The sequence below is a fragment of the Aeromonas veronii genome, assembly GCF_040215105.1.
GTDB classification, from domain to species: domain Bacteria; phylum Pseudomonadota; class Gammaproteobacteria; order Enterobacterales; family Aeromonadaceae; genus Aeromonas; species Aeromonas veronii_G.
The window spans coordinates 282501-340171 of the sequence record NZ_CP157875.1 but is presented as its reverse complement, the minus strand read 5'-3'; the positions used below and the strand labels follow the sequence as shown (position 1 = coordinate 340171).

At 61.9% G+C, this 57671-nt stretch carries 50 protein-coding genes, 1 tRNA gene and 2 rRNA genes (2 of these 53 cut by a window edge); 14 read left to right on the top strand and 39 right to left on the bottom strand.

The window, feature by feature from the left end:
* The 9 genes from ABNP46_RS01650 to ABNP46_RS01610 form a co-directional block, all read right to left on the bottom strand.
* On the bottom strand, nt 1–355 hold the beginning of the coding sequence (locus tag ABNP46_RS01650) for a type II secretion system F family protein (RefSeq protein WP_349920702.1). It extends 869 nt beyond the left edge of the window; 355 of the gene's 1224 nt are visible here — the first part of the coding sequence; its start codon is at nt 353–355; its stop codon lies off the left edge, out of view.
* Between the two features lie 3 nt (nt 356–358).
* On the bottom strand, nt 359–2071 hold the full coding sequence (gene mshE, locus ABNP46_RS01645) for an MSHA fimbrial ATPase MshE (protein ID WP_349920701.1): 1713 nt from the start codon (nt 2069–2071) through the stop codon (nt 359–361).
* 29 nt (nt 2072–2100) lie between these two features.
* Nucleotides 2101–3255 carry a tetratricopeptide repeat protein gene (locus ABNP46_RS01640; protein ID WP_349920700.1) on the bottom strand — a complete coding sequence of 385 codons (1155 nt, stop codon included), beginning with the start codon at nt 3253–3255 and terminating at the stop codon, nt 2101–2103.
* Complete coding sequence (locus tag ABNP46_RS01635; protein ID WP_349920699.1) at nt 3252–4142, bottom strand: ExeA family protein; 891 nt, start codon at nt 4140–4142, stop codon at nt 3252–3254. The genes ABNP46_RS01640 and ABNP46_RS01635 overlap by 4 nt, the downstream gene beginning before the upstream one ends.
* Before the next feature lie 53 nt (nt 4143–4195).
* The gene (gene mshL / locus ABNP46_RS01630) at nt 4196–5872 is read right to left on the bottom strand and encodes a pilus (MSHA type) biogenesis protein MshL (protein ID WP_349920698.1); all 1677 of its coding nucleotides are present in this window, start codon (nt 5870–5872) and stop codon (nt 4196–4198) included.
* 69 nt (nt 5873–5941) lie between these two features.
* Nucleotides 5942–6298 carry a SctD/MshK family protein gene (locus ABNP46_RS01625; RefSeq protein WP_349922336.1) on the bottom strand — a complete coding sequence of 119 codons (357 nt, stop codon included), beginning with the start codon at nt 6296–6298 and terminating at the stop codon, nt 5942–5944.
* Between the two features lies 1 nt (nt 6299).
* Nucleotides 6300–6947: a type 4a pilus biogenesis protein PilO gene (gene pilO, locus ABNP46_RS01620; RefSeq protein WP_349920697.1), complete on the bottom strand. Its 648-nt coding sequence runs from the start codon at nt 6945–6947 to the stop codon at nt 6300–6302.
* On the bottom strand, nt 6947–7540 hold the full coding sequence (locus ABNP46_RS01615) for a PilN domain-containing protein (protein WP_349920696.1): 594 nt from the start codon (nt 7538–7540) through the stop codon (nt 6947–6949). Before ABNP46_RS01615 ends, pilO begins: the two co-directional genes overlap by 1 nt.
* Nucleotides 7541–7634: 94 nt before the next feature.
* Complete coding sequence (locus tag ABNP46_RS01610; protein WP_349920695.1) at nt 7635–8498, bottom strand: MSHA biogenesis protein MshI; 864 nt, start codon at nt 8496–8498, stop codon at nt 7635–7637.
* Between the two features lie 68 nt (nt 8499–8566).
* On the opposite strand from ABNP46_RS01610, the gene ABNP46_RS01605 reads away from it, so the two are divergent.
* On the top strand, nt 8567–9502 hold the full coding sequence (locus ABNP46_RS01605) for a 1-aminocyclopropane-1-carboxylate deaminase/D-cysteine desulfhydrase (RefSeq protein WP_349920694.1): 936 nt from the start codon (nt 8567–8569) through the stop codon (nt 9500–9502).
* 52 nt (nt 9503–9554) lie between these two features.
* Here ABNP46_RS01605 and ABNP46_RS01600 read toward each other — a convergent pair whose 3' ends face one another.
* Nucleotides 9555–11483: an EAL domain-containing protein gene (locus ABNP46_RS01600; RefSeq protein ID WP_349920693.1), complete on the bottom strand. Its 1929-nt coding sequence runs from the start codon at nt 11481–11483 to the stop codon at nt 9555–9557.
* 787 nt (nt 11484–12270) lie between these two features.
* Here ABNP46_RS01600 and ABNP46_RS01595 point away from each other — a divergent pair.
* Complete coding sequence (locus tag ABNP46_RS01595; protein ID WP_349920692.1) at nt 12271–13368, top strand: calcium:proton antiporter; 1098 nt, start codon at nt 12271–12273, stop codon at nt 13366–13368.
* Between the two features lie 91 nt (nt 13369–13459).
* Here ABNP46_RS01595 and hutH read toward each other — a convergent pair whose 3' ends face one another.
* From hutH to ftsY, 10 genes are all read right to left on the bottom strand, one after another.
* Nucleotides 13460–14992, bottom strand: a complete 1533-nt coding sequence (gene hutH, locus ABNP46_RS01590) for a histidine ammonia-lyase (RefSeq protein WP_349920691.1) — start codon at nt 14990–14992, stop codon at nt 13460–13462.
* Entirely contained in the window at nt 14985–16697 is a 1713-nt protein-coding gene (gene hutU, locus ABNP46_RS01585) for a urocanate hydratase (protein ID WP_349920690.1), read from the bottom strand. Before hutU ends, hutH begins: the two co-directional genes overlap by 8 nt.
* Before the next feature lie 45 nt (nt 16698–16742).
* Nucleotides 16743–17681 carry a formimidoylglutamase gene (gene hutG / locus ABNP46_RS01580; protein ID WP_349920689.1) on the bottom strand — a complete coding sequence of 313 codons (939 nt, stop codon included), beginning with the start codon at nt 17679–17681 and terminating at the stop codon, nt 16743–16745.
* A complete protein-coding gene (hutI, locus tag ABNP46_RS01575; RefSeq protein ID WP_349920688.1) occupies nt 17674–18921 on the bottom strand; it encodes an imidazolonepropionase in 1248 nt (415 codons plus the stop codon). Before hutI ends, hutG begins: the two co-directional genes overlap by 8 nt.
* A 155-nt stretch (nt 18922–19076) precedes the next feature.
* A complete protein-coding gene (hutC, locus tag ABNP46_RS01570) occupies nt 19077–19781 on the bottom strand; it encodes a histidine utilization repressor (RefSeq protein ID WP_349920687.1) in 705 nt (234 codons plus the stop codon).
* An 11-nt stretch (nt 19782–19792) separates the two neighbouring features.
* Nucleotides 19793–20449 (bottom strand): carbonate dehydratase, encoded by a 657-nt coding sequence (gene can / locus ABNP46_RS01565; protein WP_349920686.1) that lies wholly within the window; start codon nt 20447–20449, stop codon nt 19793–19795.
* Between the two features lie 139 nt (nt 20450–20588).
* A complete protein-coding gene (gene rpoH, locus ABNP46_RS01560; protein WP_349920685.1) occupies nt 20589–21443 on the bottom strand; it encodes an RNA polymerase sigma factor RpoH in 855 nt (284 codons plus the stop codon).
* A gap of 456 nt (nt 21444–21899) precedes the next feature.
* On the bottom strand, nt 21900–22853 hold the full coding sequence (gene ftsX, locus ABNP46_RS01555) for a permease-like cell division protein FtsX (RefSeq protein WP_349920684.1): 954 nt from the start codon (nt 22851–22853) through the stop codon (nt 21900–21902).
* Between the two features lie 67 nt (nt 22854–22920).
* Nucleotides 22921–23592 (bottom strand): cell division ATP-binding protein FtsE, encoded by a 672-nt coding sequence (ftsE, locus tag ABNP46_RS01550; protein WP_349920683.1) that lies wholly within the window; start codon nt 23590–23592, stop codon nt 22921–22923.
* A 196-nt stretch (nt 23593–23788) separates the two neighbouring features.
* On the bottom strand, nt 23789–25558 hold the full coding sequence (gene ftsY, locus ABNP46_RS01545) for a signal recognition particle-docking protein FtsY (protein WP_349920682.1): 1770 nt from the start codon (nt 25556–25558) through the stop codon (nt 23789–23791).
* Nucleotides 25559–25669: 111 nt separating this feature from the next.
* On the opposite strand from ftsY, the gene rsmD reads away from it, so the two are divergent.
* A complete protein-coding gene (gene rsmD, locus ABNP46_RS01540; protein ID WP_349920681.1) occupies nt 25670–26299 on the top strand; it encodes a 16S rRNA (guanine(966)-N(2))-methyltransferase RsmD in 630 nt (209 codons plus the stop codon).
* A 358-nt stretch (nt 26300–26657) separates the two neighbouring features.
* Nucleotides 26658–26969 (top strand): DUF1145 domain-containing protein, encoded by a 312-nt coding sequence (locus tag ABNP46_RS01535; RefSeq protein WP_349920680.1) that lies wholly within the window; start codon nt 26658–26660, stop codon nt 26967–26969.
* A 40-nt stretch (nt 26970–27009) separates the two neighbouring features.
* Here ABNP46_RS01535 and ABNP46_RS01530 read toward each other — a convergent pair whose 3' ends face one another.
* Together ABNP46_RS01530 and fabR are read right to left on the bottom strand one after the other, a co-directional pair.
* Nucleotides 27010–27375, bottom strand: a complete 366-nt coding sequence (locus ABNP46_RS01530) for a YijD family membrane protein (RefSeq protein WP_349920679.1) — start codon at nt 27373–27375, stop codon at nt 27010–27012.
* 17 nt (nt 27376–27392) lie between these two features.
* Nucleotides 27393–28013 (bottom strand): HTH-type transcriptional repressor FabR, encoded by a 621-nt coding sequence (fabR, locus tag ABNP46_RS01525; protein ID WP_349920678.1) that lies wholly within the window; start codon nt 28011–28013, stop codon nt 27393–27395.
* Between the two features lie 149 nt (nt 28014–28162).
* Here fabR and ABNP46_RS01520 point away from each other — a divergent pair, with 149 nt between their 5' ends.
* Nucleotides 28163–29281, top strand: a complete 1119-nt coding sequence (locus ABNP46_RS01520; protein WP_349920677.1) for an acyl-CoA desaturase — start codon at nt 28163–28165, stop codon at nt 29279–29281.
* Nucleotides 29282–29744: 463 nt separating this feature from the next.
* Here ABNP46_RS01520 and ABNP46_RS01515 read toward each other — a convergent pair whose 3' ends face one another.
* The 4 genes from ABNP46_RS01515 to tatA all read right to left on the bottom strand — a co-directional run bounded on the left by ABNP46_RS01515 (nt 29745) and on the right by tatA (nt 33244).
* On the bottom strand, nt 29745–30995 hold the full coding sequence (locus ABNP46_RS01515; protein WP_349920676.1) for a phospholipase D-like domain-containing protein: 1251 nt from the start codon (nt 30993–30995) through the stop codon (nt 29745–29747).
* 194 nt (nt 30996–31189) lie between these two features.
* Nucleotides 31190–32650 carry a lytic transglycosylase F gene (locus ABNP46_RS01510; RefSeq protein WP_349920675.1) on the bottom strand — a complete coding sequence of 487 codons (1461 nt, stop codon included), beginning with the start codon at nt 32648–32650 and terminating at the stop codon, nt 31190–31192.
* A 121-nt stretch (nt 32651–32771) separates the two neighbouring features.
* The gene (locus tag ABNP46_RS01505) at nt 32772–33068 is read right to left on the bottom strand and encodes a YfcZ/YiiS family protein (RefSeq protein ID WP_349920674.1); all 297 of its coding nucleotides are present in this window, start codon (nt 33066–33068) and stop codon (nt 32772–32774) included.
* A 14-nt stretch (nt 33069–33082) separates the two neighbouring features.
* Nucleotides 33083–33244, bottom strand: coding sequence for a twin-arginine translocase TatA/TatE family subunit (gene tatA / locus ABNP46_RS01500; protein WP_349920673.1), 162 nt, complete (start codon nt 33242–33244; stop codon nt 33083–33085).
* Between the two features lie 271 nt (nt 33245–33515).
* Here tatA and ABNP46_RS01495 point away from each other — a divergent pair, with 271 nt between their 5' ends.
* Nucleotides 33516–34484 (top strand): LysR substrate-binding domain-containing protein, encoded by a 969-nt coding sequence (locus ABNP46_RS01495; protein WP_349920672.1) that lies wholly within the window; start codon nt 33516–33518, stop codon nt 34482–34484.
* A 25-nt stretch (nt 34485–34509) separates the two neighbouring features.
* On the opposite strand, the gene ABNP46_RS01490 is transcribed toward ABNP46_RS01495, so the two are convergent.
* Together ABNP46_RS01490 and ABNP46_RS01485 are read right to left on the bottom strand one after the other, a co-directional pair.
* A complete protein-coding gene (locus ABNP46_RS01490) occupies nt 34510–35109 on the bottom strand; it encodes a YhgN family NAAT transporter (RefSeq protein WP_349920671.1) in 600 nt (199 codons plus the stop codon).
* A gap of 99 nt (nt 35110–35208) precedes the next feature.
* Nucleotides 35209–35454: a YecH family metal-binding protein gene (locus tag ABNP46_RS01485; RefSeq protein ID WP_349920670.1), complete on the bottom strand. Its 246-nt coding sequence runs from the start codon at nt 35452–35454 to the stop codon at nt 35209–35211.
* 208 nt (nt 35455–35662) lie between these two features.
* On the opposite strand from ABNP46_RS01485, the gene ABNP46_RS01480 reads away from it, so the two are divergent.
* Nucleotides 35663–36946 (top strand): dicarboxylate/amino acid:cation symporter, encoded by a 1284-nt coding sequence (locus ABNP46_RS01480; RefSeq protein ID WP_349920669.1) that lies wholly within the window; start codon nt 35663–35665, stop codon nt 36944–36946.
* 70 nt (nt 36947–37016) lie between these two features.
* On the opposite strand, the gene ABNP46_RS01475 is transcribed toward ABNP46_RS01480, so the two are convergent.
* Together ABNP46_RS01475 and ABNP46_RS01470 are read right to left on the bottom strand one after the other, a co-directional pair.
* Complete coding sequence (locus ABNP46_RS01475) at nt 37017–37331, bottom strand: DUF2007 domain-containing protein (RefSeq protein WP_349920668.1); 315 nt, start codon at nt 37329–37331, stop codon at nt 37017–37019.
* 38 nt (nt 37332–37369) lie between these two features.
* Nucleotides 37370–38272, bottom strand: coding sequence for a LysR family transcriptional regulator (locus ABNP46_RS01470; protein ID WP_349920667.1), 903 nt, complete (start codon nt 38270–38272; stop codon nt 37370–37372).
* A 97-nt stretch (nt 38273–38369) separates the two neighbouring features.
* Here ABNP46_RS01470 and ABNP46_RS01465 point away from each other — a divergent pair, with 97 nt between their 5' ends.
* Entirely contained in the window at nt 38370–39422 is a 1053-nt protein-coding gene (locus tag ABNP46_RS01465) for an HlyD family secretion protein (protein WP_349920666.1), read from the top strand.
* The gene (locus tag ABNP46_RS01460; RefSeq protein WP_349920665.1) at nt 39422–40975 is read left to right on the top strand and encodes a DHA2 family efflux MFS transporter permease subunit; all 1554 of its coding nucleotides are present in this window, start codon (nt 39422–39424) and stop codon (nt 40973–40975) included. The genes ABNP46_RS01465 and ABNP46_RS01460 overlap by 1 nt, the downstream gene beginning before the upstream one ends.
* 58 nt (nt 40976–41033) lie before the next feature.
* Here ABNP46_RS01460 and ABNP46_RS01455 read toward each other — a convergent pair whose 3' ends face one another.
* Complete coding sequence (locus ABNP46_RS01455; RefSeq protein ID WP_349920664.1) at nt 41034–41660, bottom strand: lysoplasmalogenase; 627 nt, start codon at nt 41658–41660, stop codon at nt 41034–41036.
* A 172-nt stretch (nt 41661–41832) separates the two neighbouring features.
* On the opposite strand from ABNP46_RS01455, the gene ABNP46_RS01450 reads away from it, so the two are divergent.
* A complete protein-coding gene (locus ABNP46_RS01450) occupies nt 41833–41991 on the top strand; it encodes a hypothetical protein (protein ID WP_349920663.1) in 159 nt (52 codons plus the stop codon).
* Nucleotides 41992–42085: 94 nt separating this feature from the next.
* Here the strand turns inward: ABNP46_RS01450 and ABNP46_RS01445 are convergent, their stop codons facing one another.
* From ABNP46_RS01445 to ABNP46_RS01425, 5 genes are all read right to left on the bottom strand, one after another.
* Nucleotides 42086–44650 carry a TRAP transporter permease gene (locus ABNP46_RS01445; protein ID WP_349920662.1) on the bottom strand — a complete coding sequence of 855 codons (2565 nt, stop codon included), beginning with the start codon at nt 44648–44650 and terminating at the stop codon, nt 42086–42088.
* A gap of 80 nt (nt 44651–44730) precedes the next feature.
* Nucleotides 44731–45702, bottom strand: coding sequence for a TAXI family TRAP transporter solute-binding subunit (locus ABNP46_RS01440; protein WP_349920661.1), 972 nt, complete (start codon nt 45700–45702; stop codon nt 44731–44733).
* 680 nt (nt 45703–46382) lie between these two features.
* Complete coding sequence (locus tag ABNP46_RS01435) at nt 46383–48545, bottom strand: S9 family peptidase (protein ID WP_349920660.1); 2163 nt, start codon at nt 48543–48545, stop codon at nt 46383–46385.
* Nucleotides 48546–48844: 299 nt separating this feature from the next.
* A complete protein-coding gene (locus ABNP46_RS01430; RefSeq protein WP_349920659.1) occupies nt 48845–49276 on the bottom strand; it encodes a DUF411 domain-containing protein in 432 nt (143 codons plus the stop codon).
* Between the two features lie 50 nt (nt 49277–49326).
* On the bottom strand, nt 49327–49650 hold the full coding sequence (locus ABNP46_RS01425; protein WP_349920658.1) for a hypothetical protein: 324 nt from the start codon (nt 49648–49650) through the stop codon (nt 49327–49329).
* A gap of 259 nt (nt 49651–49909) precedes the next feature.
* Between ABNP46_RS01425 and ABNP46_RS01420 the strand changes: the two genes are divergently transcribed.
* The 4 genes from ABNP46_RS01420 (at nt 49910) to ABNP46_RS01405 (ending at nt 54051) form a co-directional block, all read left to right on the top strand.
* Complete coding sequence (locus tag ABNP46_RS01420) at nt 49910–50506, top strand: NAD(P)H-dependent oxidoreductase (RefSeq protein ID WP_349920657.1); 597 nt, start codon at nt 49910–49912, stop codon at nt 50504–50506.
* Nucleotides 50506–52362, top strand: coding sequence for a glutathione-regulated potassium-efflux system protein KefC (gene kefC / locus ABNP46_RS01415; protein WP_349920656.1), 1857 nt, complete (start codon nt 50506–50508; stop codon nt 52360–52362). The genes ABNP46_RS01420 and kefC overlap by 1 nt, the downstream gene beginning before the upstream one ends.
* Nucleotides 52359–52745, top strand: a complete 387-nt coding sequence (locus ABNP46_RS01410) for a SirB2 family protein (protein ID WP_349920655.1) — start codon at nt 52359–52361, stop codon at nt 52743–52745. Before kefC ends, ABNP46_RS01410 begins: the two co-directional genes overlap by 4 nt.
* Nucleotides 52746–53064: 319 nt before the next feature.
* The gene (locus tag ABNP46_RS01405) at nt 53065–54051 is read left to right on the top strand and encodes a helix-turn-helix transcriptional regulator (protein WP_349920654.1); all 987 of its coding nucleotides are present in this window, start codon (nt 53065–53067) and stop codon (nt 54049–54051) included.
* 1234 nt (nt 54052–55285) lie between these two features.
* Here ABNP46_RS01405 and ABNP46_RS01400 read toward each other — a convergent pair.
* The 3 genes from ABNP46_RS01400 to ABNP46_RS01390 form a co-directional block, all read right to left on the bottom strand.
* Nucleotides 55286–55362, bottom strand: a tRNA-Asp gene (locus tag ABNP46_RS01400).
* 94 nt (nt 55363–55456) lie between these two features.
* Nucleotides 55457–55571: ribosomal RNA gene (rrf, locus tag ABNP46_RS01395) — 5S ribosomal RNA — on the bottom strand.
* Between the two features lie 119 nt (nt 55572–55690).
* A 23S ribosomal RNA gene (locus ABNP46_RS01390) occupies nt 55691–57671 on the bottom strand; it runs 908 nt beyond the window's last position.

The following is a 57671-nucleotide window of genomic DNA, read 5'->3' as shown; positions in this document are numbered from 1 at the left end:
TCGACAGGGGGCGTCCATTGCCGAGATCTTCCCCCAGTGCGTGCAGCGCCCGCTTCAGCGGCTTGCTGTGGGTGCTATCCTCCAGCCCGGCGATGGCCCGCAGTATGGGGATGCCGGCCCGGGTCAGAGCGTACATCTGGCGGCTGAACACCACCAGCTCTTCGAGCTTGACGCTGCCCTCCAGCAGCAGGGACCAGTCGATGCTGGCGGATTTCGCCCTGCCGGGTTTGAGCTCGGTCGGCATCACGCCACGGCGCATCAGCTGCTCGGCGGCGGCCATCTCGCTCGCCGCCTCCAGGCTGCCGCTGACGGCATTGCCCTGACTGTCGCGTCCCTTGTAGTTGAAGCTGCTCATGGCTTAGCCCAGATCCTCCGCGAGCCTGAGCACCTCGTCCACCGAGGTGATCCCCTCGCGGGCGTAGTCCAGCGCCGTCAGGGCCAGGGGCCGGTAGTGCTCGTGTTCGCGCGCCGCCCGGGCGAAGCCCTCCGCATCGTTGCGGCGCAGGGCATCCATCATGGGTTGATCCAGCTCCAGCAACTCGTAGACGCCGATCCGGCCGGAATAACCGGTGAAGTTGCAACTCTGGCAGCCACGCCCCTTGTGATAGACATGCTGGCCCGGCGCCTCGCCGGAGAGCACGGAGAGCCAGGTGGCCTGCCCCTCGTCCGGCGGGCTCACCTCGACGCAGTGCTCGCACACCCGCCGCACCAGACGCTGGGCTACCACGGCCCGCAGCGCACTCGCCACCAGATAGCCGGGGGCTCCCATGTCGATGAGGCGCAGGGCACTGGTCACCGCGTCGTTGGTGTGCAGGGTGGTCAGCACCAGGTGACCGGTGATGGCACCGCGCAGACCGATCTCCACCGTCTCGTTGTCCCGCATCTCCCCCACCAGCAGGATGTCCGGATCCTGGCGCAGGGTGGAGCGCAGCACCTGGGAGAAGGTGAGGCCGATCTTGGCGTTGACCTGCACCTGGTTGATGCGTGGCAACCGGTATTCCACCGGGTCTTCCACCGTGATGATCTTGTGGCTGGCCTGATTGAGTTCGGAGAGGGCGCCATACAGGGTGGTGGTCTTGCCGCTCCCCGTGGGGCCCGTCACCAGGATCATGCCGTGGGGGCGTTTGAGCTGACGCCGGAAGCGGGTGAGGATCGCCGGCGGCATGCCGGTATCCGCCAGCGACAAGATGCCGGAGGATTGATCCAGCAGACGCATCACCACGGATTCCCCGTACTGCACCGGCATGGTCGACATCCGCACGTCCACGTCGCGCCCGCGCACCTTCATGTTGAAGCGGCCATCCTGGGGCAGCCGTTTCTCGGAGATGTCGAGCCCGGCCACCAGTTTCAGGCGCAGCACCAGCGCCTGGGCGATGCGCACCTCGTTCAGCAAATTCTCGTGCAAGATGCCGTCGATCCGCTGGCGGATGCGCAGCACCTTCTCGTCCGGCTCGATATGGATATCCGATGCCCCGACCTGCACCGCGTCCTCGAACAGGGAGCGCAACAGCTTGGCCACCGTCGCCTCCCCCTCGTCGGCCCCGCCGTTGAGGTTGCTGGCCCCGAGCTCGAAGCCGGTATCCTGATGCTCCTCGTGCAGCTGCACCGCGAAGTTTTCAATCTCCCGGGTGCGCCGATAGAGGCGGTCGAAATACTCCAGCAACTGGCCTTCCCGCGCCACAGCGAGCACCAGTTCCCGCGGGCTCAGCAGGGCGGCGATGGCGTCGAGGGCGCTGAGGTCGGCGGGATCCGACATGGCCACCGTCACCTTGTCATCGCTCTGATTCACCGCCAGCGCCCGGTAGCGACGGGCCTGCACCTCGGGCAACAGGGCCACGGCGGCCGCATCTATGGTGAGATTGTTGAGGTCGAAGAAGGGCACATCCAGCTGGCGGGCGAGGAATTGCAGCAACTGCACCTCGCTGATGAAGCCAAGATCGATGAGGGTGGTTCCCAGCTTGCGGCCGGTCTGCCGCTGCTGCTGCAGGGCAAGCTGGAGCTGGTCATCGGAGATGATCTGCTCTTGCACCAGCAGGTCGCCGAGCCGCATTTTCAGTCTGGGTTGTGCCATGGCTACTCCGAAAAAGTGAACACTGCCCCTCAGGGGGCGAGTTGGGCGATGCGCTGATCCAGCCACTGGCTGGAGGCTTCGCCGAGGTTGCCGTGCAGCTGGGCATTGCGATAGGCATCCAGCGCCTGCTGGCGATGGCCCTGGCCATCCTCCGCCACGCCGAGACCGAGCCACCAGCGGCCCTGATCCGGCTGCTGACGCAGCAACTTGACGTAGAGATCCGCCGCCTGGGCATTCTGTCCCAGCTCCTGGGTCAAGCCGGCCCAGGTGGCGTAGTAGTCGAGGTTGGCGGCAAGATCCGGCTGATAACCGGCCAGCCAGTCCAGCGCCTTCCGGCGATCCCCGGCGCTGATGGCCACCCGCGCCAGCAGCAGGCGAAAATCGGCCTGCCGCGGCTCCAGTCTGAGCCCCTCTTCCAGCACCTGGTTCGCCTCGTTCAGACGCCCCTCGCCGTAGAGCAGCGCCGCCAGCTGTTCGCGGGCCCCCTGGTTGTGGGGATCGTGCACCAGCACCTGGTAGTAGTTGTCCTGCGCCGCCCGCATATCCCCCTTGGCCATGGCCGTGGTGGCCTTGCGCTCGGCCAGGGTCGCCAGCTCCGGCTCGGAGAGGTCCACCTGTTCAATCCTGAGCACCCTGGGCTTGCGGGGCGGAGCCGCCGCCTCCCGCTCGGCTGCGAGTTCGGCCTGCAGATCCGGTTGCAACTCTTCGTCGCTCGGCACCGTCTCGCCTTCGGCCAGCAGTGCATCCCCGCTGGGGTCGATCCCCTCATCCGCCGGGGGAAGCGCCTCACCGTCGGCCTCGTCCATGTCGCTCCGAGTCGTGGCCAGCGCCAGGGCTGCCGGGACGTCTGGTTCGCCTTCCGCTTCCGGCGGCTCAGCGGTGCTGGCGGCTGCCGACATCGGCACACCGGCCAGCGTTTTGGCAGCGGAAGATGCTGCCGGTGCAGATTCCACTGCGCTGACTGGCTGTGAAATGGCGGCCAAGGCAGCAGGAGTCTCTGCCTGATGGCTCTGCTGCCAGTAGATCCAGGTGCGCCAACCAAGGATCCCGAGTGCCAGTCCGCACATCAGGGTCAATGCCAGCATCCACCAGCCTTGCTGGCGAGGGGGCGCCACGTAGACGGCGGTTCCCTCCCCCGGTTGACGCTGCTCCAGATCCTTGAGCATCTGATTGATCACGCTCATGACCAGACTCCATAAGCCAGGGCTCCGCCCAGCAGCAACAGCAGCGGCCACCAGCGGAGGAATGAAAAGTGGCTGGCATCCTCGGTATCCCGGATGGCGAGGCGCATCAGCTTGCCGCCTATCTGCCGCTCACCCCGGCCATAGGCCAGCATCAGGCACTTCTGGGCCAGCACGTTGATGAGGCGCGGCACCCCGCGGGACGCTCGCCACAGCAGACGCAGGGCGCGCCGACCGAAGAGGGATGCCCCGCGATAACCGGCGGCGTGCAGTCGATGCTCCACATAGGCACGGGTCTCGTCGAGGCGCAGGGCCCGCAGGCAGTAGGAGAAGCCGATGCGCTGGCGCAGCTGGCGCAGATGGGGCTTGGCCAGGCGGGCATCCAGCTCGGGCTGGCCGAACAGCACGATCTGCAGCAACTTGCAGGACTCCGTCTCCAGGTTGCCGAACAGCCGGATCGCCTCCAGGGTGTCGTCCGGCAAGGCCTGGGCCTCGTCGATCAGCACCACCACCCGCTGACCCTGCTGGTGCAGACCGATGAGATGGCGATGGATGCGATCGGTGAGATCCAGCTCGCTGCCATCCCGTACCGCCAGACCCAGCTCCAGCGCCAGGGCGATGCGCAGCTCGGCGGGGTTGAGGTGGGGGTTTGGCAGCCAGGCCAGACGCACGGGCCGCGCCTCCGAGCCGAGCTCGGTCAGCAACTTGCGGCACAGCAGTGTCTTGCCGGTGCCCACCTCGCCGGTCACCTTGATGAACCCCTCCCCCTGGGCCAGCGCCCAGTTCAGCACCTGCAGGGCCTCTTCATGGGGCGGCAGGCCGTAGTAGAGGCTGGTGTTCGGGGTGAGGGCGAAGGGCGCCTCCCGCAGGCCGAAGTGGCTCAGGTACATGAGGCCTCCCGGGGCCGGGAGGCGGAGGAAGCGAGTCGCTGCACTCTCATGGCTTAGCCCTTGGGCGGGTACCACTTGTCGAGCAGTTCGGAGGAGCGCTGCAACTCGTTCTGCCAGGTGCCCTTCTCCACCACGGTGGGCTTGAGCATGATCACCAGCTCCACCTTCTTGGTGCTCTCGCGGCGGTTGGTGAAGGCTTCACCGACCCAGGGGATGTCGCCGAGCAGGGGCACCTTGCTGACGATCTCCTGCTTGTCGGTCTTCATCAGGCCGCCGATAACGACGATGTCGCCATTGTTGGCCTGCACCACGGTATCCGACTCGCGGATGGAGCTCTTGGCCAGCGGCAGCACCAGAGGAGCGGCGGTGCCGACGTTGATGGTCTTGCTCTGCTCCTCGGTGTCGATGACCGAGGGGTGGATGTGCAGCAACACCCGGCCCGCCTCATCGATCTGCGGCGTCACGTCCAGGGCGATGCCGGAGAAGAAGGGGGTCAGCTCCACGTTGGGGGTGACGATGGGCGCGGAGTTGCCCGAGGTAGTGGTGGTGGTGGAGGCGTTGGTGACAAAGTATTCATCCGTCCCCACCTTGATCACCGCCTTCTGGTTGTTGGTCGCAGTCACCCGGGGGCTGGAGAGCGTGTTCACGTCCCCCTGGGTCTTGAGCAGGCTGACCGCCACGTTGAAGTTGCCGTCCGAGATGGTGAAGCCGGCACCGCCTCCCAGAGCCCGGAAGATCTGGTTCGGGGTGCTGGCGATGGGGCTTTTCAGCAAGGAACCGCCGCCGGTGATCCCCTTGCCACCATCCCAGCTGGCGGAGAGGCCGCTCCAGTCCACCCCCTGCTCGTAGCCTTCGTTGAGGGAGACCTCGAGGATCCGCGCCTCCAGCACCACCTGGCGCTTGAGGTGTTCACCGGATTGCTCGAGGAACTCGCGCACCGCCTTGAGCTCCTTGGGGTAAGCCCGCACCGTCACCAGACCGGCCTGAGGGCTGGTGATGATGGCCCGGCCTTCACCGTTGCCGACCAGGGTCTGCAGGGAGTCCCTCAGATCGGTCCAGTAGTCGTTGTTGCTGTCCGTCTCGATCCGGGTGCCGTTACTGTTGGTGTTGTTGTCACCGTTGTCGGAGGAGCCGAAGTTGTTGTTGCCGCTGTTGTTCAGGCCGTTGTCGAAGTTGTTGTTATTGCCGTTATTGTTGTTGTCGTTCGCGGTCACGCCGCCGGTACTGACCGAGGTGCGGGAGAGGCCACGGCGGGCCATCATCAGGTAGTTGACCGGGATGGTCTCGGTGCGAAGACCGGCGGGATAGATGTGGAACACGTTGCCCTTGCGCTGCACATCGAAGCCGTACATGTCCCCCACGGTGGCGAGGGCCTCCTGCAGGGTCACATCCTTGAGCTCCACCGAGATGGAACCCGCCACCCCGGGATGCACCGCCACGCTGTAGCGGGAGCCCTTGAACAGGGAGCCGAAGAACTCGACCGCATCCACGTCATGGGCCGCGATCCGCAGCCGTTTCTCGGGGATGGCCATCGGCTGCTGGGGGCGATTGAGCTGCAGCAGCTCGCTTTGCACCGAAGGGGGCAAGGTCGTCAGAGGGGTGGTCGGAGCCTGCTCCGCCATGGCCTGCTTGAGGGCATCCTTGGCCTGCACCGGCTCAGGGTGCTTGTAGGTTGTGCAACCCGCTACCGCCAACGCGAGGGGAAGCAGACAGAAATGGTGTTTTTTCATGTAATTAGCGCACCTGACTCGCAATTAAACTCGACAAACCCGGCCCATAACATCCCGCACGGTGCCGATTTACATCCGTATCTTGCTACCAAACAGGGTCAGCGACTGACGCTGGCCCCCCTTCTCCAATACCACGGCATCGGCGCTGATGGCGACCAGCTGGTAGCCCTCTATCCGCTGACCGACCCGATAGCTCTGGCCATTGATCACCGCGAGGGCAGGACCGTTGCCGATGATGATGCTCTGCAGCCTCGGCACGCCGGCCGTGGCGGACGGGTTCGCCCCCTTGCTGGCACTCATCCCCGCCAGCGGGGCCGTCGGATCCTGCAATACCTCGGCCTGGGCCAGGGGGCTCAGCAGGCAGGTCCACAGCAGACACCAGGCCGAGCCTGACAGCCATGGAATATTATTTTTATTTATCAGCATGTTAGCCACGGATAAACTCCTTGCTGGTGCTGAGGGTGTAGATCTCCATCATCACCGCGGCCTTGGGGTGTTCCTCCACCCTGTAGTCGAACCTCTGCCAATAGAAGTGGCGGGGCAATGCCTCCAGCGCCTTCAGATACTGGTAGACATCGAAATACCCCCCCTCCAGCTGGAGGCGGATCCCGTGTCTGAACAGGTTGACCTTCTGCTCTCCCGCCATCAGGGGTTCGGGTTTGAGCGAGGTCAGGGACAGCATGTGCAGGTTGGCGGAGCGGGACAGCAGGGCCTCCAGCACGGCGGGCATCTCCCGGGCCGGGATCAGATCCACCGTCTGGGCCTTGAGCTCGGCATCCAGCCTGGCGAGATCCGCGTCTACCCGCGCCAGCTGCTCACGTACCTGGGCATTGGGATCCCGTGCCAGCCTGGCCTGCTTGCCCTGATTCTCGAGGTCGAGGATCTCCAGATCCCGCTGGGCGGCGGTCAGGGCGGCGCGATCCTGGCTCAGCCGGGTGTCGGCGGCATCCAGCCAGCCGTAGATCCCGATGGCCCCGGCCAGCACCAGGCCGGTCAGCAGGATCAGTACCCGCTCTCGCAAGCTGAGGGCGGCCACTTTCTGGGCCCATGCCTGCCACTGTGCTTTCAACTCCATCAGGGCTTCTCCTGCTCGATGCCGCTGAGCTGGAAGGCCAGTTGGCCCTCCTTGTCCCGGCTCAGGGTCAGCTCACCGAACTGCTTGCCCGCCAGGGACGGCGTCTGTTTGAAACGGTTCACCCAGGCGGGCACATCCTGACTGCGCTCGGCGAAGCCGGAGAGGTTGATGTGCCCCTCGCTGATCTCGATCCGTTGCAGGGAGAGACGGGCATCCCGCAGGCGGGCGAGATCCGCCATCAAGCCGGCGTAACCCTGGGATTTTTGCAAGGAGAGGTTGCCAAGCTGCTGCATCAGCCCCTGCCTGGCACTCAGCTCCTCCTGCCGGCTGACCAGCTGTTGTTGCAACTGGGTATCGGCCTGATGACGGGCAAGCTCGGCGTCCAGGCGCTGGGCTTCCCCACGTTTGACATCGAGCGCCACCCGCAGTTGTCCCAGCTCGCGGCTGACTCCCTGTTGCTGCCAGCCATAGAAGGCAGCGACGACGAGCAGCAGCAGCAAGGCACTGCCCCAGGCCAAGGCCATCTGGTTGAGGCTGGCCCACTGGCGCTTGGGCCTGAACTCGGCCCCGTATAGGTTGATATGACGCTTCATCATTCGTTCCTGCCCAAGGCGGCGCCACAAGTCGAGAGAGACTCAACTCCGGCCGGGCATGTGCCGTTCAGGGTCGACGAATTGACAGCCTGCATCATCGCTCACCTCCCAGGGCAGCACCGTAGGCCGAGAGATACTCAACCCCGGCAAGGACCGCCTTGTTGGCCATGGCAGACACCGGGAAGCCGAAGGCCTGTTCCAGGTGACGCACCAGATGGCCGATGGAGGAGGAGGCGATGGCAAGCTGCATCTGGCCCGGCTCAGGCAGCTTGAGCTGACCGGCGAGATAGTCGATGGAGCGCTGGATCTCGAGGGCCAACCCATCGAGCAGGTCGGGATCCGGCTCCTGGCCGCCGGTGAGGCTGCCAAAGCCGCGCAACTGGCGCGAGAAGCAGAGCCCCCCCTGATGAAACACCAGCAGTTGCAGATCCTGGCCCTTTGGCTGCCAGAGCAGGATACGCACCGTCTGATCCGCCTCGTACAGGGCCGTCATGGCCAGTTCGTCGCTGACGATGGCGTCCAGCTGTGCGACCCCGTTGACGGCATCCGCCAACTGTTGCACCCGGCTCTTGGGCAGGCAGATCACGTTGACCCTGGGTCGGCCGGCCGGCGGTGTCGGCAGGTCCACATAGTCCATGGCAAGCTGGAGCACGGGTTCGTTGACGAAATCCTTGATGGCCCAGGGCAGGGCCCCCGCCATCTCGGCATCGGGGACGGCAGGCTTGTCTATCTGGATCTGTTGATAAAGGCTGGCGGCCAGCGCCACCCGCACCTTAGACTTGGCCAGCCCATGCTGGCCGAACAGCTCGCCCATGGCCTGGGCCCACTCGTGGGGGCCATTGATGGCACGGCTGATGAAGAGAGGGCGTGGCTCCACACAGGCCAGCAGGATGCGATCGCTGGCCAACAGGAGTCCGACCTGATGGCTGGGAAGCGAACGACGGAAAAGTGATTTCATCGAGACCGGTCCTGGCTGCGTGAAACGGATTAAACCTTAACATAAACAGGCTATTAGCTTCCATATTTATGAAAGATGATGCATGGCAGGGCACTGCGCTGCCCCAGACCGAGGCGCCCCTCATTCCCTCCCCTCTGTACCCCGTCCAACATCCCTTGCTGGATGTCCACGGGGTCAGGCTCTGGTGCAAACGGGACGATCTCATCCACCCGACCCTCTCCGGCAACAAATGGAGAAAGCTCAAATACCATCTGTTGCAGGCAAAGCGGGAGGGAAAACATCACCTGCTTTCATTTGGTGGCGCCTACTCCAATCACATCCATGCACTGGCGGCAGCGGGCCACCGTGCCGGACTGCGCACCACGGGCATCATACGCGGTGAAGCCGACTCAGTCAGCAACTCCACCCTTCGAGCCGCCAGCGAGTGGGGCATGACCCTTCAGTTCGTGGACCGACAGAGCTACCGGCGACGCCAGGATTCCGAGTGGCTGGCTCAGTTTGAGACCCAACATACCCTGATTGTCCCCGAAGGGGGAAGTAGCCCCTTGGCCATTCCCGGCGTGGCCGAACTGGTGGCCGAGGTGCCCTTCTCGCCGGATCTCTGGGTATTGCCCTGCGCCAGTGGCGGTACCCTCGCGGGGCTGGTTGCGGGCAAACGGGAAGCGGAGCAGATACTGGCCATCGCCGTCCTCAAGGGCGGCGCCTTCATTCATGACGAGGTGTGCCGGCTTCATCCCCCGGCCGCCAGCACCCCGGGCTGGCGCATCGCACTGGATCACCACGACGGAGGCTATGCCAGATTCAGCCGGGAGATGTGGCAGTGGGTGCAGGCATTCGGTGCCCAGACCGGTCTGCCGCTGGAACCCATCTACAGCGGCAAGGCGATCTGGGGACTGTTTCGGGAGCTGGCGGCGGGTCACATTCCCCGTGGCAGCGAGATCGTCTTCATCCACACCGGCGGTCTGCAGGGGCTGGCAGGCCTGAGAGAGCAGGGTCGCCTCTGAAGGGGGCCCCAGACATGGCGGCCCCTTGAGAAGGTAACGCCGCCAAGACGGTTCAGACGCTGGCGGCTTCTGCCGGCAGCCGGCTGGGCTCGGCGAACCAGGGCCCCTGCCCCGCATGCACGCCAAGATGGCGCAGCATCTTCCACTCGTCGCCGCTCTCTACCCCCACCGCAATCACCCGGGTCTGGGTATTGGCACAGCCCCCCACCAGGCTGCGCACCGCCATCTGGTTGACCTGACGCAGGTGGATCTCCCGCACCAGGCTGGGGTGCAGCCTGAGGAAGTTGATCTCGAACTCCTTGATGTATTGGGTGCTCACCACATCCTGGCCCGCATGATCGATGGCCAGCTGGCAACCCAGCATGCGCAGTGCCCGCAGCGGTCGCTTGAGGGCCTCGTAGTGACGGGTCACCTGGGCCTCCGACAACTGCAACACCAGGGTCTGGTTGGTGCTGCGCGGTAGCTGGAACAGGTCGAAGAAGAGTTCGCGCTGGAACTCCCGGTTGAGCAGGCTCTGGGCACAGAGGGAGAGGCTGATGGGGCAACCGCCTTCCGGGCGCTGGCGCAGCAGACGCAAGGTGCGGGCGACCACCAGTTTGTCCAGCGGCAACAGCAGCCCGGCTTTCTCCGCCATCGGCATGAAGACCCCGGCCTGCAGCTCCCGCTCATGTTCATCCTGGATGCGGATCAGCAGTTCTTGCTGCAAGATCACCTGATCCTGCTCCTGCTGGACAGGTTGCAGATAGAAGTGGACCCCTTGCTCCTCGATGCGTCGGGTGATCAGGGTCCGCCAGCGTACCGTCCCCTTGCTGCTTCCCTCCTCATCCAGGGATTTCTCGAACAGGAACCAGCCGCTGTGGCCCTGCAAACGAGCGCTCTTGAGCGCCAGTTCTGCTTCTTCCTGCACCTTGAGCAGTGAATCCTGTGCCTGATAGCAGACCGCACCGAGATAAATGGCGGTTTCGACGTTGACCGCTTCCGGCCAATGCAGACGCTGCAGGCTCTTGAGCAGCTGGCCGGCACCATCGACCATCTCGCTCTCTGACATGTTGGGCAACAGCACGGCGAACACCTGGCCGGCATAGCGGGCCTGAAGAGCGCCGCTGTGCTTGCGCACGAAGGTACCGATGGAGGCGCTCGCCTCCATCAGCAGCTCCTGGCTGGGGCGCCCCGTCAGCTCGGGATCCAGCTCCTCCAGCCCGGCCAGTTCGATCAGCATGACACCACCGCTGATCACGCTCGCCTCCATGATGGCGCTCTCCATCCGGTTGTCGAAGAACAGGCGGTTGCCGATACCGGTCACCTTGTCGACGAAGGCATTGCTGCGGATGAAGTTGTCGAAGCGGCTGCGCTCCTTGCGGGCATCGGCCAGCTCCGCCAGCAGATGATTGAGTGCCTGGCTGGCGGAGACGGGCCACTCGTCGGCCGGATCGTGAGCCAGCTTGCCGAGTTTGCCATCCAGAATAAGCTGGGCCCGCTCGGCCAGGAGCTCGGCCCCGCGCAGTTGCAGCCGCAGCCAGCGAATGGAGTACCAGAGCCCGAACACGACTATGGTCACCCCGAGGGAGATGCCGGACATGGCCTGCATGGAGTATTCAAACTCCTTGAACGGCCGCTCCAGCTTGAACTCGGCCCGCATGCCGCTCTGATGGGGGATCGCCTTGCTGTAGGGGATCAGCAGGCTCTCGTCGGTCTGCTGCTGCACATCACGAAACCAGTAGACCCGCTGCTTGTCCTGGCGGATCTCCAGCTCGACCACGTGGGAAGCACGCAGCAGGGAGGGCAGCCAGCGGGCCAGATCCTGGGGATCGTCGGCGGCCCCTACCTGTTTGTCGATGATCTCCACCAGGGAGTCGACCCGGTTCTGCTGCAGCTCCATCCCCATCTGACGAAAGCTGAACACCCCGCCGAGCAGCACCATGGTCATGGCCAGGATCACGCACAGCGTAATAAAAGAGACGAGTTGAGTGGTCAGTTTCATGTGTCTTTCCGTAGCCGACGGCATCCATTAGGGCATCATGGTATCAGCCTTGGCCAAAACCCGCCTATGGATGAAGATCCCGCTTCGTAATTAAATGGCGACAAGGGGATGGGCGTTGACGGCGGAGGCCAGACAGCAGACGGATGAGGGGAGAAAAGCGGGCAGAAAAATGGTCCCGCAGAGGGGACCAAAAGAAACACTCAATATCAAAACTAACACTCTGTGCTACTGACAAAAATAGATACAGGAGTATTGAACACACGGTGAGTCAAACCGCGGGGCTACTCTAAACCAGTTCGGATAAGCTGGACAATTGTCACTTATGACAGGTTCACGATTGAATCTTAACCACCAGATTCGACTAAACCAGAATTTATCAATGACTTAGCAATTAAACGCTCAAAGGTTTTTTGCATTTATCAAATTGAAACAACTAATGAACCAGGGTGAGCCCCCTTGATGTTGCGCCTCCATGTTCAAGCCATTTGATGTGAAACGCCTCACTTCTCGACTCAGCTTGCGGTAATGAGTCCTCTCCACCCTCATCAACTCTCCATTTGACCCCTGGTAATGACACTGTCCTTCTGGCTGCGGGATAGCGCCACTTTGTTGCCCACCCGCGGATACGCAGCAACGCATGCCCACCAGCGAATTTTGCATAGATCCCGCGGGAAAAATGCTGCGTCCTGCCGACAACTACCCTTATCATGTGCGGATTCGCCATGGTCCATGACGGACTGTCCTGTCCCCGTCGGTCACCGCCGACCCGAGATGAGAACTACCGCCTATGAAGTCATTTATCCGGCAAGAGCTTTCCCTGCCCGTCAGCCTGCTGACCCTGCTGTTCTTCAAGACACAAGGCAGCGATCTGCTGACGGAGGCCACTCCCCTTGCCATCTATCTGCCGGTCTCCCTGGCCCTGCTCGCCATCGTCACCTGGGCCATCTTCTCCGTCGTGCGACACTCCGATGCCCTGGCCATCAAGCTGGGCGAACCCTTTGGCACCCTGATCCTGACCCTGTCGGTCATCTCCCTCGAAGTGGTGATGATCTCCTCCGTCATGCTGACCGGCAAACCCAACCCCGAGATGGCGCGAGACACCATGTTCGCCGTGGTGATGCTGGTCACCAACGGCCTGGTGGGTTTCACCCTGCTGTTCGGAGGCTGGCGCTACCACACCCAGAGCTTCAACCTCGACGGTGTGAAATCCTACCTGGTGGCCATCATCCCTCTGGCGCTGCTCTGTCTGGTGCTGCCGAACTTCACCGAAGGGGGCAACCTTGGCAGCATGTCCCGCGCCATGTCCTGGATGCTGATCATCATCTCCATCCTGCTTTACGGCGTCTTCCTGCTGATCCAGACCCGCAGCCACAGCCACTTCTTCGTCGACAGCGATCACGAGGATCATGAAGAACACCACGGCCCGCTGCAGAGCAACGTCTACCACACCCTGCTGCTGCTCGCCTATCTGGTGGTGGTGATCCTGCTGGCCAAGACCCTCGCCATCCCCATCAATCACGGGGTTCATGTGATGGATGCGCCAGCCGCGCTGGGGGGCTTCATCGTCGCCTGTATCGTGCTGGCCCCCGAGGCCGTTGGCGCCATCAAGGCCGCCTTCAACAACCAGCTGCAGCGTGCCATGAACCTCTACTTCGGTTCCGTACTGGCCACCATAGCGCTCACCGTGCCCGCCGTGCTGTTCATCGGCACCCTGATAGATCAGGAGGTCCGCCTTGGCCTCTCTGCCGCCGACATGGTGCTGCTCATCACCACCCTCATGGTCTGCAAGGTCACCTTCAGCAGTGGCCGTACCAATGCCCTCCATGGCGCCACCCATCTGGTGCTGTTCGTGGTCTATCTGTTCCTGATGTTCGAGCGGGGCTGACCCCGACCAACAATGAAAAGACCGCCCTCGAGGCGGTCTTTTGTTATGGATCTCTATTCCCCTCTTCAATCAGAAAGAGGGAGAAAGCAGCTTATAGGCTGGGCAGTACCCCGACCGGGATCAGATCGTTATAGCTGGCACGGCCCAGCAAGGCAGCGGCGGCTTCGATATCCGGTGCAAAATATCTGTCCTTGTCGTAGAAGCTGACTTCTGCACGCAGCCGGCCCTTGGCCAGTTCGATGAGTTCGGTGCTGCGCAGAGGAGCACGGAAATCCAGCCCCTGAGCCGCCGCCAGCAATTCGACGGCCAGGATGCCGCGGGTGTTCTCGGCCATGTCCGCCAGACGGCGACCGGCGAAGGTGGCCATGGAGACGTGATCCTCCTGGTTCGCCGAGGTGGGCAGGCTGTCCACCGAGGCCGGGTGGGCCAAAGTCTTGTTCTCGGAGGCCAGCGCCGCCGAGGTGACCTGGGCAATCATGAAGCCCGAGTTCACCCCGCCGTTGTTGACCAGAAACGCCGGCAGACCGGACATGCGGGAATCGATCAGCAGGGCCATGCGCCGCTCGGAAAGCGATCCTATCTCGGCGATGGCCAGTGCCAGGTTGTCAGCGGCAAAGGCCACGGGCTCGGCGTGGAAGTTGCCGCCGGAGAGGATCTCCTCATCATCGGCAAACACCAGAGGGTTGTCGGAAACCGCATTGGCCTCGCACACCAGCACCTCGGCAGCCTGACGGATCTGGGTCAGACAGGCCCCCATCACCTGGGGCTGGCAGCGCAGGGAGTAGGGATCCTGCACCTTCTCGCAGTTGTGGTGGGACATGCCGATCTCGCTGCCATCCACCAGCAGATGGCGATAGCAGGTGGCCGCATCTATCTGCCCACTCTGACCGCGCACCGCGTGGATACGGGCATCGAATGGACGGCGGCTGCCGAGCGCCGCTTCCACGCTCATGGCACCGATAGTGATGGCGCCTGCGTAGAGATCCTCGGCGTGGAACAAGCCCTCCAACGCGAAGGCAGTACTGGCCTGGGTGCCATTGAGCAGGGCCAGCCCCTCTTTGGGTGCCAGGGAAATGGGTGACAGCCCCGCAATCTTGAGCGCGGCAGCGGCATCCAGCAGCTCCCCCTTGTGGCGGGCCTTGCCCTCACCGATGAGCAGACAGCTCATGTGGGCCAGGGGAGCCAGGTCGCCGGAGGCACCGACGGAGCCCTTCTTCGGCACCACAGGATAGACCTCAGCATTGATGAGCCGCATCAGGGCCTGCAGCACGTCCAGCCGGATGCCGGAGAAGCCGCGCGCCAGGGAGTTGACCTTGAGCACCATCATCAGCCGCACGGTGGCGTCATTCATGTACTCGCCGATCCCCGCCGCGTGGGAGAGCACGATGGAGCGTTGCAGCTCATCGAGCTGCTCCACCGGGATGCGGGTGTTCGCCAACAGACCGAAACCGGTGTTGATGCCGTAGACCACGCGATTTTGCTCGATCACCTTGGTCACGACCGCAGCCGAGGCTTCGATGGCGGGTCTGGCGGACGGATCCAGGCTGATATGAACCGGCTCGCGACTGACGCGGCGCAGGGTGGCGAGGGTCAGCTCACCGGGCAACAGATTGAGTTCAAACATCTTGTTTCACCCCTTTGCCAGCTGAAGTCAGCATGGGCAGGTCCAGTTTCGCCTCATGGGCACAATTGATGGCGATCTCGTAGCCCGCATCCGCGTGACGCATCACGCCGGTAGCCGGATCGTTGCGCAGCACCCGGCCGACCCGCTTGGCGGCATCATCCGTGCCGTCACAGACGATCACCACGCCGGAATGCTGGGAGAAGCCCATGCCCACCCCACCACCGTGGTGCAGGGAGACCCAGGTCGCACCGCCTGCGGTATTGAGCAGGGCGTTGAGCAAGGGCCAGTCGGAGACCGCATCCGAGCCATCCATCATGGATTCCGTTTCACGGTTCGGGCTCGCCACCGAGCCAGAGTCCAGATGATCGCGACCGATCACCACGGGGGCCTTCAGCTCGCCGTTTTTCACCATCTCGTTGAAGGCAAGACCGAGACGTACCCGATCCTTGACCCCGACCCAGCAGATCCGCGCCGGCAGCCCCTGGAAGGCGATGCGCTCGCGGGCCATGTCGAGCCAGTTGTGCAGGTGAGGATCATCCGGGATCAACTCTTTCACCTTCTGATCCGTCTTGTAGATGTCCTCCGGATCCCCGGACAGGGCCACCCAGCGGAACGGGCCTATCCCTTCGCAGAACAGCGGACGAATATAGGCGGGCACGAAGCCGGGGAAGTCGAAGGCGTTCTTCACCCCCTCCTCCAGCGCCATCTGGCGGATATTGTTGCCGTAATCCAGCGTCGCGGCACCGCGGGCCTGCAGGGTCAGCATGGCTTCGACCTGACGGGCCATGGAGTGGCGGGCGGCCTGGTTCACCTCCTGGGGCGCGGTTTTTTGCAGCTCACGCCACTGGGAAACGCTCCAGCCCTGAGGCAGGTAGCCGTGAATGGGGTCATGGGCGGAGGTCTGGTCGGTCACCACGTCCGGGGTGATGCCACGGGCCACCAGCTCGGCGAACACATCGGCAGCGTTGCCGAGCAGGCCGACGGAGACGGCAGTGCCGCTGCGTTTGGCCTCCTCGACCATGGCCAGCGCCTCGTCCAGGCTGTGAGCCTTCTTGTCCACATAACGGGTCTTCAAGCGAAAATCGATGCGGGTCTCGTCGCACTCCACCGCGATCATGGAGAAGCCCGCCATGGTGGCCGCCAGGGGCTGGGCGCCGCCCATGCCGCCGAGGCCACCGGTCAGGATCCAGCGGCCCGCCGGCTTGCCGTCGAAGTGCTGGTTCGCCACCGCGAAGAAGGTCTCGTAAGTGCCCTGGACTATGCCCTGGGTGCCGATGTAGATCCAGGAACCGGCAGTCATCTGGCCGTACATCATCAAGCCCTTCTTATCGAGCTCGTTGAAGTGTTCCCAGTTCGCCCAGTGGGGTACCAGGTTGGAGTTGGCGATCAGCACCCGGGGCGCGTCCTTGTGGGTCTGGAACACCCCGACCGGCTTGCCGGATTGCACCAGCAGGGTCTGATCCTCCTCCAGCCGGGTCAGCACCTCGACGATCTTGTCGTAACAGGCCCAGTTGCGGGCAGCGCGGCCGATGCCACCGTACACCACCAGAGACTGGGGATGCTCGGCCACTTCCGGATCCAGGTTGTTCATCAGCATCCGCAAGGGCGCCTCGGTGAGCCAGCTCTTGGCGGTCAGCTCAGTGCCGCGCGGGGCGCGGATCACGCGGTTCGGATCGTGGCGGGGATCCTGATGTTGTACAGACATAGACACTCCTTGTTTATCGATACGGTCGGGCGATGCAGCGCATCGCTACTTGGTTAACTGGTGGATCAGACGCGCGGCCACGCGGGCGCTGCGGTTGTCCTGATCCAGACTCGGGTTGTACTCGGCCAGATCGGCGAGCCTGAGCTTGCCGCTGGCCCGGATATGGGCGATCAGGGGTTCGATGACCGCCAGCTCGACCCCACGGGCGGCGGGAGCACTCACTCCCGGCATGACGGCACCGGGCAGCACATCGAGATCGATGGTGAGATAGAGGTGATCGCAGCGGGCGATAAAGGCATCCAGCCCGTTTAGCAGTGTGGGCAGATCGCTTTGGGTCATGGCCTCATCCAGCACGTGCCAGACCCCCAGCGTCTGAGCTCTGGCAAAGAGCGCCGCCGTGTTGGCAGTCTCCGCCACTCCGAGACAGGCGTAGTGGAACGCCGAGCCCTGGGCGGCGCACTGCTCGGCAATCTGGAAGAAGGGGGTGCCGGAGCTCGCCTGCTCCCCTTTCATGCGCAGGTCGAAGTGAGCATCCAGATTGATGATCCCCACTCTCCCCTGTTGCGCCAGATGACGATTGAGGCCGCTCCAGCTGCCAAAGGCCACCTCGTGCCCCCCGCCGAGCACCAACGGAAAATGTCCCTCGCCCAGCAGGCGGGCAACCCGCTCTGCCAACCGGTCGTGGGCGACGTCGAGATCGCCGTCTTCACAGGCCAGATCCCCGCTGTCGTAAACCGGTTGGTTCAGATGCCAAGCGCTGTTGGCCAACAGCTTGCGGATAGCCTGAGGCGCAGCAGCGGCGCCCACTCGCCCCTTGTTGCGGCGCACCCCTTCGTCGCAGGCGAAACCCACCAGGGCCACACCGGGAGCGGCGTCCTCTTGCCAAGGCAAGACGTTGTCATGCCAGCGTCGTGCCAGCTCGCCATCTTCCGGATCCTGACGCCCCTGCCAGACCGACATGTCGACCGGATAGTGCTTATCCATGGAGCGTCTCCTCACCGTTGAATACCCGGCAGACCAGCTGATCGACACCGACGAGATAGCTGATCTCCGCCGGGTGGGCACAGTTCCAGACGAGGAAATCGGCCTGCATGCCCACTCTCAACTGGCCCAGCCGCTCCTGCTCGCCGAGAGCCCTGGCCGCATGACGGGTCACCCCGGCCATGGCTTCGAGCGGCGTCAGACCGAACAGAGTGCACGCCATGTTCATGGCCATGCGCAAAGAGACGATGGGGGCCGTGCCCGGGTTGATATCGGAGGAGACCGCCATGGGCACCCCGGCCCGGCGCAGCGCCTCGACGGGGGGCTGCTTGGTCTCCTTGAGGAAGTAGAACGCAGTGGGCAGCAGGGTCGCGACCACCCCGCGGTGGGCAAGCGCCTGGATCCCGGCAGAGTCCAAATGCTCCAGATGATCCACCGAGAGGGCGCCGAAGTGGGCGGCGAGCGTGCTGCCCCCCAGGTTGGAGAGCTGCTCCATGTGCCCCTTCACCGCGAGATCGTATTGATTGGCCGCCAGATAGACCTGCTCGGTCTGGGCAAGGGAGAAACCGATATGCTCGCAGAAGACATCCACCGCATCCGCCAGCCCCGCCTCGGCAGCGGCCGGGATGATCTCCTGACAGATGGTCTCCACCCAGGAGTCGGGATCATCGCGATACTCGTGAGGCACCGCATGGGCCGCCAGCAGGGTGGTCTTGACCCGGATGGGTTGCGACTCCCCCAATCTGCGGGCAACCCGCAGCATCTTGAGCTCATCCGCCAGGGTGAGGCCATAGCCGGACTTGATCTCCACCGTGGTGACCCCTTCCCGGATCAGGGACTTGATCCTCGGCAGTGCCAGCTCATAAAGCTGATCCTCGCTGGCGGCGCGGGTGGCCCGCACCGTACTGAGGATACCGCCTCCCTTGCGGGCAATCTCGGCATAGGGCACACCCCGCTGGCGCAGCTCGAACTCCTCGGCGCGACTGCCGGCAAAGATGAGATGGGTATGGCAATCGATGAGACCCGGCGTGACCAGTCGGCCCTTCATATCGCGCCAGTGAGCCGGATAGGGCCCCTTGCTGACGAGGGGAAGGTCCTGCATGGGCACCAGGGCATGGATCTTGCCGTCATGGATCCCCAGGGCATGGGGTTCCAGCAGGCCGTAGTCCGCCAGATCCGGGCGCAGGGTGGCGGGCGTCACGTTGAGCCAGACCCGCTCGCAGTTCAACAGTTCCTTGTTCATAGCGACCTCAAATGTATATACAATAATTTATAGCCGATCTCGAAAGAGAAAGATAGGATCTATTTCACATCTTGATAACAGCCTGTTTATTAGAGTTTAGGCACAAAAAAGCCCACCGGATGGGTGGGCTTGTTTAGCACTATTTGTATATACAGCTAGCTGAGTTGAGTCTTTGAACTCAACTTGTAGCGAGAGCCGGGTGACAGCAATCTGGCGTAGGAAACCAGATAACCGTCCGACCAGGTACGCCTGTGCAGCAGCAGACAAGGTGTATCGACCCGCACCTGCAACAATCCCGCTTCACCGGCGCTCGGCAACACGGCCTCCACCACATGCTCCATCTCCGAGAGAGGGCAGACTTCCATCAGATAGCTGTTCGGGGTCTGGCGAGTGAAGTCCTGACCGCCATACTCCGGCAGACGCTCCGCATCGACAAAGCGCTCCTCCAGCTGCAACGGCTCCCCATCCGCCTGATGGACAATGAGGCTGTGGAAGGTGGGTGCCCCCACCCGCAAACCGAGCCGTACCGCCACCTTCTCGTCGGCAGCCTGGCGCTGCAGACGAATGACCCGGGCGCTGTACTGACTGCCCCGCTCGGTGATCTCGTCGGCGATGTTGCGAATGGCCAGCAGCGGGGATTCTGTCCGTCTGTCCGCCACGAAGCTGCCGGAACCGGCGGTACGCACCAGCCAGCCCTCGGTCACCAGCTCCCGCAGTGCCTTGTTGACCGTCATCCGGCTCACGGCAAACTGCTCGCACAGGGCCGCCTCGGTCGGGATCCTGTCCCCCGCCTGATAGTGGCGTTCGCGGATCCCGTCGAGGATATGTTGCTTGATCTGCAGATAGAGGGCTGGAGCCAAAGACGGGATCCTCAGCGGCGGCGGGGCGGACGGGTGTCCGGCCAGGCGCGGTAGACGTCGGCAATCTGATCCGGGCCGCTGATGCAGAGATCCAGATCGTGCAGCAGGCCGTCCTTGATCCCGTAGATCCAGCCGTGCACCGCCAGCTCCTGCCCCTTGCGCCAGGCGTTCTGGATGATGGTGGTGTGGCAGACGTTGGCCACCTGCTCGGCCACGTTCAGCTCGCACAGGTAGTCGTGGCGCTCGTGCTCGTCTTCGATGGCATCGAGCTGCTCGCGGTACTTGAAGTAGACATCCTTGATGTTGCGCAACCAGTTGTCGATGAGGCCCAGCTCGGTGTTCTTCATGGCGGCCAGCACACCGCCACAACCGTAGTGGCCGCAGACGATGATGTGTTTCACCTTGAGCACCTCGACCGCATATTGCAGCACGGAGAGGCAGTTGAAGTCGGTGTGTACCACCAGGTTGGCGACGTTGCGGTGAACGAACACGTCCCCCGGCAGCAGCCCCATCAGCTGGTTCGCGGGCACCCGGCTGTCGGAGCAACCGATCCAGAGATATTCAGGCGCCTGCTGGGCGGAAAGGGTCGCGAAGAACTCGGGATCCTCGGCCTTGATCTGCTCCGCCCACTCGCGGTTATTGGTAAACAAGTCGTTTAACAGTTTCACTTCAACTCTCCCTAGAGTGTTAACGACGGCAACATAACACATTCAAGGCCATTGGGGGCACCGCGTCACCACTGATCCGAGCTGGTAACGCAGATACAAAAACAGGGCCATCAGGCCCTGCTTCGTCTCGGGAGTGCCCTCAGGCATCCATGGCATCTTTCAACTTCTTGAGCGCGTTCTTCTCGAGCTGACGCACCCGTTCCGCGGAAACGCCGTAGGTATCGGCCAGCTCCTGCAACGTGGTCTTGCTCTCTTCATCCAGCCAACGGGCACGGATGATGTGCTGACTGCGCTCATCCAGGGTCGCCATGGCCGCACTCAGACGACGGGTGGCGTGGTTGTCCCAGTTGTCGTTCTCGATGGTGGCAGCAAGATCGGAAGACTTGTCTTCCAGATAGTGAACCGGGGCAAAGCCACCCTCGTCTTCATCGTCGCCGACCAGATCGAAGGCCTGATCATAGTTGCTCATCCGCGCTTCCATCTCGGTCACGTCGGACGGAGACACGCCCAGCTCGGCGGCAACGGCCTGCACCTCATCGTGGCTGAACCAGCCCAGACGCTTCTTGGATTTGCGCAGGTTGAAGAAGAGCTTGCGCTGGGCCTTGGTGGTCGCCACCTTGACCATGCGCCAGTTGCGCAGCACATATTCGTGGATCTCGGCCTTGATCCAGTGCACGGCGAAGGAGACCAGACGCACGCCGACACTCGGGTCGAAGCGCTTGACGGCCTTCATCAGGCCGATATTGCCTTCCTGCACCAGATCGGCCTGGGGCAGACCATAGCCGGCATAGCTCTTGGCCACGTGAACAACAAAACGCAGGTGAGACATGACCAGCTGACGGGCAGCCTCGAGATCGCCACCCTGCTGCAAACGCGTCGCCAGTTCACGCTCTTCCTCTGCGCTCAGCACAGGAATCGAGTTAACTGCCTGGATATAGCCTTCCAGACTACCTTGCGGGATCAGGGCCATAGTGCGTTGCAATGAAGTTCCCATGTTCTACCTCTTACTTTTCAATCGAATCAGTCTAACACCCTGAGAGGGTCTGTCTACTGACCGGATGCCATTCTGGGGCCTGAATCAAACATCGGCGGCCACAGCGCGAACCCGGCTTATCTTAGGACTGGGGGATGAATCATAAATGAACAATCAAAAAAAAGGGGTCACAGTAAAGGACCCCTGAAAAGTAGCATGCTAAGTCCATTGTTGCGGAGCTCGCAACCTTCACATGCTTGCCAAGTCAGACGAGCAAGGCAGAGGGGCCATACCCGTATACATTCTGTCGCACTTAATAGACTGCTTATAAATCAAAAGGTTCACGGGACTCAGATAAGATCCTGCGATCAGGTATCATTCAGATTACTCTGAGAAACTGGCCCGTGCCAGAAACGGGCCCTTCTTTTACTTGATCCAGTTCTCAAAATCCAGCGCTTTGCATCGCTGGTAAATCAATCAGGAGGGTTCTATGTCGCGAATGTGTCTGTGTACCGAAAACCAGGACGCAATCAGCCCCAACAAGGCCCCCAGCAGTATCAGATTGAAGCCATCGATGGCCCCCATTCCCACCAACCGGAAATTGCTGTTGTAGAGACCGGCCAGCTCCTTCACCACGCCCTCACTCCAGATCACCATTACCTCGGTCAGCCACCAGGCCAGCATGCCGCCGATGACCCCGAACCAGATGCCGGTATAGAGGAAGGGACGATGGATAAAGGCATCGGTCGCCCCCACCAGTTTGAGCACTTCGATCTCGGATCGCTGGTTGAGGATATTCAGCCGCAACGTGTTGCCGACAATCAGCAGTACGGCGGAGAGCAGCAACACGGCGATACCGGTGATGGTATGGCGCAGCAGGTTCATGATCCCCTGCAACCGGGTCAGCCACTGCAGATCCAGCTTGCCCTGCTCGACACCTGGTTCGTTTTCCAGCTTGGCGAGCAGCTCGGCGGCCCCTTCCGGGTTCTGCCAGCGGGGATCCGGGATCACGCTGAGCACAGGGGGCAAGGGGTTGCTGTCGAGGTAGTCGAGGGCATCGCCAAAGCCGGAGATCTCCCGAAACTCCTTCAGCGCCTCATCCCGGTTCATGTAGGTGACGGACTCCACCTCGGGGTAGAGCAGGACGCGCTGCTTCATGTCGAGGATGCTCTGCTCCGGCAAGTCCTTGCGCAGATAGAGAGAGATCTGGGAACTGGTCTGCCAGCTGCCCTCCACGATCTCGGCGTTTTTCAGCAGCACGTGGAAACAGGAGGGCAACGCCAGGCTGACCCCGAGCACCGCCAGGGTCATCAGGGAGGCGAGCGGATTGCGCCACAGCTCACCCATGCTGGCAAACGCCTGACGCAGGTGATCCACCCAGTACATGACGAGGCGGCGCAACAGCGGCTGTTTATGACGAACGATGGCCATCAGTAGCCCTCCCCGTTTCGTGAGACAGTGACCACTAACCAGGGTTGTTCATGGCGGCTCATGGACATCACGCCTCCTCCTGCTCTTGCGAATACATGCGACCCGCCTTGAGGGTCAGGGTGCGATAGCGCATGCGGGCGATGAGGCCCAGGTCATGGGTGGCGATCAGCACCGAGACGCCGAAGCGGTTGAACTCCTCGAACAGTCGCATGATGTCCATGGAGAGCTGGGGATCCAGGTTGCCGGTAGGCTCATCCGCCAGCAGCAGTGGCGGCTTGTTGACGATGGCACGAGCGATGCCGACCCGCTGCTGCTCACCACCGGAGAGCATGCGTGGCTGGTAACGCTCCTTGCCGAGCAGCCCCACCTTGTCCAGTGCCGCCGCCACCCGCTTGTTGATGTCCCCATGGCTGTAGCCATCGATCACCAGAGGCAGGGCCACGTTGTCGAACACGGTTCTGTCCATCAGCAGCCGGTGATCCTGGAAGATCATGCCGATCTGGCGACGCACATAGGGGATCTGGCCCCGCTTGATCTGGCTGACATCATCCCCGTGGAAGAAGACCCGGCCATCGGTCGGCCGCTCCATCACGCTGATGAGCTTGAGCAGGGTACTCTTGCCTGCCCCGGAGTGACCGGTCAGGAAGGCCATCTCTCCTTTGCACAAATGGAAGCTGACTTTCTGCAGCGCCTGATGACCGCCGCTGTATACCTTGCTGACCTTATCGAAACGAATCATTCGGCTCCCTCATATTGACCAGTCCCGACCGGGATTGAAGCTCGGGATGCTCATTCAATGGCATCACCTGACAGCTTGCATGCCGTCACCGCGACCGTACACCTTGTTGATCTTGTCCCTGTGAGCCATCACAAACCCTGATAGCGACATGCCCCGATCGGGGTCGGGGCATGGCACAGGTTCATCACGACGGGACTTACTCGTCCCGGCTGAACAGCGCCTCGATAAAGTCGTTGGCGACGAAGGGACGCAAGTCGTCGATCCCTTCGCCCACCCCGATGTAACGGATCGGGATCTGGAACTTGTCCGCCACCGCGAAGATGACCCCGCCCTTGGCGGTACCGTCCAGCTTGGTGAGGGTGATGCCAGTCAGGCCCACCGCCTCGCTGAACAGCTTGGCCTGGCTCAGGGCGTTCTGGCCGGTGCCCGCGTCCAGGGTCAGCATGACCTCGTGGGGGGCTTCCTCGTCCAGCTTCTTCATCACCCGCACCACCTTCTTGAGCTCTTCCATCAGGTTGCTCTTGTTCTGCAGGCGGCCGGCGGTATCGGCGATCAGCACGTCGGCGCCACGGGAGCGCGCCGCCTCGATGGCATCATAGATGACGGAGGCGGAGTCGGCGCCGGTGTGCTGGGCGATGACCGGAATGTTGTTGCGCTGACCCCAGACCTGCAGCTGCTCGACGGCAGCGGCGCGGAAGGTGTCACCGGCGGCCAGCATGACGTTCTTGCCCTCGGCCTGGAACTGCTTGGCCAGCTTGCCGATGGTGGTGGTCTTGCCCACCCCGTTGACGCCGACCATCAGGATCACATAGGGCTTCTTGCTGGTGTCGATGACCAGAGGCTGCTCGACCTTGGTCAGCATCTCTCCCATGTCCTGCTTGAGCAGACCGTAGAGCGCCTCGGCATCCTTGAGCTGCTTGCGATCCGCGTGCTGGATCAGGCCGTCAATGATACGGCTGGTAGTATCCACCCCGAGATCCGCCGTCAGCAGCTGGGTCTCCAGCTCCTCGAACAACTCGTCGTCGATCTTCTTGCCACTGAACAGGCCGAAGAAGCCGGAACCGATGTTCTCCTTGGTACGCACCAGGCTGCGCTTGAGGCGGGCGAAGAAACCCTCCCGTTGCGGCTTCTCCTGGGTATCGTCATCGACCTTGGCAGCCAGTGGCAGCGCGGCCAGGGCGGCAGCTTCCGCCTCCATCGCGGCGACCAGGCGCAGATCTTCCGCTCGCTGGGCCTCTTTGGCGATACGAGCTTCTTCGGCAGCCTGCGCTTCAACAGCAATACGGGCTTCCTCGGCAGCCTGCGCTTCAGCGGCAATGCGCGCTTCTTCGGCAGCCTGCGCTTCGGCGGCAAGGCGAGCCTCTTCGGCAGCCTGCGCCTCAGCGGCAAGGCGAGCCTCTTCGGCAGCCTGCGTTTCAGCAGCAATGCGAGCTTCTTCGGCAGCCTGCGTTTCAGCAGCAATGCGAGCTTCTTCGGCAGCCTGCGTTTCAGCAGCAATGCGAGATTCTTCGGCAGCCTGCGCTTCGGCGGCAATGCGAGCCTCTTCGGCAGCCTGCGCTTCAGCAGCAATGCGAGCAGCTTCCGCTGCCTGCGCTTCGGCGGCAATACGAGCCTCTGTGGCGGCCTGCGCCTCGGCAGCAACGTGAGCAGCTTCCTTAGCCTTTTGACGTGCGGCCTCCTGGGCCTCGGCCGCCTCATCAGCGATCAGGGCCTCGTTGACGATGACGGGCTCCAGCTCGGAGGCGCACTCTTCCACCACCAGCGGACCTGCATCCGGCGTTTCGGGGAACTCTTCGGCGGTAGTAACGGCTGCCTCGGGCAGGGGAGCATCAGCAACGGGAGCGGGGGCGGCACTGCCCTCGGGCTCTGCGATCACCGGGGTGGCTGCGGGGGCCTCTGATGGGGCGACCTCGGCCTCTTCTTTCTTGCGGCCGAAACCCAGCCAGGAAAACAAACCTTTTGCCATCTAAAAAATACTCACTTCGTTGGCTGACTGCTAAGATAGCCGTCCCTCGGTGGGCCGACATAAAAATGAACCGGCTTATACTACCACTTTATTTTCTGACGACGAAACGCGATGCCCAGAGTGAAAACCAGCCGTAACAACCCCAACCCCAAGCCTTCTTCACAAGGCAAAAGCGGGTTCGTAAGAATCATCAGCGGCCAATGGAAGGGGCGTAAACTGCCGGTCAGGGACCTGGATGGACTCAGACCCACCACGGATCGCGTCAAGGAAACCATCTTCAACTGGCTGGCCCCCCATGTACGCGGTACCCGCTGTCTCGACCTGTTTGCCGGTAGCGGCAGCCTGGGGCTGGAGGCGCTCTCTCGCTACGCCGAGCAAGTGACCCTGATCGAGATGGACAAAGGGGCCGCCGAACAGCTCAGAAAGAATCTGGCGGTGCTCGGCAGCCAGCAGGGCAGTGTCATCCAGGCTGATGCCGTCAGCTGGTTGCAGGGGCCGGCGACCCCCTTCGATCTGGTGTTCCTGGATCCACCCTTTCGCCGTGAGCTGCTGCCCCAGGTGTGTGACCTGCTGGAGCAGCGGGGCTGGCTGGCGCCGGATGCCCTCATCTATCTTGAACGGGAAAAAGAGATGGCCGATCTGGCGCTGCCCGCCAGCTGGCAGCTGCTCAAGGACAAGCAGGCCGGCCAGGTTTGCTATCAGCTCTATGTACGGGACACCCGGCATGACTCTGCGGTGTGAATGCCGGTGGACGACGGGCGCTGGGCCCTCCCCGTCCAGGCGGACAACAACTCAAGGGCAAGCAGACCGATCGGGTCTGCTATCAGCTCTATGTACGGGACACCCGGCATGACGCTGCGGTGTGAATGCCGGTGGAAGGCGGGCGCGGGACCCTCCCCGTCCATGGGGACAACGACTCAAGGACAAGCAGACCGATCGGGTCTGCTATCAGTTCTATGTACGAGACACCCGGCATGACGCTGCGGTGTGAATGCCGGTGGAAGGCGGGCACTGGGCCCTCCCCGTCCAGGCGGACAACGACTCAAGAACAAGCAGACCGATCGGGTCTGCTATCAACACTATGTGCGGGAGGTAAACGATGAAGCGGGTGTTCAATCTGTTGGCGATGGGCGTATTGCTGTTCTTCTGGCTCGGCGTAATCCTCGCGCTGCTGGGTACCCTGCCGGGCAAGCTGAACGGCTTCCTGCCGGTCTGCGGCCTGATCGTGGCCCTGATGCACTGGGTACAGGCCAGCCTCATCAAGGCTGCCTGCAAGCCCTACTTCGCGGTCACCCGGCTCGAGTTCACCCAGGTGCTGGTCTTCGGCATTTTCGGCATGATGGAGATCCGCGCCAAGCTGCAAGCCATCATCGACGCCAAGCAGAAAGGCACGCCCCCGGAGGGCAACTGATCTTTCATCCCGCTTTTCAGCCCCGCAAAGGAGTGATTCGTCACTCCTTTGCTTTTTTCCCCACGCTGATGCCGAGTTTGATGGAGAGCACCGCCAGCAGCAGCAACATGGTGATCAGGGAGAAGAAATTGCTGCCAAGCTCCGGGTATTGCACCTTGATCAATGCTGAATGGCCGAAAACACCGATGAAAAAGCTGAGAAGCATGCAGGTCGGGGTATTTCCCACCATGGGTTCATGACGATAGTGCTGGTAGAGCTGATAAGCCGCCAGTACCAGGGCAATCAGGGGGAAGAAGGAGAAAGGCACGGCCGACTCGGTCACCACCGACAGGAAGGCATCACCACAGATGCCCACCAGCATCGCCAGCAGCAGGGGTTTCTTCGGGATAGGGTTCGGTTCATGCATGTCAGTCCATCCTTGCGTTAAGAGAGTGATTCACGACGCTTGCGATTCAGTACCTCGGCCCCCATGGCGATCATCCGCAACTGGCTGATGGTGCGATCGGAGAGGGCCTTGCACTCCTCGCTGGTCATGTCGAGGGCATCTGCGCCTGCACTGAAGACGATGGTGACCATGGCCTCGGCCTGAATGAAGGCTTCCTCCCGCGGCGCCTCCGTGGTCGCCTCCAGGTAATCGGTCAGCTCGGCGATGAAATGCTGGATCTCCCGGGCCACCGCCTGACGGAAAGCCGCCGAGGTGCCGGAGCGCTCGCGCAGCAGCAGGCGGAAGATGTTCGGGTTGTTTTCCACGAATTCCATGAAGGTCTGCACCGAGGTGCTGATGACGCTGCCGCCCCCGGCGATGCGCTGACGTGCCTGACGCATCAGCTGGCGCAGGGTCAGCCCGCCCTCGTCCACCAAGGTCAGCCCCAGTTCTTCCATGTCACGGAAATGGCGGTAGAAGGAGGTCGGCGCTATGCCCGCCTCCCGTGCCACTTCCCGCAGGCTGAGGTTGGAGAAGCTGCGGTTGGCACAGAGTTGACTGAATGCAGCCTCGATCAGCGTACGCCGAGTTTTTTCTTTTTGTTGCGCGCGAATACCCACGAAAACAGTCACCTTGAGGTTAGCGAGGCCAAATGATAACCCGAAGGCAGGGCCGGGATCAGGTTTGTCTCCCACTTTTTTACCATTGACCCACATTCCGGCTCAATGGAGAATAGCGCACAGCTGTTCGCTGAAAGGAACCGAGTGAAATGGAACGTCCCCCGATCATCATGACCAACACCCTGCTGTTCACCCTCTCCGGGCTGACGGCACTGATTGCTGTGCCCTGGTACGGGCTGACCCATGCCTACGATCTCTGGCAGTGGCTCAGCTTCCTGCTGCTGTTCTGCTATTGCGGCATCTCCATCACCGCCGGTTACCACAGGCTCTGGTCCCACAAGGCCTACAAGGCACACCCGATCCTGCAGTGGCTCTTCGCCATCGGCGGAGCCCTCGCCCTGCAGAACTCGGCCCTGCACTGGTCCTCGGATCATCGCCGCCACCATCGCCACGTGGATGACAACCATCAGGATCCCTACAGCGCCGGCCGCGGCTTCTGGTACTCCCACATCGGCTGGATGTTGCGGGAGTATCAGGGCGAGGTCTACCACGACTACAGCAACGTGCGGGATCTGCAGAACAACCCTGTCGTCGCCTTTCAGCACAGGCACTACCTGGCCCTGACCCTCGGCACCAACATCGGCATCCCGCTGCTGCTGGGGCTGATTCACGGGGATCTGCTCGGCATGCTGCTGCTGGCCGGGGTGCTGCGCATGGTGATGACCCACCACACCACCTTCTTCATCAACTCCCTCGCCCACATCTGGGGCAGCCAGCCCTTTACCGATCGCAACAGCGCCCGGGACAACGGCATCCTGGCCTTCTTCACCTTCGGCGAGGGGTATCACAACTTCCACCACCTGTTCGAGAACGACTACCGCAACGGCATCCGCTGGTGGCAGTTCGATCCCACCAAGTGGCTGATCCGAAGCGCTGCCTGGTGCGGGCTGGCGAAGGATCTGCGCTCCTGCCCGGAGGAGCGCATCGAGCAGGCCAGGTTGCAGATGCAGCTGAAACGGGCCCAGGCCAGGTTGCACAAGCAGGATGACAGGGAGCTGTGGCAGGCCTTGCTGCAGGAGGAGTACGACAAGCTGAGCCAGCAGATCCAGCACTACTACGCGAGCCGCAAGCGGCTGCTGGAGCTGCGCAGGCGCAAGGCGCTGGCCCGTTACGACAGGCTGAAGCTGCAGCTGGAATACCGCACCCTGCGCGATGGCTTCATCGCCAGCAAACGCAACTGGAGCCGATTGCTGGCTGGTATCGCCTGAGGCAAGTCCCACAAAAAGACCGCCAGTTGGCGGTTTTTTTATGGGTGGCACGCCAGACAGGCATAAAAAAATGGGGCGACATTCGCATGTCACCCCCTCGCAAATAGCATGTTCCATATTGGGTTCCGAGCCTTGAGAGAGACTGTTTCACCTCACGGGTTTCCGCTCCCGATCCGAGGCGACGCCTGCCGGAGCAATCCGGTCGACCCATTCCTTCCCACTCTCTTCGCCCACACGACGGCACGCCGCCGTGTTTGTCCTTGCGCTTGAAATAGTACGCAGTTGGATAAAATAAAAAACCGTTTTGTGGGGTTCGATATGCAAACCACCACCAGGCCCACTGCTTTCACATCAAGCAAAAAACGATTAAAAACAAAGCGATAAAAAGGCCAAGAGAGATTGGATGGCAAACGTTATCCACCAAGGCGCACAAGGCTTTGCGAGATCTCGCACAAGAGCGCCGTCACAGCCAGGGATGCAATGGCAACCAGTCGCTCAGCTTCGCCAGCAGACGCCGCATCGCCGACGGGGCAGCAACCCGATGGACGGAGACCTGCAGCCAGCGCTCCAGCCACTGCTGCAGCTCGGCGCACAGCGAGGGGCTGTGCAGGTGCAGCATCAGCTCGGTGTTGAGCATCAGGGAGCGGGGATCCAGGTTGAAGCTGCCGAGCAGCGCCTCTTCCTCCCCCATCAGCACCAGCTTGGCGTGCAGACTCAGGGTCTCGTCATTCAGCTCGAACAGCGCGATCTGCTGGCGCGCCAGCCAGGGTTTGTGCCGACGATAGGCCCCATAGACCAGGGGCACGTCCGTGCTGGCCAGGGAGTTGGTCAATATGGTGATGCTCACCCCCGCCTCCCGCTGCCGTCTGAAACTGCGCCGCAGGCTGCGGGTCAGGATCAGGTAAGGACTCACCAACCGCAACGCCCCCGGATTGCTGAGCAGGCGGCGGCTCAGCTCCCGCGCCATGGTTGGCCGGGCCACCAGCCCCTTGCCTGGTCTGTCGAAGCAGAGTTCGCCCTGCCCCCCATGCCAGCGCAGGGGGACGGGCTCATCGTCGAACAGGGTGGCGGGCAGATCATAAAGAGCAGCCACCCCGGGTTCGGTCAGGGTGAGCAGGAAACCATTGACCGCCGTCACCTCGGCGGACAGCAATTTTCGCCGCAGCAGGCGGCGGATGGGGCGACTCCAGCGGCTGCGCCAATAGAGTGAGAAACCCTGCTCGGCCTGCTGGCAGATGGCCCCCCGGCAGGCCAGATCCAGATCGACGAAATGGGGGGCGTCCCCCAATCCGAAGTAGCGATCGCCGATGTTGCGACCCCCGATCACCCCCTGACAGCCATCCACCAGCAGCAGCTTGTTGTGCATGCGGTGATTGATCCGTCGAAAACTCAGCAGTCCTTCGAGCAGCAGGGTCAACCGGCGCCAGCCCCGCAGCCAGAAAGGGTTGAACAGGCGCACTTCGATGCCCGGTTCATGGGCCACCATCTCCAGCAGGCGATTGTCACCGGCATAGAGATCGTCGATCAGCAGTTGCACTCTCACCCCGCGCCTGGCGGCGTGCAGCAGCTCGGCCAACAGCAACTTGCCACTGCCATCCTCGTCCCAGCTGTAATACTGGGCCTGGATCCGGCTGCGGGCACTGCGGATCAGCTGGCAACGCAGCTTGAGGGCGGCGCCAGGATCGTCCAGCAGGGCAAATTCGGCGGGGATCAAGGTTCATCTCCTTGTCATGGGGTCGTGGCATAACCCGGGCAAGAGCCCCAAACACACTGTGCCAAGGAGTCGATCATGGAGCTTACTGACAGCCCCCCCCTCAGCCACAGACCTCAGCTTTGCCAGCCGGACCCCATCACCAGAGTGCTGTCCCCCTGGTATCTGCAGCACAGGGATCGGTGTTGGGATGAGGATCAGGGTCGCGCCGCCTCGATGGCCTCGGTCTTGCCCTCCAGCTGAGGCAGGCTGAAGCGATAGGCCACGTAATACTTGTAGATGGTGCCGACGTAGTTGATGGGCCCTTGTCCCACTTCGTTGGCCACCAGCTGTTCCACGTTGCCAAACCAGACGTTCGGATCCAGCCCCCTGGCTTTCGCCTTGGCCTGCAGCGCCTGCACCCGGTTGGGCCCTGCATTGTAGGCCGCCAGCGCGAACAGGTGGCGGTTGAGGTTGTCCATTGCGGGGTCGTTGAAGTAGATGTCCAGGATGTGACGCAGGTAGCGGCAGGCCGCCTCCACATTGCCCTCCAGGCTGGTGAGCCTGGCCCCGCGGATCCCGACGGCACCGCCAGTGCTCGGCAGCAGCTGCATGATGCCGACCGCCCCCTTGTTGGAGCGGACATTGGGGTTGAGCCCCGACTCCTTGTAGCCAAGGGCCGCCAGCATCAGCCAGTCCAGCTGGTATTTGCCTGCCTGGGTCTCTATCACCTTGCGAATGGTGGAGAGCCGACCCAGGGGATCCGGCGCCAGTATGTTGCTCATCTGCTCGCTTCGGGCCAGCAGGCGACGCAGTGTCATGTCGCTGTAGAGGGTGCGCTTGCTCGCCTCCGAGATATAGGCGTTCACCGCCTTGAGCAACTCGGGGTCGTTCTTGCGCAGGGCCCAGGCGCTGCGGCCCTTGTCCCTCAGGGGGATCAGCTTGTGGGCCTTGAGCCCCCCTATCATGTCGAGCCAGATCCGCCCCTTGAAACTGTCGGTCACGGTGAGCGGTATGATGCCGGCCGCCACCATCTCCATCAGGTCGCCATCTTGCAGGTACTCGGGCACCGTCTCGATATAGACGGGGGGCAGCCCCAGCTCGCGGAACAGCCAGTTCAGCTGGGTCAGGCTCTCATGGTAGCTGGAGCTGGCACGCACCCAGATCCGCCGCCCGGAGAGCTGGGTGATGCGGTTGAAGGCGGGCAGATCCCGCTGGCTCACCACCCACTCCTCGATGGGGGCGATAAGGGGCTGGGAAAAGGTCACCTGCTCGCGTCGGGTCGGGGTCACCGTCATGTTGGCGGCCACCAGATCCCCCCGCCCCTCGGTGAGGTAGTCCAGCAGCTTGTCCTGGCGTACCGGGATATAGATGATCTTGAGTTTCAGTTTCTCGTTGGCGAGATAAGTCTTGTTCAGCCAGCGCTCGAAGCCTTGCAGCTGATTGACCAGAATGCCGTACTGGGTCCCCTTGTCGAAGAAGAAGAAGCCCCGCTCATAGACCACCAGGGCCCTCAGTTCTTTCTTTTCCAGGATGTGGGCAAGATCCCCGGGCTGGGGCAGGCGTTTGGGTCTGACGTCCACAACGCGAGACGCGGCCGCACTGGACGGAGGGGCGGGATCCGCCGCCTGCAGGGGAAGGGAACAGAGTGCCAGCAGGAGCCAGATCCAAAGCCGCATGTCATCTCCTTCTGCTGGCCGACGCCCGGGACAGAGGTTGCCCACGGGATAACTCAATATAGAACGGGAGAAGCGGCTGGGGGTCAAGACGGCAGGCGAGCCTGCCGTATCATCACTGGGCTCAGAGGGAACGGGCACGCATCTCGAAGATCAGCTTCTCGGCGGTGCAGGTGAATTGCAAACGAGCCTTGAGGATCACTCCGTCGGCGCCTTGCGTCAGCTCACTGTGGCACTCGGCCTCGGCACTGACCTGTTTGGCCAGCGCTTCGTAGCCGGCCAGCTTGGCGCGAGCGTCGGCTTCTGCCGCGGCCTCGATCACCAGCTCCATCACATCATCACCTTCCCCGATGATGGTTCCAATCTCGGCCATGCTGCCGCAGCTGTCACAGGTTTCCAGCACTTCATCTTTTACAGACATCATTCAACTCCTACTTATTTCGGCTGCGGATCATCGTCACGCAAAGCCTTGCGAAAGTCCTTGATGGCGGTACCCAGATCCTCGCCGGCACCGGCCAGGCGCTTGCTGCCAAACACCAGCACCACGACCAGCAGCAGGATCAACAAATACCAGATATGAATTCCACCGAGTCCCATCTGGATACTCCTGACTGATAGATACCGATTGTTTGTATCAAAAGAAAGCGTAGAGATTGTTGGGCGAAATCAAGACAGGTGCAAGTTTGCGAGTCAACCGGCAAAAAAATACGGCGACCATGGCCGCCGTACGAGTCAGTGCTACTTGTCCCCTCAACCGCTACATCCTGTACCAGCCGCCACAAGGCGAGAGACGGGATCGAGCATAGGGTCGCCAAGATATGAAAACAAATGGTATAAATTCATCTAAGAATTGACGAGGATTCATATCATGTTGTTGGAACAGCTCGGGCGCATCGACCTTAATCTATTGATAATTCTTCAGGTATTGCTGGAGGAGCGCAACGGCAGCCGGGCCGCCCGTCGGTTGCACCTGAGCCAGTCCGCCGTCAGCAAGGCTCTCGGCCGCCTGCGGGAAACCTTCGACGATCCCCTGTTCGTGCGCTCCGCCTACGGGCTGGATCCCACGCCCCGCGCCCTGGATCTGCAACAACAGCTGCAACCCATACTGCTCTCCCTGGACAACCTGATCCAGCCGCCCGCCTTCGATCCCGCCAGCACGGAGCGGGAGTTCGTCATCGCCAGCATGGACAGCGCCTTCACCCTGTTTGCCCCCCTCTACCTGAGCGAACTCAAGCGCCAGGCCCCCGGCATGCGGCTGCGTTACGAGGAGTGGACAGAGCACAGCCTGACCGAGATGAGCCAGGGCCAGGTGGATATCGCCTTCACGGTGCGGGAGAACTGCATCAACTCAGATTTTCGCCTCGATACCTTGCCCAACGCCATCTGCCAGCGCTTGCTCGCCATCGATGACCTCACCTGTCTGGTGCAGCCGGATCACCCGGCGCTGCAGGAAACCGACTGGGATCTTGCCCGCTATCTGGCCTATCCCCATGTGCAGACCTACTGCGAAGGGCGGGATCGCTGGATGCTGGATCACAAGCTGGCGGAGCAGGATCTCTATCGCCGGATAGAGGCCACCGTGCCCACCTTCGAGGCGGCGCTGCGCATGGGCATGCACTCGGACATGATAGTGACCCTCTCCCGGCTCTACGCCCGCCACGCGACCCAGGTCTATCCGCTGGTGCCGCTACCCCTGCCGGTGGCGCTGGAGAGCATCTCCCACCTGCTGATCTGGCATCAGCGCCACGACGCGGATCCGGGTCATCGCTGGCTGCGGGAGACTCTACTCACCCTCATCATGGGCAAGCTGGAGACCCCGACGGTCGAGGCTGCCTGAACAGAGCCCCGTTCAAAGACGGGGTTTATCCCTTGTCGGTCACTTCCAGGTAGTGGTGTACCCCGTCCAACAGCATCTGCACCGAGATCATCACCAGCAGCATGCCCATCAGCCGCTCAAGGGCGGTGAGTCCTCGCTCACCCAGCAGCTTGTTGAATACCTCGTAGAACATCAGGATCACGGCGCTGGCCCCCCAGGCCATCAGCAGGGCCAGGGACCAGTCCGTCATCCGGGTCGGCTCCTGATTCGCCAGCAGCAGCAGGGAGGCGAGGATGGAGGGGCCCGCGATCATGGGGATGGCCATGGGCACCAGGAAGGGCTCCTCACCGGCGGCAAGGCCGGTCACCCCACCCGGGGTCGGGAAGATCATCTTGATGGCGATGAGGAAGAGGATGATGCCACCGGCGATGCTCACCGCCTCCTGCCGCAGGTTGAGGAAGCTCAGGATCTGCTGACCGGCGAACAGGAAGGCCAGCATGATGGCCAGGGAGAACAGCAACTCGCGGATCATCACCTTGCGGCGCCGCTTGGGATCGACGTGACGCAAAATGGAGAGGAAGACCGGCAGGTTGCCCAGCGGATCCATGATCAGAAACAACATGACGGCAGCGGAGAAAGTATCCATACAACGCCCTGGCTAAGCCTTCAGCAGGAGAAGAGAGGGCGGAATACTAACAAAGGGCGGGAGATTGCGCGAGCCACCGGGGGCGGCTCGCCGTCGGCCTCAGCCGTGATTGCAGATCTTGTCGGCGCTGGTCTGGAAACCCTCTTCGGATTCGATGAACTTGCCGCGCTTGGCCAGAAAATCGATCAGGGCATCGGCATCCATCTCGCTGGCGCTGCAGGTGTGAAAGCGGGCATCGGCACCGAAGTGCTGACCGATCGCCTGCTTGAGGCTGGCACGGCTGAACTGCCCCCCCTGTTCCAGCATCATTTCCATCACTTCGTGACCATGTATCGATTGGGACATCTGAAACCTCGTTAATTATCATGTCAGATGTCAATTAAACCTCCGACGACCATTCCCGATCTTGATGTAGACCAATAAATTGCCCTTTTTCATGCTACCGGGCTGGTCGTGGCCGCCGCATTGTCGATAATGTGGCAACTCGATCGAGGGATGGCTACACTAGCGCCCCTTTTTGCCCTCGCAGTCAGAAAATAAGGACATTGGCGTCATGCTGTTCCATGGATGGGCCTTCAAGCCCTGGCGGATCTGGACCCGCCGCCCGCTCTGGTTGAAGACCCTGCTCGGCATGCTCGGCGGTATCGGGCTCGGACTCTGCTTCAGCGAGCAGGCGTTGCTGCTCAAGCCCATCGGCGTGCTCTTCGTCAACACCATACAGATGCTGATGGTGCCCCTCATCTTCTGCTCCGTCATCGCCGGTCTGACGGCCCTGCTCAGAGGCAAGGCCCTGGACAGGATCGGCGGCAAGGCCATCACCCTCTATCTGTTCTCCACCGCCATCGCCATCTGCATCGGCCTGATGATGGGCTGGCTGCTGGAGCCCGGCATGGGCGCCAACATGGGGCCCTACGAACGGGTCGGCGCCATGGCACAGCCCACCCTGGCCAGCGTACTGAGCCATCTGGTGCCCCGCAATCCCATCCAGGCCATGGTGGATGGCAAGGTACTGCAGGTATTGGTCTTCGCCATCGCCCTGGCCCTGGCCCTCAATGCCAGCGGTCGCCGCGGTCGTCCCGCCATCCGCTTCTTCGCCTCATTGGCGGAGGGCATGTTCACGCTGACCCAGATGGTGATGGTGCTGGCCCCTTACGGCGTCTGTGCCCTGATGGCCTGGATGACCGGCAAGTACGGGCTGGATCTGCTGCTGCCCCTGCTCAAGGTGATCGGCGCCGTCTACCTCGGCTGCCTGCTGCACGTGCTCGGGGTCTACAGCAGCCTGCTGCTCCTGCTAGCCCGCCTCAACCCCCTGCACTACTTCAAGAGCATCCTCGATGCCCAGGCGGTGGCCTTCACCAGCAGCTCCAGCAGCACAACCCTGCCCATCAGCCTGGCCTGCGCCGAGCGCAGGCTGGGGGTCTCCCCCGCCATCACCGCCAAGGTGCTGCCCATCGGCGCCACCATCAACATGGACGGCACCGCCCTCTATCAGGGAGTTACCGCCCTGTTCGTGGCCCAGGCTTTCGGGGTGGATCTGCACGTGGTGGATTATCTGACCATCATCAGCATCGCCACCCTGGCCAGCATCGGCACGGCGGGAACCCCGGGCACAGGGCTGATGCTGCTCACCCTGACCCTCACGGCCGTGGGCCTGCCCCTGGAGGGCGTCGCCCTCATCGCCGGCATCGACCGTTTGCTGGACATGGCCCGCACCACGGTCAACGTCTCCGGGGATATTCTGGTATCCGTGCTGATCGCCCGCAGCGAGGGGGAGCTGGATCTGGCGACCTATCACGACGCCAACGCAGGTGAGGACATCGACTTCACCCTGCGCTGAGGTGTCACAGGGTACAGGCGAACGCCTGAGGCTCCTCTGTTACCCAAGAGGATCGAGGAGTGGAAGGGGGTCAGTGGTCGTGGGGATCGTGGTGGCAGTGCCAGCAAATATCGAAGTTGGCACCATTCTCCTCCCCACACTGACCGCAGAGCCAGCCGTTGCCCTGACGCTGCTGATAACGCTCGATGATCCGCCCTGCCCGGCTGCGATCCGCCTCGCACACCATCAGGGTCACCTGCAGCAGATCCACCGGCAACTCCCCCAGCGCCCCCGACAATCCTTCCCCGCTGAGCCGCACCCGCACTCCCTCGACCTCCAGCGCCCCCTTCAGGGCGTGAGCCTCCAGGGAGTGAGAGGCCCGATACAAATTGATCCACTCTTCCATCGCGTCTCCTCCATGCAGCCTGTCGATGCCGCAGCCACTCACAACAGGTTGTCGATGCCGTAATCAGGCCCGTTCGCAACCAGAAAATCGATAAAAACCCGTAACTTGCGCGGCATCAGCCGTCGCTCCGGGAACAGAAGATAGATCGGCACCTTGGGCTGACGCCAGTCGGGCAACAGGGCCACCAGGGCGCCACTCGCCAGCTCATCATGGCACAGCATGGCAGGCAGGGAGGCCAACCCCAACCCGGTCTTGGCCGCCTCCCGGGCACAGGTAATGTTGTTGACGGTGAATCTGGCAGGGGGATCGACCAGCACCTCCCGACCATCCAGTTCAAAGCACCAGTGCGATGCGAGAAACCCGGTGCTCACCGTTATCCGTTCATGGCGCACCAGATCCTCAGGCCGCTCCAGACCCGGGTTGCGCGCCAGGTATTCGGGGCTGGCGCAGAGCAGGCGCTCCGTGCTCCACAGCCGACGGGCCGCCAGATTGGAGTCGTTCATGTCGCCGATCCGCACGATGGCATCCAACCCCTCGCTGATAGGATCCACGATGCGGTTGGTCAGCTCCAGCTCCACCCTCAGCCCCGGATAGGCCTGCAGAAAACGCGCCACCAGCCGACCCACCACCAACTGCCCCGTCTCGATGGGCACCGCCAGCTTGAGGGTGCCGGTCACCTCCTGCTGGCTCGCGCTCAGCATCAGTTCCGCCTGGGCCAACTCCTCCACCGCCTTGCTGCAGCGCAGGTAATACTGCTCACCCGCCTCGGTCAGGGTGAGCTGGCGGGTGGAGCGATAGAGCAGGCGCGCCCCGAGTCGCTGCTCCAGCTCGGCGATGCGGCGGCTGACCGTCGCCTTGGTCATCCCCAAGTCCTGGGCCGCCGCGGTAAAGGAGCCCTTGTCGACGATACGCACCAGGATCAAGGCAGCATTCAGGTCCATTGTCTCACCAGTGAAACTGTATATCTCATGCAGGGATACTAATCGAAACAGTGGGCCGATGTTAGCCTGCACCCCACAGTTCAGGAAAACCAATATCATGAGTCAACACAAGAAGATCCCCCTGCTGGCCGCACTGGTGCTGGCCGTGCTCGGCACGCTGTTCGCCGCCTACTGGTATCTCCATGGCCGCTATTTCGAGAGCACCGACAACGCCTATCTGCAGAGCGAGGTGACCGGTATCGGCTCCAAGCTGCCCGGCTACATCGGCGAGGTGCTGGTGACCGACAACCAGGAGGTGAAAGCGGGCCAGCTGATCGCCCGGCTGGATGATCGGGAGTACAAGACCAAGGTGCTGGAAGCCGAGGCGGACTTGCGCCTCAACCAGGCTACCGCCGAAAACCTGGCCGCCACCCGCACCCAGCAACTGAGCCAGATCCGTCAGGCCGAGGCCAAGGTCGCCTCCGCCAACGCCGAACAGGTGCGGGCCCAGCAACAGGTGCGCCGCGTCAGTCAGCTCAATCAGCGCCACTACAGCTCCCAGGACAGCCTGGACGAGGTACAGGCCGGCCTGCAGGTCAATCAGGCCCTGTTGCAGGAGGCCAGCGCCGCCCTGCAGGCAGCCCGTGAGCGACTGCTGGTACTTGACGCCGAGGCCAAGCAGAACCAGGCCAGACTGGCCCTGAGCGAGGCCCAGCTGCAGCAGGCCAAGCTGGAGCTCGGCTACACCGAATTGCGGGCGCCCGCCGATGGCATCATCGGCAAACGCAGCCTGCGGGAAGGGCTCTACGTGCAGTCCGGCATGCAGGTGGCGAGCCTGGTGCCGCTGCAGCAGGTCTGGGTCGAGGCGAACTTCAAGGAGACCCAGTTGCAGCACATGCAGCCGGGCCAGAAGGTGGAGGTGATCCTGGATGCCTATCCGGATCAGCCGGTAGAAGGCATCATCGACAGCCTGGCCCCCGCCACCGGCGCCAAGTTCGCCCTGCTGCCGCCGGAGAATGCCACCGGCAACTTCACGAAAATTGTGCAGCGGGTACCGGTCAAGATCCGCATCCCCGAGCCCGGGGTACTGACCGGCAAGCTGCGGCCGGGCCTCTCCACCGAGGTGATCGTGGATACCCGCACGCCTGAGCCCCAGGTTGCGGCCCACTGATGGACGCCATCCCGCGCCGTAACTGGATCGCGGTCATGGGGGGCCTGATCGGCGCCTTCATGGCCATCCTCGACATCCAGATCACCAACGCCTCCCTGAAGGACATTCAGGGAGCGCTATCCGCCACCCTGAGCGAGAGCTCCTGGATCTCCACCTCCTACCTGGTGGCGGAGATGATCGCCATTCCCCTGAGCGGCTGGCTCAGCCGCGGCCTGGGGGCGCGCCGCTATCTGCTGTGGACCACGGGGGCCTTCATCATCGCCTCCGTGCTCTGTTCGTTCAGCTGGAACCTCACCAGCATGATCGTGTTCCGGGCCCTGCAGGGGTTCACCGGCGGCGCCCTCATCCCCATGGCATTCTCCCTCATCATCAGCCTGCTGCCCCTGCACAAGCGGGCCACCGGCATGGCGCTGTTCGGTCTGTGTGCCACCTTCGCCCCCACCATAGGGCCGACCCTGGGGGGCTGGCTGACGGAGCAGCTCTCCTGGCACTACATCTTCTACCTGAACGTGCCCCCCGGCCTGCTGGTGATGGCCATGCTGGCCCACGGTCTGGACAAGAAGATGGTGGACTGGGAAGTGATCAAACGGGTGGATCTCGTCGGGATCCTCACCATGGCGGTGGGGTTGGGGCTGCTGGAGGTGGTACTGGAAGAGGGCAACCGGGAGGACTGGTTCGGTTCCAGTTTCATCGTGCGCCTGAGCGTCATCTCCGTGGTGGCACTCATCTTCTTCGTCATCAGCCAGCTGCTGCGCCGCCACCCCCTGGTCAACCTGCGACTGCTGCACAGCCCGCGCTTCGCGCTGGCCTGTTTCGCCTATCTGGTGCTCGGCATGGCGCTGATGGGATCCATCTATGTGCTGCCCCTCTACATGACCCAGATCCACAACTACAACGCGCTGGAGATTGGCGAAGTGCTGATGTGGATGGGGTTGCCCCAGTTGCTGGTGCTGCCGCTGGTGCCCAAGCTGGTGACCAAGATAGACCCTCGCTACCTGGTGAGCTTCGGCTTCCTGGTGTTCGCCATCAGCTGTTTCATGAACATGCACATGAGCGCCGATTATGCCGGGCCCCAGCTGATCCAGTCCCTCGTCGTGCGGGCGCTGGGCCAGCCTTTCGTGATGGTGCCGCTCTCCCTGGTGGCCACCGCCAGCCTGACCCCGGACGAGGTTCCCTCCTCCTCCACCCTGCTCAACGTGCTGCGCAACCTCGGCGGTGCCATCGGCATCGCCATCATCGCCACCATGCTGGACAACGACACCCGCATCCATGCCAGCCAGATCGGCAGCACCCTGGCCGCCAGCAGCATCGAAGGGCAGAGCTACCTGCTGCAACTGGCCCAGAACATGATGGCGCAGGGAGCCGGCCCCGAGCAGGCGCAGTTGCAGGCCCAGGCCATGCTGGCAAACACCATCAATCGGGAAGCTACCATCATGGCCTACAACCAGGTGTTCTACGTGATGGGGGTCTTCCTGCTCATCGCCAGCGCCCTGATGCTGCTGCTCAAGCAGCCGCCCCCCAAGGCGGCCGATGCCGAGCCCATGGAGGCGTGATACAGCAACGAAAAACGGGCCATCTGGCCCGTTTTTTTATGGTCGGAATAGGCGGTTCTCAGCCCGCCAGGGAGGCTGCAATCAGGAACTGGGCGGCGTAGTAGCTGCTCATGATCCAGGCCTTGGCGTGGGGGAAGGGGCGGCGGAAGCGATCGAGGGCCAGCATGCTGTCGGAGAAGAGGAACATCAAGGCCCCCACCAGGGCGGCGGCGCTGCCCGCCGTCAGGGAGGCGTGCCAGGCACCGGCGGCCACCCAGGCCATGGCGATGATCACCAGCATGTAGCAGAACACCGGGATCTTCATCTCACCCAGCTTGCTCCACAGCAGGCCGAACACCATGCCCGCCACCGCCAGCAGCAGCAGGCCATCCACCAGCTTGAGCACCAGGGGCCCCTGGGCGAAGCCCACGATGTAGCACAGATGCGCGACAAGAAATGCCGCCAAACCCTGGATGAAACGATCCCGTGGCAGCATCAGCAGCACGTCGCCGGCCAGCGACAGGCAGAGGCCGAGCAGGATCCAGGCGTTGGATCCATTGTGATCATCACTCTGGTAACCGAAGGCGAGGGCGATGATGAACAGCATGGTCAGCGGCTTGCTGATGTAGAACTGACGGGCATCCGAGCCGTAGGCTGCGCGGATGTGCCACCAGCCAGATGCGATGATCAAGAAACTCAATAACATGCCCTGCTCCTCACCGGCTGCCCACCCTGAAGCGGCTGCCTCTTTAATGACCGACAGATTAACAAATTCCCGTGAGCAGTGGCAGGGGGCGCAACAGATGGAACCCTACGCCTAAAGTCTAATTGCCCCCTTTCCCCGGCTCGGGCATAAGAGTCCACTCAGGAGGATCACCATGGAAGACGCAATGACCAACTATCTGCCCGCCATCGACATCATGATGTGCCATCTGGGGATCAGCTTCGAGCAAGCCTGTGAACAGCTGGGCCTGAGCCAGCAAGAGCAACAGACCCTGGATCTGCTGCAAAAGCAGCAGCAGGCTCAGCCAAACTGAGCCTGCCGACAATGGCACGCCCTGTGCCATCTGGTGGACGCAGCCAACCGTGCTGACCCCATATTGAAAACGGCGCCCGAGGGCGCCGTTTTGCTTAGTGGCTTGTTTTGCGTCTGCGTTGCAGCCAGACCACCAGGCCGAACAGCAGGAAGCCGGGCAGCCACATCAGCTCCTTGTTCCAGCGCTCGGTGGGTGCCTTGACGGAGAGGATCTGCTGATCGATCTCCAGCCCCAGCTCGGCGGCCGGTGAGCCGAAGCCCACGTTGTCCAGCAACACCTTGCCATCCTGCTCATAGAGGGCAAGACCCAGATGCTCGAGGCGTGCCTCGCCACCCGCACCGTCCGGTACCGGCAGCAGCACGGTGAACTGTCGCAGCTTGCCGACCGCATCTTCCCCTTCCACCCGCAGGCGCAGGGTGCTCTCCGCATCCACCTGCCCCATGGTCTGGACCAGGGCGGCGGGATCGGTGTCGCGATAGGGGTCGTGCACCATGTCCATCCAGAAGCCCGGGCGGAACAGGGTGAAGGCCACCAGCAGCAACAGCACGTTCTCGTACCAGCGGCTCTTCACCAGGAAGAAGCCCTGGGTGGCGGCGGCGAAGATCAGCATGGCGGCGGTGGCCACTGCGAAGATCAGCACCCCGTGGGCGAAGTCCACGTTGATGAGCAGCAGATCGGTGTTGAAGATGAACAGGAACGGCAGCGCTGCGGTGCGCAGGCTGTAGTAAAACGCCGTCACCCCGGTCTTGATGGGATCCCCTTTGGAGACGGCGGCCGCGGCGAACGAGGCCAGCCCCACCGGCGGGGTCACATCTGCCATGATGCCGAAGTAGAACACGAACAGGTGCACGGCGATGAGCGGCACGATGAGGCCGTTCTGCTGCCCCAGGGTAACGATGACCGGCGCCAACAAACTGGAAACCACTATGTAGTTGGCGGTGGTCGGCAGACCCATGCCGAGGATCAGGCTCAGCACGGCGGTGAGCAGCAGCATCAGCAGCAGGTTGCCCATGGAGAGGAACTCCACCAGATCCGCCAGCACCAGACCGACCCCGGTCTGGGAGACGGCCCCGACGATGATGCCCGCGGTGGCGGTGGCGATGCCGATGCCGATCATGTTGCGGGCGCCGGCGATCAGCCCCTCACGCAGATCCACGGCCCCGTCGACGAAGCTGCCGTAATCGTGCTTGCCGTCGGTACGCAGCCAGTTCAGCAGCGGCCGCTGGGTCAGCAGGATCACCACCAGCATGACGGTACCCCAGAAGGCTGACAGGCCGGGGGAGAGACGCTCCACCATCAGGCACCACACCAGCACCACCACCGGCAGCAGGAAGTGCAGGCCGGAGAGCAGCACGGCGCGGGTGTTCGGCAGCTCGTCCAGGGGCTTGTCCGGATCTTCGGCAGGCAGGGGATCGTTGCTGGCGGCGATCTTGAGCAGCCCCAGGTAGGCGATGGCCAGCAGCACGGCAACCCCCGGCAGGGCGTATTCACCCAGGGCAGGCTTGAGCCAGCCGAGGCCGTAGTAGACCGCCATGGAGAGGCCGCTGATGAGGGCCGCACCGAAGGCGAAACCGGTCAGGCGACGCAGCCAGGGCTTGGGCTGGTGATTGCCGATGGGCTCCATGCCGAGCTTGAGCGCCTCCAGGTGGACGATGTAGAGCAGGGCGATGTAGGAGATGGCCGCCGGCAGGAAGGCGTGCTTGATGATCTCCACATAGGGGATGCCCACATACTCCACCATCAGGAAGGCGGCGGCCCCCATGACGGGGGGCATGATCTGGCCGTTGACCGAGGAGGCCACCTCGACCGCTCCGGCCTTCTCCTTGGAGAAGCCGACCCGCTTCATCATGGGGATGGTGAAGGTGCCCGTGGTCACCACGTTGGCAATGGACGAGCCGGAGATGACCCCGGTCAGGGCCGAGGCTACCACGGCCGCCTTGGCCGGGCCGCCGCGCAGGTGGCCGAGCAGGCTGAAGGCGAGCTGGATGAAGTAGTGACCGGCACCGGCCCGCTCCAGCAGGGCGCCGAACAGCACGAACAGGAAGACGAAGCTGGTGGAGACCCCGAGGGCGATGCCGAACACCCCTTCGGTGGTGATCCACTGGTGGTTGGCCAGCGCATGCAGGCTGACCCCGCGGTGTGCCAGCAGGGACGGCATCCAGGGACCGGCCAGGCTATAGGCCAGGAAGACGATGGCGATGACCGCGAGGGCCGGCCCCAGGGCACGGCGGGCGGCTTCCAGCAGCAGCGGTACGCCGATGCAGGCGACCACGAAGTCCATGGTGGTCAGGTTGCCGGGGCGCTGGGCCAGCTCGGCATACATGATGAAGAGGTAACCGGCTGCGGCGGCACCGATGAGGCCGAGGGCGATGTCCGCCAGTGGCACCCTGTCTCGCGGCGACGTGCGCAGGGCCGGGAAGACCAGATAGGCGAGCAGAATGGCGAAGGCCAGATGGATGGAACGGGTCTCGGTGTCGTTGAACACACCGAAGCCCAGGGTAAAGGGCAAGGGGGAGGCGATCCACAGCTGGAACAGGGACCAGAGCAGGGCGAGGCCGGCGATGGTGGCGCCCATGGCACCGATCGGCAGGCGGGCTCCCACATCCTGGGCGATCAGCTCTTCGGCCGACAGCGCCTCTTGTTGTTGTGCTTGTTGCATAGTGTGACTCTGTTGCTACCGCTTATAAGCAAGACTCGCCCCGGGCGGGGCGAGTCTGGGGGGATGAGACACCGGGGCCGTTACAGCCAGCCACGCTCCTTGTAGTAGCGCGCGGCGCCTTCATGCAGGGGAGCGGAGAGGCCCACCTTGATCATGTCGGCTTCCTTCAGATCGGCGAAGGCCGGGTGCAGACGCTTGAAGCGATCCAGGTTGTCGAACACCGATTTCACCAACTGGTAGACCACTTCCGGATCCGCCTTGGCGCTGGTGGAGAGCACCGCCTTGCCACCGATGGACGGGGTCGGGTTCGGGCTGCCCTTGTAGAGGCCACCGGGGATCTCGGCCTTGGTGTAGTAGCTCTTCTCCGCCAGCAGCTTGTCGATCTCCGGGCCGGTCACCGGCACCAGCACGGTGGCCGTGGTGGTGGAGGCTTCCTGGATGGCACCGTTCGGGTGGCCCACGAAGTAGCTCATGGCATCAATGTTGTTGTCACCCAGGGCGGAAGCCTGCTCCGCCGGTTTCAGCTCGGAGACCAGGCTGAAGGCGGACTTGTCCCAGCCCTTCACCGCCATGATCTCTTCGAAGGTATCCCGCTGGCCGGAGCCCGGGTTGCCGATGTTGACGCGTTTGCCCTTCAGATCGTCGAAACCGGTGATCTTGGCATCCTGACGGGCTAGGATGGTGAAGACTTCGCTCTGCAGGGAGAAGACGGCGCGAATGTCCTCCATGGCACCTTCGGCCTGGAAGGGTGCCAGCCCCTTCATCGCCTTGTACTGGTGGTCGGACTGCATGATGCCGAAGTTGAACTCACCGCTGCGGATGCCGTTGACGTTGGCCACGCCACCGCCACTGGCCGGAGCGTTGCACTTGATCTGATGATCGGCGGCGCCACGATTGAGGAAGCGGCAGATGGACTGACCCGCCACATAGTAGACACCGGTCTGACCGCCGGTGCCGATGGTCACGAACCGCTCGGCGGCCTGTACCTGGCCACCGAATGAGGCCCCGACCAGGGCAGCAGACAAGGCGCACGCCAAGGATAATCCTTTCATGTTGTTCTTCCTTTTCATCGATTTATCTCACCCGATTCCCGGGTGAATATGAGTCAGGCCCGCATCAAGGCCGGGCCTGTCTATATGACCTCATACGAGGAAGGGGTCGGGCGAAAACGGATGCCCTTCCCAAAGCCACCATCGTCCTGTGGTGAGATAATCAGCATCATGCCGATCGAGGGTGATTCGACCAGACGAGGGTCGGATCAAAAGTTGTAACCACTCGATTAAGCACAGGGCGCCAACATTAATCAAACAAAACAGCAAAATGGCGGATTAAAATAGCGAGAAATTTGAAGCGGATCATCAATTTTTTGCTGAGGGATCCATTCACGCTGTCGGTGGGTCGGAAGGTCGATGGCGGAAAGAAGATTCCTTTGCAGCCCTTTAAGGACAAGGGGCGAGAGGTAAGTCAGTTATGCTGACCATGAATGAAATGACGGAATAAAAACAACGTTTAGAATGATCTTTACAGCAGAACATCATATCGCAACCGGGTTGCCGCCAGCGGGCTCCCCATCCCGTCGCGTTAACATCCGCGCATCATCCCCACCCGCCCGGATCGGTCCCACGCCCCCATGTGGGACCTTTCCGCGCAGCCGGGCCCCAGATGACAAGGCCCGGCTCACCAGGGTCGCTGGCGGCCGGGCCGGGATCGTCGGAGGATCACGCCCAGATGTTTATGCTTTGGGCTTGGCCAGATCCAGAATAAACGCGAACTCCAATGCAATGTCTTCATAAGCCTTGAAGCGACCCGATTTGCCGCCGTGACCGGCGTCCATGTCGGTGCTCAGCAGCAGCAGGTTGTCGTCCGTCTTCAGCTCCCGCAATTTGGCGACCCACTTGGCTGGCTCCCAGTACTGCACCTGGGAGTCGTGCAGGCCGGTGGTGACCAGCAGGTTCGGGTAGGCCTGGGCCTTGACCTGATCGTAGGGGCTGTAGGCCAGCATGTAGTCGTAGTAGCGCTTCTGGTTCGGGTTGCCCCACTCGTCGTACTCGCCGGTGGTGAGGGGGATGGACTCGTCCAGCATGGTGGTCACCACGTCCACGAAGGGCACCTGGGCGACCACGCCGCGATAGAGCTCGGGCGCCTGGTTGATGACGGCCCCCATCAGCAGGCCGCCGGCACTGCCCCCCATGGCATAGACCTGATCCCTGGCGCCGTAACCCTGGGCCACCAGGGCCTGGGTCACATCGATGAAGTCGTGGAAGCTGTTCTGCTTCTTGAGCAGCTTGCCGTCTTCATACCAGCCGCGGCCCAGCTCCTCGCCCCCCCGAATATGGGCGATGGCGTAGACGAAGCCCCTGTCCAGCAGACTCAGACGGGCGGTGCTGAAGTCCGGATCCATGCTGGCGCCGTAGGAACCATAGCCGTAGACCAGCAGCGGGTTCTGTCCCGTCTTCTTGAACAGATCCTTGCGATAGACCAGGGAGACCGGCACCTTGACCCCGTCACGGGCGTCGATCCAGAGCCGCTCGCTGGCATATTTCTCGGCCTTGAAGCCCGCCACCGCCTGCTGCTTGAGCAGGGTGCGCTTGCCGCTGTCGAGGTTGAGCTCATAGGTGGAGGACGGCGTGGTCATGGAGGAGTAGCCGTAGCGCAGGGCGCTGGTGTCGGGCTCGGGGTTGTAGCCAAGCCAGGTCACATAGGCCGGATCATCGAAGGCGATCTCTTTTTGCTCGCCACTCTGCCAGTTCACCTGGCGCAGCCGGGTCAGCCCCTGGCTGCGCTCTTCCAGCACCAGCCAGTCCTTGAACAGGGCATAGCTCTCCAGCAGCACGTCCGGGTTCGGGGCGATCACCGCCTTCCAGCGATCCACCGGGCTCTCCTTGGTCTCGTAGAGGCCGAAGTTCTTGCCGTCCTTGTTGGAGCGCACGTAGAAGCGGCCACGGTAGTGATCCAGGCTGTATTCGTGATCCACCTGGCGCGGCAGGAACAGGCGCGGCTTCTGGCTCGGGGTGTTGGCATCGATGAGGCGCGCCTCCCCGGTGGTGGTGCTGGAAAGCGCGATGACGATGAAGTCTTCCGAGGTGGTGGCGTAGAGGCTGACGTAGAAGCTGTCGTCCTTCTCCTCGTACACCAGCTGATCCTTGGCAGGATCCGTGCCGAGCTCGTGGCGATAGACCTGATAGGGCAGCAGGGTCTGGGGGTGCTTGCGCACATAGAACACCGTCTTGCTGTCGTTGGCCCACACCAGGTTGCCGGAGGTGTTCTCCAGCTTGTCCGTCGCCCACTGGCCGCTCTCCAGATCCAGGAACTGCACCTGGTATTGGCGACGGGAGAGGAAATCTTCCGCCACCGCCAGCCAGCGGTTGTTGCGACTCACCTCCAGCGCGCCCAGGGCATAGAACTCGTGCCCCTCGGCCCGCAAATTGCTGTCCAGCAGCAAACTGGCCTTGGGTTCAGGCTGCCCTTTCTCTCCTACCGGCGTGCGGGAATAGATGCCGTACTCCTTGCCCGGCTCGTAGCGGATCTGGTAGCGGTAGCCGTTCTTCACATAGGGCACCGACTCATCCTGCTGGGGAATGCGGGCGACCATCTCCTTGTAGAGTTTCTCACGCAGGGGCAGGGTCGGCTTGAGCATCGCCTCCATGTAGGCATTCTCGGCCTTGAGGTAATCCAGCACCTCGGGCTTCTGGCGTTCGTCGTCCCGCAGCCAATAGTAGTTGTCGATCCGCTCCTCCCCGTGTTTCTTCAGTGAGTGGGGATGCTTGGCAGCCACGGGTGGGAGAGGGGTGGACTGAACGGTGGAATCGGGCATGGCGGACTCTTCATTGGCATGGGTGAAGGGGGCGGCGGCCAGGCAAGCCAGCAGCAGCAACCCTCGGGAAACGTTGAACATCTCGCATCCTTTGCGCACGGACAGGATGGGGAAAACCCGGGCCAGGCGCCACGGCGTGAGGCCCGTAGGCTGGCATGGGCACCGCACAGGCGGTAACCCGGATCCTGTAGGAATAATTTGGCGATCAATCTGCCCCTTGTCGCCCCGGGTTGCAAGTGATCCCCCTTTATTCCCCCCAAAACAACGAAAAAGGGTCACCCTCTCGCGATGGTGACCCTCCTTCTCTGGCCATGAGCGACACGGATTCGCTCAGGTGTGCCTCACATGATGGAGTAGTGCCGGCTCATGACCAGTGTTCGTCAGCCAGGATAGCTCGACCAGACCTTGGTCGCGCCCTCCTCGCTGATGCTCAGCACCTGGTAGGGCTGACCGGGGATATCCATGCCCGGCGCACTCTGGGGCATGCCCGGAATGGTCAGGCCGCGGATCGCCGGTTTCTCCTTGAGCATCTTCTGCACGTCGGCGGCGGGCACATGCCCCTCGACCACATAGCCATTCACCACCCCGGTATGGCAGGAAGCCAGCTGCGGGGTGATGCCATGCTGCTGCTTGACGGGATCCAGCTGCTCGGTTTCCACGACCTTGACCTCAAAGCCGTTCTCTTCCATGTGCTTGACCCAGCTCTTGCAGCAGCCGCAGTACTTGGATTTGTAGACTGTCATCTGCTCCGTTGCCAGGGCAGAGAAACTGACGGTACCGGCCAGCAGGGCCAGTAACAGGGACTTGTACATAACTCACCTCAGATAAGAAGAAATACCCAATGAACAGGGGACAAATCGACTCAACCGAGGGTGCGTGGGGGACGCTCCAGCCGCGCCCTGGGGGCGTCCGGCACATAGAGAGAGGGGGAGAGGAAATCCGGGGAGTCAGGTTCCAGCATGGCCACCGTCAGGCTGTCGCCGGTCAGCACCGTCATGGCGAGGGCCGAGGTGAAGCTGCCACAGGGCATGGCTTTCTCCAGGGTGCGCTCGCTCTGGCTGCAGTGGGGCGTCAGGGTACAGAGGTCGGTCGCCGCCCGGCTGCCAAACGACATCAACACCAGCAGCAGACTCCACAGGGGGAGCCAGCGACGGGCGTGAGCGAGTTGGCGACGGGTCAAAACCATGAGATGACTCAGCAATCAAAGGAGGCCTATGGTAACCCCGGGCCCTGGGGGAGGGTCAAGCCTGCCACCTGAGGGAGATCAAAAGAGGATGAGATAGCCCGGGGGCCGTGGCACACTTCCCCTGATTAGGCAGTGCCAAAAGAGACGCGGACTACCACGGCCTTCGCGCCCGCCACTGGCGACTCGGGACGCTTCTTGCTAACGTCGCCACTCGATGCATCTTATTCGCAGACACGAATCCCGCTCAGGTTATGACCCCATGAAACGCATTCTGGTTATCTTTTCACACCCGGCGCTGCAGAGCTCCCGGGCCAACCGGCAACTGTTGCAGGCCATCGACGGCCTGGAAGGGGTCACCCTGCACGACCTCTATCAGCAGTACCCGGACATGTATCTCGACGTGAAACGCGAGCAGGCGTTGCTGGCGGAGCACGATCTCATCGTCTTCCAGCACCCCTTCTACTGGTACTCCTGCCCCGCCATCATGAAGGAGTGGATGGATCTGGTGCTGGAGTATGGCTATGCCTACGGTCCGGAAGCCCATGCCCTGGCGGGCAAGCAGTGGCTCTCCGCCATCACCACCGGGGGAGCGCCCGAGTCTTATTGCAGCGCGGGTTACAACCAGCGGCCCTTGCTCGACTTCCTGTTGCCCTTCCAGCAGACGGCCCAGTTGTGCGGCATGGCCTGGCTGCCCCCCTTCGTGTTGCACTCCTTCCACAAGCTGAAGGATCCCGAGGCCCTGCGCCGCTGCGGCCAGGATTACCGTCAGTTGATCTGCGCCCTGCGCGATGAGCAGCTGACCCCGGCCCAGCTGGGTGCAAGCCCCTATCTGCGCGATCTGCTGGAGGTGCTGTGATGGGACACGGAATTCTGCTCGATGCCCTGATCTATCTCTGCGCCGCGGTGATTGCGGTCCCCCTCGCCAAGCGCTGGGGGCTGGGCTCCGTGCTCGGTTATCTGCTGGCCGGCATCATCATCGGCCCCTTCCTGCTGGGCCTGGTGGGAGAACAGAAAGACGTGATGCACTTCGCCGAGTTCGGGGTGGTGCTGATGCTGTTCCTGGTCGGTCTGGAGCTGCGCCCCGCTCTCTTGTGGCAACTGAAGGGCCCCATCCTCGGCACCGGCGGCCTGCAGGTATTGCTCACCACGGCGGCCCTCACCGGAGTCGCCACCCTCATCGGGCTGCCCTGGCAACAGGGGCTGGCCATCGGCCTCATCCTGGCGCTCTCCTCCACCGCCATCGTCTTGCAGAGCCTGCAGGAGCGCAAACTGATGCAGAGCGAGAGCGGGCGATCCGCCTTCGCCGTGCTGCTGTTCCAGGACATCGCCGTGATCCCCATTCTGGCGGTGCTGCCCCTGCTGGCCATCGCCCCCGTGGTCAGCAACGGCAACTCCGATCTCGCGGGCTGGCAGCACGGCCTGCTGGTGGTGGCCGCTATCGCCGGCATAGTGCTCGGCGGCCATTACCTGATGCGACCGGTGTTCCGCGCCATCGCCCAGTCCCACATGCGGGAGATCTTCGTCGCCGCGGCCCTGCTGCTGGTCATTGCCATCGCCGTGCTGATGGAGTCGGTGGGGCTCTCCCCCGCCCTCGGCTCCTTCCTGGCCGGCGTGGTGCTGGCGGACAGCGAGTATCGCCACGAGCTGGAAGCGGACATCGAACCGTTCAAGGGGTTGCTGCTCGGCCTCTTCTTCATGTCCGTGGGGGCTGGCATCGATTTCAGCCTGTTCGCCCAGCATCCCCTGCTGATCCCGACCCTGGTGGTCGGCCTGATGGTCTTGAAGTGGTTGGTACTGATGGTGCTGGCCCTGATCCTGCGGGTCTCCCCCAGCCAGCGCTGGACCTTCGCCCTGGCGCTGGCTCAGGGGGGGGAGTTCGCCTTCGTGCTGTTCTCCTTCGCCGCCCAGAACAAGGTGCTGCCGGGCAGCACCATCTCCTTGCTGACCCTGGTGGTGGCCCTCTCCATGGCGCTGACCCCGCTGCTCTTGATCCTCAACGACAAGGTGATCCAGCCCTGGTTCGATTACCGCAACCGGGAGGATCTGCCCAAGCACGAGCAACCCGAGCTGGTGGAGCATCCCGTCATCATCGCCGGCTTCGGCCGTTTCGGTCAGATAGTGGGTCGTCTGCTGCACGGCCATGGCATTGGTACGACCATCCTTGAACAGGACGCCAGCCAGATAGAGATGCTACGAAAGTACGGTTACCAGGTGTTTTATGGGGATGCCAGTCGACTCGATCTGCTGCATGCCGCAGGGGCCCACAAGGCCAAGCTGCTGGTGCTCTCCATCAATGATCCCGCCACCTCCCTCACGGTGATCGAGATGGTGAAGAAACACTTCCCGCACCTTAAGATACTGGCGCGTGCCCAGGACAGACCGACGGCCCACGAGATCCTGCGCCTCGGGGTCGAGAGCGTGCACCGGGAAACCCTGGGATCGGCGGTGGATCTGGGGGTCGAGGCCCTCACCCAGCTCGGTTTCAGGGCCAACCAGGCCTGGCGCGCCGGCCAGATGTTCAAGCGGTATGACAACCGCCTGCTGCGCGAGCAGGTCAACTATCTGGATGACGAACACACCTATATCAACAAGAGCCTGCAATACCGGGAGATCCTCTCCGATCTGCTGCAAGACGATCAGGAGGGACAGGAGCGTACCCACGCCCACAACTGGAACAGCGGTCTGCACGACAACGACAAGGAAGCAATATGATTGCCTATTACCCCCTGCTCAAACACCTGCACATGACACTGGCGCTGGTCAGCGTGCTGCTGTTCCTCTATCGCTGGCTGCTGGCCCTGGGTGGCAGCGCCCGCCTGCAGCAGAAGTGGCTGAAGATCCTGCCCCACCTCAACGACACCCTTCTGCTGGTACTTGGCGTGCTGCTGGCCGTGACCCTGCAGATGAGCCCGGGCCAGCAGCCCTGGCTGATGGCCAAGCTCGTTGCCCTGGTGCTCTACATCGGCCTTGGCGTCATGGCCCTCAAGCGTCCCGCCCGCAGCCAGAAGCTGGTAGCCGGCATCGCCGCCCTCGCCGTGTTTGGCTACATGGTCGGCGCCGCCATGACCAAGTCCCCCTGGTCCTGGCTGCTCTGATCCCCGCAGCAGGAGGGTGAGAGCACGGCTCTCACCCTCCATTTCACAACCTCTCCCCGACCACTGCACCCTGACGATCCCGTCCCTGCAAACCTCATATCCCATCCCAATCACGGATAATCCGCTGTCGCCACTGTCATTTTTTCAACCAAAAAAGGCTTCATAAGGAGCCTTCATTGGCGTATTTTATTATCTCCATCAATAAGTTAGCCACGCATGTATGAAAATGGCGACAGTTGTCGCAGCAAAACTTGCGACATATATTGTCGCAAGTGCTGGCTAGGATAAACTCAACGCTAAACCAGTGAAGGCAAGCACCATGAGTAAGAAGCTGTTACGACAACTGACCTTGGCGCGTTGCATCCCGCACCGCCCTTACAAGCTGACCGCCAGCCAACTTCAGGTAAAACTGGAAGAGGAAGGCATACACGTCAGTCTGCGTACCGTGCAACGGGACCTGGAAGAAATGTCCGGCATGGGACTGTTCGACCTCACCTCCGATGAACGCAGCAAACCCCATGGCTGGTGCTTCGAGCGCCACGGTCTGAACGACTTCGCCAATATCATGCCGCTCTCCCTGGCTGTGGCCCTGAAAACCTGGAGCGACCAGGCGAGCCAGCTGTTGCCAGCGAGCGTGCTGACCGAATTGAACCCCCTGGTCGACAAGGCTGGCCAGGTGATCCGCGACAGTCAGAGTGAACTGGCTGAGCGCTGGCTCGAGAGCGTGCATCAGTCTCCGCGCCCCTTCGCCGGCAACCCGGAGATCCGTCGCAGCACCTTGATCCGCGACGCCCTGTGGCGTGGCCGCAAGTTCAGCGCCGAGATCCAGCGCGTCATCAAGGAGCGCACCGTGTGGCTCTGCTATGACCGCATCAACCCGCTCGGCATCCTGAATCAGGCCGATGGCCCCGTGCTGCTCTGTACCCTGTCCGAGCTGGACCCCAAGGTCTACGGCATCCCGTTCGATCACATCAAGAACGTGGAGCTGACCAACTTCAGCGCGACCCAGCCCAAGGAGTTCAACATCCAGAAGCTGATCCGCGACCAGGGCTACCAGGACGTCAGCGGCCCCATCCGCTTCGTCGGCCGCATCGATGCCAACTGCCCTACCCTGATCGATGGCCAGATCCCGGGACACAACCCGCGCATGACCCGCTACGACAAGCGTAGCGTGGTAGTGGAGACCGAGGTGCAGGACACCCCCGAGTTCCGCTCCTGGCTGAACAACATGAGCGGCAATCTGGAAGTGCTGGCGCCCGAGTCACTGCGCAAGGCATATCCGGCTCCCACCACCCGGGTCAGCTGATCGGATAACATCGTCAAACACCAAAAGCCGGGAGATATCCCGGCTTTTGGTTGATTTATCAGCATATTCATTCAATAAAATTTGAACGTTTACACCCCTCATTGAATCTCTTGTACCATCGTTTTCCTGCCAATTTCTCCTTGTGAGAGATCCGCCATTCCCCCTGTAAGACCCCACAGTGTTGAGCCGTACGCGAAGCCATCCCGAGTGCATAATGCTTTCCATGGAAACAAAATAACCATATGATATTAAAGATAATTTCCATCGTCAGTCTAAAAAACATCCGGCAGAATGCCCAGCTTGAAGGGGTTTCATGCCTTGTTCCCCCCCATGGTTACCTTAATATGGGTCTCACAAGGACGGCGCTGACTCGGCAGGATGCAGAAACAGCGCATAAATAGGACAAGCCGCAGGATGTGGCAGGACTCCTCAGGATGAGGCCGATAACCCGGACGGTTATCACAAGGAATGACAGGACAACCGCAGGATGCGGTGTTGGACACCTCGGGATGAGGCAGAGCAGCAGGACAGCCGCTCTTCAGGATGACAGGACACTCGCCGGAGGCGACAGGAATGGCTTCAGGATGAAGCGAGATAATCGGGATGATTATCTGTCAGGAAGACACAAGGAACACCGCTGGATGCGGTAATGGACACCTCCAGGATGGAGAGGGTGAAGCAATCAGGAGCGATTGCCAGGCTAGGATGGCCACAGGACACCCCAACGGAATGGGAAGGGGAAATTCCAAAGGAAAGGATAGAGTCAAGGATTGCAGGGAGCATGGCAGTTCAGGGACTGGACGAGATGACTTGAGGGGACGGCAACTGCCGTCCCCTTTTCTTTTTAAGGTATTCCTGGAATTAAAGTATTCCTGGAAAGGGGGTCCTTCTCCGCTTCATACCCTTTACCTGGCTGAGCAACAACCAGAGCCAATCATATGAGTGCCAGCCCCTCTCCAGTCGCTTTCCCTGATCGGGGTAACCCCTGGCCTCCAGAAACATGAAAGGGGTGCTTGAAGCGTTTGAGAGCGCGAGTGCCCTCGATCAGCCCGATGCCTCACGACTGCTCTGCGTGTTCTACTGAGCGATCCTGGGGTGCAATCAGCCATCTGCGGTGAGATATGCAAGACATGGAGGTTCGCCAGGCAGGGAGCGAAGACTCGCCCAGGTGAGCATGAAGTCGAAAACGCATAAACGAAAAAAAGCCCAGTCATTAGACTGGGCTTCTTGTTAGTGGCGGAGCGGACGGGACTCGAACCCGCGACCCCCGGCGTGACAGGCCGGTATTCTAACCGACTGAACTACCGCTCCGCATTCGGTTAGCTTTCGCTAAATCTTTTGCCGCTTCATGAGGTGTCATCCTCGCAGCCAATCGCGCAATGTGTGCACAACTGTTTAATTGGGTGCCTGGCAGTGTCCTACTCTCGCATGGCGAATGCCACACTACCATCGGCGCTACCGCGTTTCACTTCTGAGTTCGGCATGGGATCAGGTGGTTCCACGGCGCTATGGCCGCCAGGCAAATTCTTAATCTAGAAAGCTGACGTGAATAACGATGTCGCTCTTGGCTCGTCGCTATCACTGAATTTGAGTAGTTCATGCACTTGCTACAAGGCCCAGAACACTTCTTGGGTGTTGTATGGTTAAGCCTCACGGGTAATTAGTATGGGTTAGCTCAACACGTCGCCGCGCTTACACACCCCACCTATCAACGTTGTGGTCTCCAACGGCCCTTTAGGACCCTCAAGGGGTCAGGGATGACTCATCTCAGGGCTCGCTTCCCGCTTAGATGCTTTCAGCGGTTATCGATTCCGAACTTAGCTACCGGGCAGTGCCACTGGCGTGACAACCCGAACACCAGAGGTTCGTTCACTCCGGTCCTCTCGTACTAGGAGCAACTCCCTTCAATCATCCAACGCCCACGGCAGATAGGGACCGAACTGTCTCACGACGTTCTGAACCCAGCTCGCGTACCACTTTAAATGGCGAACAGCCATACCCTTGGGACCGACTTCAGCCCCAGGATGTGATGAGCCGACATCGAGGTGCCAAACACCGCCGTCGATATGAACTCTTGGGCGGTATCAGCCTGTTATCCCCGGAGTACCTTTTATCCGTTGAGCGATGGCCCTTCCATTCAGAACCACCGGATCACTATGACCTACTTTCGTACCTGCTCGACCTGTCCGTCTCGCAGTTAAGCTGGCTTATGCCATTGCACTAACCTCCTGATGTCCGACCAGGATTAGCCAACCTTCGTGCTCCTCCGTTACTCTTTGGGAGGAGACCGCCCCAGTCAAACTACCCACCAGGCACTGTCCGCGAGCCCGATTCAGGGCCCTGCGTTAGAACATCAAACATACAAGGGTGGTATTTCAAGGACGGCTCCACGACAACTGGCGTCATCGCTTCAAAGCCTCCCACCTATCCTACACATGTAGGTTCAATGTTCAGTGCCAAGCTGTAGTAAAGGTTCACGGGGTCTTTCCGTCTAGCCGCGGGTACACCGCATCTTCACGGCGAATTCGATTTCACTGAGTCTCGGGTGGAGACAGCATGGCCATGGTTACACCATTCGTGCAGGTCGGAACTTACCCGACAAGGAATTTCGCTACCTTAGGACCGTTATAGTTACGGCCGCCGTTTACCGGGGCTTCGATCAAGAGCTTCGCTTGCGCTAACCCCATCAATTAACCTTCCGGCACCGGGCAGGTGTCACACCCTATACGTCCACTTTCGTGTTTGCAGAGTGCTGTGTTTTTGATAAACAGTCCCAGCCATCTGGTCACTGCGACTCCCGACAGCTCCATCCGCAAGGGACTTCACCATCAAGAGCGAACCTTCTCCCGAAGTTACGGTTCTATTTTGCCTAGTTCCTTCACCCGAGTTCTCTCAAGCGCCTTGGTATTCTCTACCCGACCACCTGTGTCGGTTTGGGGTACGATGACTTGTAATCTGAAGCTTAGAGGCTTTTCCTGGAAGCAGGGCATCAATGGCTTCCGCACCGTAGTGCGTTCGTCTCGTGTCTCAGTGTTGTGTCTCCGGATTTGCCTAGAAACACCACCTACGCACTTTCACCAGGACAACCGTCGCCTGGCCCACCTAGCCTTCTCCGTCCCCCCATCGCAATTACAAGTCGTGCAGGAATATTAACCTGCTTCCCATCGATTACGCCTTTCGGCCTCACCTTAGGGGTCGACTCACCCTGCCCCGATTAACGTTGGACAGGAACCCTTGGTCTTCCGGCGAGGAGGCTTTTCACCCCCTTTATCGTTACTTACGTCAGCATTCGCACTTCTGATATCTCCAGCATACCTCTCGATACACCTTCGCAGACTTACAGAACGCTCCCCTACCACTCACGCTTAGCGTGAATCCGCGGCTTCGGTGCCTGGTTTGAGCCCCGTTACATCTTCCGCGCAGGCCGACTCGACTAGTGAGCTATTACGCTTTCTTTAAATGATGGCTGCTTCTAAGCCAACATCCTAGCTGTCTGAGCCTTCCCACATCGTTTCCCACTTAACCAGAACTTTGGGACCTTAGCCGGCGGTCTGGGTTGTTTCCCTCTTCACGACGGACGTTAGCACCCGCCGTGTGTCTCCCGGATATTACTTACTGGT

Coding starts and splice junctions, on each gene's coding strand:
- ABNP46_RS01495 (WP_349920672.1), top strand. CDS start 33,516: ATGTTGTTGGAACAGCTCGGGCGCATCGACCTTAATCTATTGATAATT.
- ABNP46_RS01635 (WP_349920699.1), bottom strand. CDS start 4,142: ATGTACCTGAGCCACTTCGGCCTGCGGGAGGCGCCCTTCGCCCTCACC.
- ftsY (WP_349920682.1), bottom strand. CDS start 25,558: ATGGCAAAAGGTTTGTTTTCCTGGCTGGGTTTCGGCCGCAAGAAAGAA.
- rpoH (WP_349920685.1), bottom strand. CDS start 21,443: ATGGGAACTTCATTGCAACGCACTATGGCCCTGATCCCGCAAGGTAGT.
- ftsX (WP_349920684.1), bottom strand. CDS start 22,853: ATGGCCATCGTTCGTCATAAACAGCCGCTGTTGCGCCGCCTCGTCATG.
- ABNP46_RS01615 (WP_349920696.1), bottom strand. CDS start 7,540: ATGAAGCGTCATATCAACCTATACGGGGCCGAGTTCAGGCCCAAGCGC.
- ABNP46_RS01625 (WP_349922336.1), bottom strand. CDS start 6,298: ATGCTGATAAATAAAAATAATATTCCATGGCTGTCAGGCTCGGCCTGG.
- ABNP46_RS01490 (WP_349920671.1), bottom strand. CDS start 35,109: ATGGATACTTTCTCCGCTGCCGTCATGTTGTTTCTGATCATGGATCCG.
- ABNP46_RS01610 (WP_349920695.1), bottom strand. CDS start 8,498: ATGAAATCACTTTTCCGTCGTTCGCTTCCCAGCCATCAGGTCGGACTC.
- ABNP46_RS01520 (WP_349920677.1), top strand. CDS start 28,163: ATGGAACGTCCCCCGATCATCATGACCAACACCCTGCTGTTCACCCTC.
- ABNP46_RS01470 (WP_349920667.1), bottom strand. CDS start 38,272: ATGGACCTGAATGCTGCCTTGATCCTGGTGCGTATCGTCGACAAGGGC.
- mshE (WP_349920701.1), bottom strand. CDS start 2,071: ATGGCACAACCCAGACTGAAAATGCGGCTCGGCGACCTGCTGGTGCAA.
- ABNP46_RS01420 (WP_349920657.1), top strand. CDS start 49,910: ATGAAACGCATTCTGGTTATCTTTTCACACCCGGCGCTGCAGAGCTCC.
- ABNP46_RS01480 (WP_349920669.1), top strand. CDS start 35,663: ATGCTGTTCCATGGATGGGCCTTCAAGCCCTGGCGGATCTGGACCCGC.
- ABNP46_RS01445 (WP_349920662.1), bottom strand. CDS start 44,650: ATGCAACAAGCACAACAACAAGAGGCGCTGTCGGCCGAAGAGCTGATC.
- ABNP46_RS01485 (WP_349920670.1), bottom strand. CDS start 35,454: ATGTCCCAATCGATACATGGTCACGAAGTGATGGAAATGATGCTGGAA.
- ABNP46_RS01465 (WP_349920666.1), top strand. CDS start 38,370: ATGAGTCAACACAAGAAGATCCCCCTGCTGGCCGCACTGGTGCTGGCC.
- tatA (WP_349920673.1), bottom strand. CDS start 33,244: ATGGGACTCGGTGGAATTCATATCTGGTATTTGTTGATCCTGCTGCTG.
- ABNP46_RS01600 (WP_349920693.1), bottom strand. CDS start 11,483: ATGAAACTGACCACTCAACTCGTCTCTTTTATTACGCTGTGCGTGATC.
- ABNP46_RS01455 (WP_349920664.1), bottom strand. CDS start 41,660: ATGTTATTGAGTTTCTTGATCATCGCATCTGGCTGGTGGCACATCCGC.
- ABNP46_RS01535 (WP_349920680.1), top strand. CDS start 26,658: ATGAAGCGGGTGTTCAATCTGTTGGCGATGGGCGTATTGCTGTTCTTC.
- kefC (WP_349920656.1), top strand. CDS start 50,506: ATGGGACACGGAATTCTGCTCGATGCCCTGATCTATCTCTGCGCCGCG.
- ABNP46_RS01410 (WP_349920655.1), top strand. CDS start 52,359: ATGATTGCCTATTACCCCCTGCTCAAACACCTGCACATGACACTGGCG.
- ABNP46_RS01475 (WP_349920668.1), bottom strand. CDS start 37,331: ATGGAAGAGTGGATCAATTTGTATCGGGCCTCTCACTCCCTGGAGGCT.
- ABNP46_RS01425 (WP_349920658.1), bottom strand. CDS start 49,650: ATGGTTTTGACCCGTCGCCAACTCGCTCACGCCCGTCGCTGGCTCCCC.
- pilO (WP_349920697.1), bottom strand. CDS start 6,947: ATGGAGTTGAAAGCACAGTGGCAGGCATGGGCCCAGAAAGTGGCCGCC.
- ABNP46_RS01430 (WP_349920659.1), bottom strand. CDS start 49,276: ATGTACAAGTCCCTGTTACTGGCCCTGCTGGCCGGTACCGTCAGTTTC.
- hutH (WP_349920691.1), bottom strand. CDS start 14,992: ATGTTTGAACTCAATCTGTTGCCCGGTGAGCTGACCCTCGCCACCCTG.
- ftsE (WP_349920683.1), bottom strand. CDS start 23,592: ATGATTCGTTTCGATAAGGTCAGCAAGGTATACAGCGGCGGTCATCAG.
- ABNP46_RS01605 (WP_349920694.1), top strand. CDS start 8,567: ATGAAAGATGATGCATGGCAGGGCACTGCGCTGCCCCAGACCGAGGCG.
- rsmD (WP_349920681.1), top strand. CDS start 25,670: ATGCCCAGAGTGAAAACCAGCCGTAACAACCCCAACCCCAAGCCTTCT.
- hutG (WP_349920689.1), bottom strand. CDS start 17,681: ATGGATAAGCACTATCCGGTCGACATGTCGGTCTGGCAGGGGCGTCAG.
- ABNP46_RS01530 (WP_349920679.1), bottom strand. CDS start 27,375: ATGCATGAACCGAACCCTATCCCGAAGAAACCCCTGCTGCTGGCGATG.
- hutI (WP_349920688.1), bottom strand. CDS start 18,921: ATGAACAAGGAACTGTTGAACTGCGAGCGGGTCTGGCTCAACGTGACG.
- ABNP46_RS01640 (WP_349920700.1), bottom strand. CDS start 3,255: ATGAGCGTGATCAATCAGATGCTCAAGGATCTGGAGCAGCGTCAACCG.
- ABNP46_RS01460 (WP_349920665.1), top strand. CDS start 39,422: ATGGACGCCATCCCGCGCCGTAACTGGATCGCGGTCATGGGGGGCCTG.
- ABNP46_RS01505 (WP_349920674.1), bottom strand. CDS start 33,068: ATGTCTGTAAAAGATGAAGTGCTGGAAACCTGTGACAGCTGCGGCAGC.
- ABNP46_RS01435 (WP_349920660.1), bottom strand. CDS start 48,545: ATGTTCAACGTTTCCCGAGGGTTGCTGCTGCTGGCTTGCCTGGCCGCC.
- mshL (WP_349920698.1), bottom strand. CDS start 5,872: ATGAAAAAACACCATTTCTGTCTGCTTCCCCTCGCGTTGGCGGTAGCG.
- ABNP46_RS01405 (WP_349920654.1), top strand. CDS start 53,065: ATGAGTAAGAAGCTGTTACGACAACTGACCTTGGCGCGTTGCATCCCG.
- ABNP46_RS01450 (WP_349920663.1), top strand. CDS start 41,833: ATGGAAGACGCAATGACCAACTATCTGCCCGCCATCGACATCATGATG.
- hutU (WP_349920690.1), bottom strand. CDS start 16,697: ATGTCTGTACAACATCAGGATCCCCGCCACGATCCGAACCGCGTGATC.
- ABNP46_RS01595 (WP_349920692.1), top strand. CDS start 12,271: ATGAAGTCATTTATCCGGCAAGAGCTTTCCCTGCCCGTCAGCCTGCTG.
- ABNP46_RS01440 (WP_349920661.1), bottom strand. CDS start 45,702: ATGAAAGGATTATCCTTGGCGTGCGCCTTGTCTGCTGCCCTGGTCGGG.
- ABNP46_RS01510 (WP_349920675.1), bottom strand. CDS start 32,650: ATGCGGCTTTGGATCTGGCTCCTGCTGGCACTCTGTTCCCTTCCCCTG.